Source organism: Spongiibacter pelagi, from assembly GCF_014705705.1.
Taxonomy (GTDB): domain Bacteria; phylum Pseudomonadota; class Gammaproteobacteria; order Pseudomonadales; family Spongiibacteraceae; genus Spongiibacter; species Spongiibacter pelagi.
Genome location: NZ_JACXLD010000008.1, coordinates 1 through 57,671, shown reverse-complemented (window position 1 = coordinate 57,671; position 57,671 = coordinate 1). Strand labels below are relative to the sequence as shown.

The window sequence follows — 57,671 nt, the reverse complement described above, 5'->3', positions numbered from 1 at the left end:
AGTGATCTCTGTAGATCGCAAAAACCGCGCACTGGGTCTGTCTATCAAGGCCAAAGACAAGGACGATGAGAAAGAAGCGGTTAAAGCACTGCGTGAAAACCAAGCAGAAGCTAACGCTACTACCATTGGTGACCTGATCAAGGCACAAATGGAAAATCGCGACTAATCACAGTTCGCGATTTTACGACTGCCCTGTTCCCGGGGCAGTCGTAAGCCACTGGCAAAAAAGAAAAAAAATGTTAAGCTAGGGCAAAAAAGACTCAATGGGAATTCCCGATGACCAAATCCGAACTGATCGAGTTGATTGCTGAGCGCCAGCCGCAACTGTCTCATAAGGATATTGAGCTCGCCGTAAAAACCATGATTGAACACATGTCTCAGGTACTGGCTACAGGTAGCCGGATCGAGATTCGTGGTTTTGGCAGTTTCTCGCTTCACTATCGCGAACCCCGTGTGGGCCGCAATCCCAAAACCGGCGATACCGTTGAGTTGCCCGGTAAATATGTGCCTCATTTCAAGCCCGGAAAAGAGCTGCGTGAGCGCGTTAATCAGAGCTTGGAAGAAGAGCTGAATCGGAAACTCAACTGATTCATGGATGAATTCAACGCGCTAGCGTTTCGATTGTTTTAGGATTACCTTCCCATGCGCCGTCTGCGTTCTTTGCTGACTTTGCTGATACTCATCGCTGTATTGGCTTTTGGCTTACTTTTCAGTATTGCCAATGACACCCCGGTTTCCCTCGATTTGCTGTTAGTTCAGTTGCCCGAGCAGCGGCTTTCGCTGTGGTTAATTCTGACTTTTTTTGTCGGCGGTTTGTTGGGCATGGCATCGGCTTCGGTGGCACTGTTTCGTCTGCGTGCCAGCCGCTTTAAGCTCCAGCAACGTCTTAAAAAGCTTGAATCTCGCGCCGAACCCCGCTCAGAAGCAAGCTGATGTTAGATCTGAGTTCAGCTTTCGCTCTGACGCTTGCGGCGGTAATAGCGGGTTGGATAATGGGGCGCTTTTGGCGCTGGCCGCATGTTTGGTTTGGTCGCAATGAACCGCCTAATTTCTATCAAGACTTGAGCTTTTTATTTAGCGAAGAGCCCGGCCCCGCAGTTATGGCGGTGATTCATAACCTGCCGATCAATATCGATACCTTGCCCACTCATCTGTCATTGGCGAAGTTACTGCGTGAAAAAGGCGAGATTGAAGGGGCTACCCGCATTCACCAAAATTTACTCGCGTCTGAATCCCTCGAAGCGGATGCCTTAGAAGAAGTGCATTTCGCACTGGCTGAAGACTATATTTCTGCAGGCCTGTTAGACCGTGCAGAGATTCAGTTATTGGATTTGCTGGAGAATACGCTGCGCTTGCGCGAACCCGTTTTAGAGCGTTTGCAGCATATCTACCAAGCGGAAAAGGACTGGGAAAAAGCCATTGCTGTGGCTCGGCAGCGCAAAAATACCAGTTCGAGTGTGCCGGCCAAAACGGGAGCCAAGCCTCAATCTTCCAGTTCTCAAGTCTCTCGAACTCAACGCAAAATCAGCCATTACTTCTGCGAACTTGCAGAATCGGCCCTAGGCGGTGGCGATATGGAGCGCTTCGATGAGTATTTGAAAGGCGCTCAAGAAGCCGACCCGAATAATATCCGGGCCAGTTTGCTACTGGCCCGACAAACCCTTTACAGTGCGCCGCAGGCCACGCTCAATCAGCTACATCAGTTGATGATCGGTCGGTCGGATTATTTGCGTGAAATCTTGCCACTCTACCGAGATGCTTTCACTCGGCTTTCAACGCCGGAACATTATCTGTCAGCGCTAGAAGGTCTGGCTGAGCAAGTAGCGAGTAGCAGCCTGCATCAAGAAATTATCAATCAACGTTTGCAGTTGGGCTTGGAGTCTTCCGCCTCAGCCTATTTTCAAGAGGCGTTGTATCGACGTCCAACGGTGAAATTGCTGACGGCATTTCCGAATCTTGCGGTGGCGGATCGCTTGGCCTTGTCTAAGGCCGTTTTGGAAATTGAGAAAGATAAACCGAGTTACCGCTGCGCCCATTGCGGTTTTTCCGGCCAGAAATTGCATTGGCAGTGTCCCGGCTGTGAAGAGTGGGGTACCATTGCGCCGATTCGAGGAAAACAGGGTGATTAATCAATGACGAATGCAGTAACCGCTTCTCCAGTTTTGGTTGCCTTAGATGTGGCGAACCTGTCGGAATTGGATGCTTTACTCGATAATCTACAGCCGAGCCAGTGCCGTCTTAAAGTCGGCAAAGAGCTTTATACCCGCTTTGGCCCGGAAATCCTCAACAAAATCCAAGCCCGTGGTTTTGAGGTTTTTCTCGATCTGAAATTCCACGACATTCCCAATACTGTTGCTGCCGCCGTGCGAGTGGCTGCCGAGCTAGGGGTGTGGATGGTTAATGTTCACGCCAGCGGCGGTGAAAAAATGATGCGCGCCGCCCGTGAAGCCTTAAACGAATTTGGTGACCGAGCGCCCTTGCTGATTGCGGTGACCGTTTTAACTTCTATGTCAGACAGTGAGCTGCCGACTCTTGGATTAACGGCGAGCACGGCAGAGGAGCAGGTGTTGTTATTGGCAACACTGGCAAAAAAATCCGGTATGGATGGTGTGGTTTGTTCCGCTCGCGAAGCGGCCATGTTGCGCGAGCAACTTGGGCCTGATTTCTTGCTGGTGACGCCGGGGATTCGTCCCGCTAATAGCGCGGCCGACGATCAGACTCGAATTGTGACGCCAGTGGATGCGATGGCACTGGGCAGTAGCTATTTGGTGATTGGCCGCCCAATTACCCGCAGTGAAAATCCACAAACAGCGTTGGCGGCAATTAATAAAGATCTGGGTATCGCCTGATATCTTTCCCGAACGCTTTTTTCTTATTTTTTCCTAGTTAATTTGCTTGCTCAATTTCATGGAAAACGGCCGCAATTAAGTATCTATAAAATAGATACTGCTTATAATAATCTCCCGTTTTACTTGTTAAAGACTTCGCTCTAGTATCTGATTACACTGCGGGTAGCAGCTAAGCCTCGGCTTATTTTGGCCTTGGTTAGATTGATTTTTATTAGATAGAGAGCAAGATGAATTTTATCGATGTGTTTAACGGTGATGCCGACGGCATTTGTGCGCTATTGCAATTACGACTGGCGCAGCCCTGCGACAGTCAATTAGTGACCGGCGTTAAACGGGATATCGACTTGCTTAACCGTGTACAGGCACAAGCGGGTGATCAACTCACGGTCTTAGATGTCTCGCTCGATAAAAATCGTAGCGGTCTTGAGTCGGCATTGGCGGCTGGAGCCGAAGTGTTTTATGTCGATCATCATTTCGCTGGCGATATTCCTGATCACCCTAAACTAACGACTCGAATTAATACCGCCGCCGATGTTTGCACCAGCTTATTGGTCAATGGTCATTTGCAAGGTGCGTTTGCCGCGTGGGCGGTGGTCGGGGCGTTTGGCGATAATTTACGCCAGAGCGCGTTTACCGTGGCCAAGTCGCTTTCATTATCTGAAGCCGAGTTGGAATCCCTCGAAAAGCTGGGCATCTATCTTAACTACAACGGCTATGGCGCCGATTTAGACGATCTTCATTTCAAACCCGATGCGCTTTTTAAGCGTCTGCTTTCCTATAACAATCCGCTGGACTTTATTGCCGATGGCGCGGGTGTTTTCTCGCAGCTAGAGCAGGGGTATGAGGCGGATATGGGCTCTGCTGCCGCCTTGCAGGCTCTCCATCAAAATGAAACCTCAGCGGTATTTATCCTGCCGAATGAGGCATGGGCGAGAAGGGTGAGTGGGGTTTACAGCAATGATTTGGCCAATGGCAGCCCAGATCGTGCTCACGCGGTGCTAACGGAAAAAGCCAATGGCAATTTCTTAATCAGCATTCGCGCGCCACTGTCGAATAAAGTTGGGGCCGACGAGTTTTGCCGTCAGTTCCCCACCGGCGGTGGTCGTGCGGCGGCGGCCGGTATCAACGATTTGCCGGGCGAGCAGTTGGCCAATTTTGTCGAGCGTTTTGATCGCTTTTACCGGGAACTGGCTGCCTAGATTGCCATGCTCACACTAGACGCTTGGATTACCTTATTCGTTATTGCCGGCTGCTTGCTGGGCTTGATGTTTAGTCGCCGTCCGCCAGATTTAATTCTGTGTGCTGGCGTGGTGGTGCTGTTGCTTGCCAATGTATTAAGCCCGCAACAGGCACTGGCCGGAATGAGTAATGAGGGCATGGTCACGGTGGCAGTGCTATTTATTGTCGCCCGCGCCCTGTCTGAAACCGGGGTCGTTAGCTGGATTTCCAGCCGGATATTGGGGCGACCCAGTACCGTGCGTGGTGCGCAATTGCGGCTGATGACGCCGGTGGCCTTGTTTAGTAGCGTGCTGAATAACACCCCGGTTGTGGCAATGTTGGTGCCGGCCGTGCGCGACTGGGCCAAGCGCAATAATCTACCTGTTTCACAGTTAATGATTCCCCTGAGTTATGCCGCCATTATCGGCGGTACCTGTACACTTGTAGGCACCAGTACTAACCTAGTGATTAACGGCATGTTGGTCGATCAACAGGCCGGTGCCGGATTGGCGATGTTTGACCTTGCCTGGGTAGGCGTTCCCTGTGTGTTAGCGGTACTGGCTTTTACCGTGTTATTGGCGCCACGCTTGTTGCCTAACAAAATGAGCAAGGGCGACCGCTTTGAAGATACCCGACAGTACATTGTGGAAATGCTGGTTGATGCCAACTCCGCCGTTATTGGGCAAAGCATTGAAAGTGCCGGGCTGCGTCAATTGCCCGGCATGTTCCTAGTGGAAATTGTGCGCGGTGATCGAATATTAACGGCGGTGCGGCCTACCGAAATTTTGGCCGCCGGAGACCGCTTGGTGTTTGCCGGAGATGTGCGCTCGGTAGTGGATGTGAAAAACATTCACGGCCTGCGTTTGGCCGAGGATCAGGCCTTTAAACTTGGTCGCAGCAATCATGAGCGTTGTTTGGTCGAGGTGGTTATCTCCACCAACTTTCCCTACCTTGGGCAAAATATTCGCGAGATGGGCTTTCGCAAATCCTATTCAGCGGCGGTTATTGCTGTCTCGCGCAATGGTCAGCACATCAAATCCAAAATCGGTGATATTGAGTTAGAGCCGGGCGATACCTTATTGCTGGAGACCCACGAAGATTTTCTAAATAAGCAGCGCTATTCCCGTGATTTTCTGCTGGTTAGCGAAATCGAAAACTCCCGTCCCGTTCGTCATGAACACCGCTTGCGCGCCGCACTTATTATGTTGGGTATGGTATTTGCCGTCGCTTTTGGCTTTTTGAGTATGCTTAAAGCCGCATTTTTGGCTGCGGGTTTTATGGTGCTCAGTGGCTGTATTCGCGCTAATGACGCACGCAGCAGTGTGGATTGGCAGGTCTTAATTGTAATCGCCACTTCCATTGCCTTGGGCTCGGCATTGCAGAGTTCTGGGGCGGCCGACGAGTTAGCGCATTGGTTGGTGGGCTCGGCGGCAAGTTCGCCCTATGCCAGCTTGGCGGCGATCTTTTTGGTGACTACGCTATTCTCTGCGGTGATTTCGAATTTGGCGGCAGCGGTGATTGTATTTCCTATCGCTTTGGCTGCGAGCCAGCAATTGGGTGTGGATTTTACGCCTTTTGCGGTGACCTTGATGATGGCGGCATCGGCTTGCTTTGCTACGCCGATTGGCTACCAGACTAACCTGATGGTTTATGGCCCCGGTGATTACCGGTTTTCCGATTTTATGAAAATCGGCCTGCCGTTAACGGCGATAGTGGGTGTGTTAACGGTATTGATAACGCCGCTGGTTTGGCCTTTTTAGCCGTTTGAGTTAACTGGCCTGACTCAATACGAATTTAACGACGCTAAATACGGTAAAGATAAAAATAATCACAAAGCCAATCGCGGTAATGGCGAAAGTGTGGAATTTACCTTGGGTAAAATCCTGACCTCGGCGCTTGCTGCTGCGCACCCCAAAAGCGGCGGAAAGAACATTAAACACGGTGGCCAGCGCGCCGGTTTTTTCAGTGTTATTTTCTAGTTCTGTCTGGGATTCACTATCTTTTTTTTGTTCTTGGTTCATGCTTTGTCCTTTTCCTAGTCTTATTTATAAAAAGGCTTATTTATAAATAGTCTGGTTTATAAATAGCCTTGTCTATCAGCTTTCGAGTAGACCTGCACAACGCAGGCCTGCTCCTAAAGCGAGTTCTCGCTGTTTTTCGTTAAGCGCTAGGGATCATAGTCCAGAATAGGAGACAGCCAGCGCTCCATGGTTGCCATTTCCATACCCTTGCGTTTGGCAATATCGGCAACTTGGTCTTTGCCTATGCGGCCAACGGCAAAATAACGGGATTGCGGGTGGCTGTAGTAGAAGCCGCTAACCGACGCCGCCGGGTACATCGCCAAGTGCTCAGTCAGGCTAATGCCGGTCTCTGCGGTGGCATTTAACAGCGAGAACAGCGTGGGTTTTTCGCTATGATCCGGGCAGGCGGGATAGCCGGGAGCAGGGCGGATGCCACTGTACTGCTCTTTAATCAGGGCTTCGTTATCGAGGCTTTCTTCTGGCGCGTAGCCCCAGAATTCTTTACGCACTCGCAGGTGCAGGTGCTCAGCAAAGGATTCGGCCAGTCGGTCTGCCAGTGCTTTCACCATAATGGAACTGTAATCGTCGTTGGCTTGTTCGTATTCCTTGGCAATTTCTTCTGCACCCATGCCGGCGGTAACCGCAAAGCCGCCAACATAATCGTCAATGCCGCTACCTTCTGGCGCGACATAGTCGGCGAGACTCATTTGAGCTTTGCCATCGGTTTTTTGTGCCTGCTGGCGCAGATGATGGAGAACGGCAAGATCATTACCCTTTTCGTCACTCAGTTGAATATCATCGCTGCCACGGCGTTCTGCTTTCCAGAAACCGAACACCGCGTTGGCTTTGAGGCGTTTGTCGGCGATTAGTTTATCCAGCATTTTCTGGGCGTCATCGAAGAGATTGCGCGCAGCTTCTCCGACTTTCTCATCGTCGAGAATTTTCGGGTATTTGCCGGCCAGTCCCCAAGAGATAAAGAACGGAGTCCAGTCGATAGTTTCACGCAGCGTTTCTAGCGGGTAATCTTCAAGCGTTTTGGTGCCGAGGAAGGCCGGTTTAGGCGGGGTATAGCCATTCCAATCAAAATCAAACCCTTGCTCGCAAGCCTGACTGTAATCCAGCAAGCGGGTTTTGGCTCCGGCATTAGCACGGCGCTCTCGCACTCGATTGTATTCATCGCGGCGCTGGGCAACGAAGTCCGCTTTCAGGTCTTTGCTAATCAGCGAGCTGGCTACAGCGACCGAGCGCGAGGCATCGGGTACGTAAACCGTGGCATCGTTTTTGTATTTAGGCTCAATTTTAACGGCGGTATGCGCTTTAGAGGTGGTCGCGCCACCAATCATCAGCGGAATATCAAAACCTTGGCGCTGCATTTCACTGGCGACATGCACCATCTCGTCCAGCGAGGGGGTGATCAAACCGCTGAGGCCGATAATATCGACATTTTCCGCTTTGGCGGTTTCCAAAATTTTCTCGCAGGGCACCATAACGCCGAGGTCGATCACCTCGAAGTTATTACACTGCAAAACTACGCCGACAATGTTTTTGCCGATATCGTGCACATCGCCTTTTACCGTGGCCATCAAGACCTTGCCATTGGTTTTGGCATCGGCATCTTTTCCGGCTTCAATAAAGGGGTTGAGATAGGCCACCGCTTGTTTCATGACGCGGGCCGATTTCACCACCTGAGGCAGGAACATTTTGCCGTCGCCGAATAAGTCGCCGACCACATTCATGCCGTCCATCAATGCGCCTTCAATGACGTCGATGGGCTTGCTGGCTTCCAGTCTGGCCGCTTCGGCGTCTTCTTCAATATACGTGGAAATGCCTTTAACCAGCGCGTGCTCAATGCGCTTGGCAACGGGCAGTTCGCGCCAGCTTAAATCTTCCTGCTGGGCGCTACCTTTACCATCGCCCCGGTATTTTTCCGCCAGTTCCAGCAGGCGTTCAGTGGCATCGTCACGGCGGTTAAGAATGACATCTTCCACACCGTCGCGCAGTTCATTGGGGAGGTCGTCATAAATCGCCAGTTGCCCAGCGTTGACGATACCCATATTCATACCGGCTTTAATGGCGTGGTACAGGAATACCGAGTGAATCGCCTCGCGAACCGGGTTATTGCCCCGGAAAGAAAACGACACATTGGATACGCCGCCAGACACCATGGCGTAAGGCAGATTTTCGCGGATGTAACGGGTGGCTTCGATAAAGTCCACCGCGTAATTGTTGTGCTCATCAATACCGGTGGCCACCGCGAAAATATTGGGGTCGAAAATAATATCTTCAGCGGGGAAGCCGACTTTGTTGACCAGTACGTCGTAGGAGCGTTTGCAGATTTCCGCCTTGCGTTCGAAGGTGTCGGCCTGTCCGGTTTCATCAAAGGCCATGACCACCACGGCGGCGCCAAATTTCATGCACTGGCGCGCGTGTTTGATAAATAGTTCTTCGCCTTCTTTCAACGAGATGGAGTTCACCACCGCCTTGCCCTGAATACATTTCAGACCGGCAACAATGACATCCCATTTAGACGAGTCGACCATGATCGGCACTTTGGAAATATCTGGCTCAGACGCAATCAGATTAAGGAAGGTCACAATGGCCTTCTCTGCATCGAGCATCCCCTCGTCCATATTGATGTCGATAATCTGGGCGCCGTTTTCCACCTGTTGGCGAGCAACGGAGAGGGCTTCGTCGTAGTTATTTTCCAAAATCAGGCGTTTGAAAATCGCCGAACCGGTGACGTTGCAGCGTTCGCCGACGTTTACAAACAGGCTGTCTTGGTCAATAACAAAGGGTTCCAGTCCCGACAGGCGGCAGGCGGGCTCGCGAGCTTCCAGTTGGCGTGGCGCAATGCCGTCAACCGCATCGGCTATGGCTTTAATGTGGGCAGGGGTTGTGCCACAGCAGCCGCCAATAAAATTGAGGTAGCCACGATTCGCAAAATCCTTTAGCTCGTCGTGCATATCCTCTGGGGTTTCGTCGTATTCGCCAAATTCATTGGGCAGGCCGGCATTGAAGTGGCCGCCAAAGAAGCAATTTGAGGCCTCGGCCAATTCTTCAACAAAGGGGCGAATCTCTTTAAAACGGCGTCCGCAGTTACTGCCCACCATTAGTGGTTTGGCGTGGGCGATGGTGTTCCAGAACGCGGTCGGAGTTTGGCCGGAGAGGGTGCGGCCAGACACATCGGGGAAGGTCACCGAAATCATAATCGGCAATTCAATACCTTCATCTTCAAAGTATTGCAGAACCGCGTAAATGGCCGCCTTGGCATTGAGGCTGTCGAAAATGGTTTCGATCATAAGAAGGTCGGCGCCGCCAGCAACAAGACCGCGAACCGCCACCGTGTAGTCGGCAACCAGTTGATCGAAGTTAATATTGCGCGCGCCGGGGTCGTTTACATCTGGAGAGATCGACGCAGTGCGGGGCGTGGGGCCGATGACACCAGCGACAAAGCGGGGCTTGTTCGGATTCGCTGCGGTGGCAGCGTCCGCCACTTCCCGCGCTAATTTTGCGCCGGCGATATTGAGTTCTTCCGCCAACTCACCCAGCGTGTAATCGTCTTGCGAAACCGCCGTAGAGTTAAACGTGTTGGTCTCGATAATATCCGCGCCGGCATCGATGTAGGCTTGATGGATTTCTCGAATCACATCGGGGCGAGTCAGGGTCAGCAGGTCGTTATTGCCTTTCAGGTCAGTGCCGAAGTCGGCAAAGCGCGTGCCGCGATAATCGGCTTCTTCAAGCTTGTACCCTTGAATCAGGCTGCCCATGGCACCGTCTATGACCAGAATACGATCTTTAAGGGCTTGTTTTAGTTGTGCGGTGCGGGCGTGTAAATCTTGCATTAAGGGGTAAAACTCTTTGGTCAATTAAAACGTGTGCCTAATCTCAATTGGGCGCGTGTATATGGCAATGCATCGCTCAGAGGCATCGAAACAGTCATGATTCTGCTGATGCGAAAAAGGCTTCGTGGTAAACTGCAAAATTCTACCAGATACCGCCCTTGGCATCGAAAGCTTTTGACGCAAGGGCTGCAGGAACTGAGGTTTTTATGTCCGAATCCAATGCCGCATCCGTGGTGAAAATGACCATTACCGACTCTGCTCAGGATTATTTAGCTGAGCTGCTGGGCAAGCAGGACGATGTCATTGGCGTGCGCGTGTTTATCACTCAGCCCGGCACACCAAAGGCGGAAACGTGCATTGCCTACTGCCGCGAAGGTGATGGCAATGACAGTGATGTGCAGATCGCCTATCCCAAATTTAATGCGTACTTTGAAAGTCGCAGCGTGCCTTTTCTGGAAGATGCGCTGATTGACTACTCCAAGGATCGCATGGGCGGCCAATTAACCATTAAAGCGCCCAATGCTCGTTTGCCTCGCGTGAGTGACGACAGCCCCATTGAAGATCGCATTAACTATGTGCTTTACAACGAAGTGAACCCCTCGCTGGCTGCTCATGGTGGCGAAGTTTCGCTGGTCGAGGTGACCGAAGACAAAACCGCTATTTTGAAATTTGGCGGCGGTTGCCAGGGTTGCGGCATGGCTGATGTCACGCTAAAAGAAGGCGTGGAGAAAACTCTGCTCGAGCAAATTCCCGAGCTGAGCGGTGTGCGCGATATGACCGACCATAGCAATACCGACAACGCTTACTTTAAGTAAATCTGCTTTAGCTATGCCTGAGCCTGTCATCTGGCAGGCTCACTTTTCCCTGTTTTCTGGCCCGCTGCATACCCTTGGCGGATCAATGCTCAGAGATTTCACTATGTATCAATTACCCTATACCCGTACTTGTATTCAGGTTCGTTTCAGTGATCTTGATCCGCTGAATCACGTTTCCAATAGTGTCTACGCACAGTATTTTGATATGGCTCGTGTGGATTATGCGCGCCGCGTACGACAGGACGGCGAGTATCCGTGGAACGTCGTCGCCAGTATGAAAATCGACTACTTGCGTGAAATTTGCTTTGAAGACGAAGTAGTCGTGGATACCTGGTGTTCTGATGTGGGGCGCAAAAGTTTCACCCTGCAGCACCGTATTTTTGCGAATAATGTCTGTGTCACGACCTGTACCGTCGTGCTGGTGCGCTTTGATACCGAAACTCGAATCTCTTCGCCCCTGCCAGAAGGCTGGCAACCCACCGACCCTGCGCTAATTCCTGCATAGTATGTCGGAACAGCTTTGCGCCTGCGGCAGCACGCGTTTATTTAGCGATTGCTGCCAGCCGATAGTGGAAGGAGTGCGTCTTGCGCCCTCGGCAGAGGCCTTGATGCGTTCTCGCTACACGGCGTTTAGTCGTAATTACCCTCAATATCTACTGGATAGTTTGCATCCTGAGCGGCGCGAAGCGGAAACCTTGGCCGCACTTGAAGCCAGTTGCCAAGAGGGGCAGTGGCGCAGTTTACGCATTCTCAAAACCCAAGCCGGTGGGCCGGGTGATGACTATGGCGAGGTCGAGTTTCTTGCATTTTATGGCGGGGGTTCTAGCGCGAGTGCTATGCCAGACCAACTGCATGAAAATTCGCGATTCCACCGACTTGACGGCGCTTGGTATTATCGCGATGGTGAGATTTTGCCGCCGATTAAATTGGGGCGAAATGATGCTTGCTGGTGCGGTAGTGGTATAAAGCTGAAAAAATGCTCCCATGACGGGGTTGAGAGCGCCTAGCGTTAAATCGTCATAATAGAGGTATGCTCTATGCGGGTTCTTTCCTATAACGTTCATAAGGGATTTTGCGCCCGCAATCGTCGTTTTCTACTCAATGAGATTCGCGACAGTATTCGCGATGTCGACGCTGATCTGGTGTTTTTACAGGAAGTGGTCGGCGAAAATCAGCGCCATGCCGAAAAGCTAGACGACTGGATCGATGAGAGTCAGTTTGAATATCTTGCTGATCAAGTGTGGCCCCACTACGCCTATGGTCGCAATGCGATTTACCAACATGGCCATCACGGCAATGCCATTCTCAGTAAATGGCATGTTTGCTCCCAATCTAATCACAATGTTTCCCTTATCGCGCCTTCGCAGCGCGGGGTATTGCTCACCGAAATAGAGAATGGCGTTTATCTGATTTGCTTGCATTTCGGCTTGCTGGGCTGGGAGCGTCGCCGGCAGTTTCAGATGCTGATGGACGTGATTGAGCGAAATATCCCAGCTGATGCGCCACTTATTATTGCCGGTGACTTTAACGACTGGAATTTGAGCCTGCAGCGGCGCTTTATAAAGGCCGGTTTTAGGGAGGCGTTTACCGAAAAGCGCGGCAAGCCGGCGCGCAGTTTTCCCGCTAATCGCCCTTTGCTGCGCTTGGATAGAATGTATTTGCGGGGGCTAGAAGTGAAAAACGCCAAGGTCCTGAAAGGGGAGCCTTGGCGTAATCTGTCGGATCACTGTCCGTTATTTGTCGAGCTGGCTCTGACCAGCGAATGAATTAACCGCGGTTGCGCTTGGGTAATACATCGACCAATTTATCGCGCATGGTGCGCAGAGCGGTTTCAGTGGTATCCCAGGCAATACAGCCATCGGTAACTGAAACACCGTATTTCAACTGGCTCAAATCGGCTGGGATCTTCTGATTGCCGGCATTGATATGGCTTTCAATCATTAACCCAACAATTGAAGAGTTCCCTTCAATTACTTGATTTGTAACGTTTTCTATAACAAGCGGTTGCAGCTCGGGTTGTTTGTTGGAGTTGGCGTGACTGCAATCCACCATAATATTCAGTGGAATGCCGGCCTTGGCCAACTCGGCCTCACACAGCTTGATATGAACCGAATCGTAGTTGGGGCCATTGCTGCCGCCGCGCAAAACAATGTGGGCGTAGCGGTTGCCAGTGGTATGAATCACGGCTACTTGACCTTCGCCGTTGATGCCTAGAAAACGGTGTGGGTTTACCGCCGAGCCAATTGCATTAATGGCGACTTCTAAGTTGCCATCGGTGCCGTTTTTGAAACCCACGGCAGAAGACAAGCCGCTGGCCATTTCGCGGTGCGTTTGCGACTCGGTTGTACGAGCGCCGATCGCTGACCAGGCAATGAAGTCTTGCAGGTATTGTGGCGAAATCGGATCAAGGGCTTCGGTTGACGTAGGCAGACCCAGCTCGCAGATATCCAGCAATAGTTTGCGACCGATGTGCAGACCTTCTTCAATTTTGAAGGTGTCATTCAAATGTGGATCGTTAATCAGGCCTTTCCAACCAACTGTGGTGCGAGGTTTTTCAAAATACACCCGCATAATAATAACTAGCGTGTCCTGCACGTCATCGGCCAGCTTTTTCAGACGGCTGGCGTAATCCATGGCCGCATCGACATCGTGAATAGAGCAGGGGCCCACCACCACAAACATGCGGTGATCCTTGCCATCGAGAATATCGCGTACGGTTTGACGTGAGGCCGCAACCAGCGCTTCCGCTTTGTCGCTCATTGGCAAAGCCGCTTTAAGATTAGCCGGAGTTACCAAAACCTCTTGGGCTTCAACATTGACGTTATCAATCACGTTTTGAGACATAGGACTTCCAAACAAACTCACCAATGGCCGCCGCTAAGGGCAGGCCTGAAATAATTAGCCGGTCATTCTAACCGATTGAGCATCAAAGATAATATGCCATCGCCCGAATTGGCAGTTAAAATAAGCTATTGATTTGATACAGAGTACCTATGAGCCGTTTTTGCCTTTTTTTAGCCGCTTCCAGCTTTGCTGTTTTGGCTTTCGCTGAATCAGCGGAAGATGAACTACCTGTTGTGAAATGGTCGCCCTCTGCGAGAGCAGAATCTATTAGCCCCTTTGACGGTATGAGCTGCGAACAACTTCTGCGCGCCCGCCCTCAAAATGAGGCTGAAAAAATCGATCTTCGTGAGCGCAATCAGCGCTGCCTTGGTCAATACCAGCGCTTTTTGCCCCAGCAAAGCAAAGCCATAAACGGTGCTCGGCCATGAAGCGGCGCGGCGGCCCCCAAATTTTTAAAGCCACTCGGCATAAACATCATCGCAGTCAGAAGAATGCTGAACCGGGAAAAGACCACTCTGTAGCTGAACCCGAAACCTTGCAGCTGTTGATTGAGGGCTTAAGCGAGCAGGGCGCTGGCGTGGCTCGCCATAAAGATCGGCCGGTATTTATCGCTGGTGCCTTGCCGGGTGAGCAGGTTGAAGTCAAAATTCAAGGGCGTTTTCGCCGGCATGATGAGGCGGAATTAGTCTCGGTTATTGAGGCCTCACCTGACCGGGCGCAGCCGAGCTGCGAGTATTTCGGTCGTTGTGGCGGTTGCCAGTTGCAGCATTTAGCCGAGCCCAAGCAAGCGAAAATTAAACACGAACAGCTCCAGCGGCGGGTAAGAGCAGCGGGATTTGATGGCGAGCTAGAGGTGATTGAATCGCCATTTTTTGCCTACCGCCACCGCGCGCGCTTGGCCTATAGCCGCGGAAAATTTGGCTTTCGTGCCGCTAATGCCAAGGATGTGGTCGCGATTGAGCAATGCCCCTTGCTGTCAGACCCTTTAAACCAAACTATCCAACAGCTAAAAAGCCTAATTTCTGAAAACGTGCCAGACACGGTGTCGCTGGAATGTTTGCTCAGTGAATCAGTCGCGACATTTAGCCCAATCACTGAAACGCCCGTGGGAGTTTTGTTTCGGGTACAGTCGTTTGGCAAAAAGGGCAGTCGTCCCGATAAGCGTTGGGTGGCCCGTTTATCATCAGAGCTACCTGAAAATCTTTGCCTATTTGATATTGAGGATGATGCGGGTAAATCCGAGCTGAGCGAGTATCAAGAATCAGCAGGTGATTCCGCACTGCAGTATCAATTGACCGAAAATCTAGCACTGGCCTTTACGCCAGCAGATTTTACCCAAGTGAATCCGCTGGTGAATCACGCCATGATTGCCACGGTTTGTGAGTGGTTAAATCCAGAGGCGGGAGAGACTATTGCTGATTTTTTCTGCGGTCTTGGCAATTTCAGTTTGCCGATAGCGGCTAAAGGCGCAGCGGTACGCAGCTTTGATTTGGGTGCAGATATGATTGCGCGGGCGGTTAAACAAGCAGATTTTTATGAGCTTGCGATTGATTACCTATGTTGCGATTTATTCGACGCCAAGCAAACGCCCTCACTGCGCGGTATCAGTAAGGCCGTATTAGATCCGCCAAGAGCGGGTGCGAAACAGCTTTGCGAAGAGATCGCCCAGTCGCGCGATCTGCAAAAACTGGTTTACGTTTCCTGCTCCCCAGCCAGTTTGCAACGAGATTTGGAGATTCTTTCTCGAGGTGGTTTCAAGATTAAAGCCGTGAAAGCGGCGGATATGTTCCCGCAAACCCACCACCAGGAAGCCATGGTTTTATTGAGCCGGGATTGAGCGACCCGCTTAGAGCGAATGCTGCGTCCTTAAATGGGCGAGCAAGCCATCGGCGGCCACTTCCAATTCCTCAATGGTCTGGTCAAAGGCATTGTCATCGTAGAAGGGGTCGGCAATTTGGCTGTGCCCGCCATTGGGCGCAAAGGATTTAAAAAGCGCGATTTGCCCTGCAAAGTCCTTTGGCGCCCATGCCTCGATTTGGCTGAGATTGGCGCGATCCATGGCAATCAGATAATCGGCCTTGCGGTAATCCTCATCGTCTATTTGCCGCGCTATTTGATGCGCAATCTGGTAACCGGCTCGGGCCGATGCGGCAATACTTCTGGGGTCAGGGGATTTGCCGATATTAAATGCGGCGGTGCCGCAGGAATCGACACTCACCTGGGTCGATAAACCGGTTTCCAGCAGTCGCTGCTCCATAATCCCTTGGGCAGCGGGGGAGCGGCAGATATTTCCTAAGCAGACAAAAACAATATGTATGGGCACGGGATTTCCTCAATTTTTCCCAGCCTAGCGTCCGCTGTGAAAATCGAAAATACGCCTAACGGAGTGTGTTTATTTTTCGGCGAGCAACACAACAAATTTCGCGTTAGCGGCGAGTTGTGTGACTTTGGAAAAATGGCGTTTTAACTGCAGGTGATAGCCTAAATGACGATTGCCGACCACGCATAATTTACCGTCGCTGCGCAGGTGCTGTTTAGCGTGAGCAAACATCTGCTTGGCAATATGGTCGCCCATTTGCTGCTCTTGGTGAAATGGGGGGTTGCAGAGCACAAGATCAAAACCGAGTCCACGATAATCGCTCATACAGTCGTCAACACTGAAATTTAGCTGTCTGTGGTCGGTGAGAATACCATTAAGTGCGCAATTCTCCCTTGCGCTATCAATGGCCATAAACGAGTCGTCAAAAAAATGAATATCCGCTTGCGGCCACTGTTTCGCAGCCGATATTCCCAATAGACCATTGCCGCAACCTAAATCGGCTACCGCCTGGGGCGGATTTAACGGGGCCTCTAACTCAGGCAGGATGCTGAGCAGTAAGCGGCTGCCTTGATCGAGCTTACCTCGGGAGAAAACATTGGCACGATTTATCAGCGTAAGACCAATTTCAGGAAATTCTGCCCGTTGGCGATCTTCCTCGATGGACGCAGAAATAAACTCGCTAAGCTGAATTAATCGCGCTTTTTTCCATGCCAATGAGGTGCTCGCTACGCCCAAATTTTGGCTGCACATCTCCACTGTGGCGGCGGTGATGTATTTTGCCATACCACCAATTAATACCCGCTCAGGACATTTGCATAAACCCTGTAGTGCTTGTAGTTGATAACGCATTAGCGAATGACTGCGGGGCAGGCGGTAGAGAATAAAATCAAAACCGGCCTTGGGGCGCTCGGTCATGGCTAAAAATGACGGCAGTGAGAGCTGATTTTCCTCGGCATTTTCCTGGGTGGCGAGTTGGCTAACTGCGGAATCTCCCCAGCTTACGCATTGGTAATCCGCTAGCGCTAGGGCGAGTGCACCAAAGCTGTCGTTAACGAGAAGAATACGGTTATCTACGCTGGGCTGAAGTTCTTGCAAACGATTCAGAAGATAAAGGTCGGCATTGTCCCAAGCTTGAAGGACTTCATTTTTTCGGCGTGGACGGCGCTGCAGAGTAAATGAGCCAAAGGCTGATTCACATAGCGTGTTAGCGGTCGCGGCAGCATGGTTTGGTTTTGATTGCTGCCGCGACTTAAAGGGTCTTTTTCCCATTGCCCAGCTTATTCCAGCAATAGTGATTGCAATTGCTGGCGTTGCTGGGAGCCAAAGCTAAGGCCCATTTCCAAATACGCATCAATGCTGCCGTAGAGTTGTTTCATGCTGTCAAAGGCGGCTTCGATAAACTGTGCTTGTACGCTAAACAGCACTTTGATCACATCTTCATTCACTTGAAACATGCTGCTGGAATGAATGGCATTGGCTACCGCGTTAATCCGTGCGGCGGTGTAGTGATTGGTGGCCATATAGTCATCCATAATTGTTGCCTTGGGCACGTCTAAGGCCGTCAGTAATAAGGCGGCGGCAAGTCCGGTGCGATCTTTACCCGCCGTGCAATGAAACACTTGCGGATAGTGGTCGGGATTGAGTAAATCCTGCATCCACTGACGGTAAACGGGGGTAAATTGCTCCACCATCTCGCGATTAGCATTGATTAAATAGCGGGACATATCTTCAACGGTAGTGTCTTCGCACTTTAGGCTGGCGACCATCTTGTCGATTTCTGCCGCTTCAACGCTGATTGGCAAGGCCTCAATATGAATAACGCTGTTATCCGGCAGGCTATGGGGAGCGTCGTGTCGCTCTTCATCAGAACGAAAATCCACAATGCGGGATAATTGCAGCCGATCGAGATAGCGTTTATCCATCTCGGATAAGCCACTGATCTTGTCAGAGCGGTAGATCATTCCCCAGCGTAGGCGACGGCCATCGGCGCTTTGCAATCCGCCCAATTCTCTGAAATTGTGCATTTTTTCAAAGGGCAGTTTTCGCAGTGCGTCCCGTTGCGCGGAGGGCAGTTGGCAGGGAATAGGCCGCTGATCGGCGTCTTCAACTCCGCTGGCAATAGCAACATCATGCAGGCTTTTGGAAAGTTCTCTATAGCTCATCGTTCTACTTTTTTATGCGGTTGGGGCGCCTGCTATTCTACTGACATTTCAGTGCCTTCGGCGGACTTCACTGTGCGATTTGCGGGATGGAGTCCAATAGCAGACGCGTATAGTCATGTTGTGGCTGGCAGTAAATATCTTCGGCATTGCCGGTTTCTACAATCTGGCCTTGATGCATAACGGCAATGCGGTCGCTCATATGGCGCACAACGGACAGGTCGTGGGAAATAAACAACATGGCTAGCCCCATGTCTTGTTGAATATCCATTAATAAATTCAGGATTTGTGCCTGCACTGAAACGTCCAGCGCCGAAACCGGTTCATCGCAAATTAATAATTTGGGCTGTAAGGCAATGGCGCGAGCTATACCAATACGTTGCCGTTGTCCGCCGGAAAATTCATGGGGATATTTATTGGCCGCAGACTGGGGCAAGCCGACTTGATCTAACAAGGCGCTCACGGTTTTGCGGCGCTGATTACGGTCGCCCAAGCTATGAATAATCAGGGGTTCTTCCAGAATACTACTGACCGTGTGACGACTGTTCAGGGATTCGTAGGGATCCTGAAAAATCATTTGCAAGTCGCGCCGAATAGGGCGCATTTCACGGTTAGATAACTTGCTGATGTCCGTTTTTTGAAACCACACTTCGCCCGCCGTTGGTGTCTGTAAATTCAGAATCGCCTTGCCCAGACTACTCTTGCCACAGCCAGATTCGCCAACCAAACCTAGCGTTTCACCGGGATTTACAAACAAGCTGACGCCATTAACGGCTTTAAATGCACTGGGCTTGTCCAGCAAATGCCGCTTTTTTAGTGGGTAGTGCAGGTGAAGTTCTTTCACTTCAAGCAGGGCGTCAGACATTTTTCGACACTCCTGATGTGCTTGCCTCGTTAATCGTTTGCCAGTGGTGACAGCTAATTTCTCCGGTTTCGTGGGCGGTCAGTTCAGGGGCCTCTTGCTCACAGCGCTCATTGGCATATTCGCAACGATTGGCAAAACGACAGCCGGTAGGCATGGCATCTATGCTGGGAACTTGTCCCGGCATGGCATCCAGTTTTGTTTTGGGTGCTCGGGCTACGGCAGCGGGAAGCGCTGCTATTAAACCTTTGGTATAGGGGTGGCGCGGTTGCGAGAAAATATGTGGTACGTCCTGTTGTTCGACAATTTTACCGGCGTACATCACCACGACATGGTCGCTAACTTGTGAGACTAAAGCTAAATCATGGGTGATAAACAGCATGGCCATGTTTCGTTCTTGTTGAAGCTTTTTTAACAAAGCAACGATTTGGGCCTGGATAGTGACATCCAACGCGGTAGTGGGTTCGTCGGCGATGAGTAAATCCGGCTCACCTGCGAGGGCCATGGCGATCATTAATCGCTGGCGCATTCCTCCTGAAAACTGGTGAGGGTAGGCGTCTATTCTATTTTCCGGTGAAGGGATGCCAACATCGTTCAATAGTTGAATACTGCGCTGCCGTCGCTGCGATTTGTCCATTTTAGGAAAATGCAGTTTCAGCACTTCTTCAATTTGCTGCCCGGTTCGTTGTACCGGATTCAGTGCAGTCATTGGGTCTTGAAAAATAACCGCCACTTTTTTGCCGCGTAAGGCCTTGAGCGCTTTGGGATCGTTGCTGTCGATGCGCTGACCGTTAAAGCTGATTTCACCGCCACTTTGATAGACCTGTGGCTTGGGCAGAAGATCGACAATGGCCATGGCGGTAAGGCTTTTGCCGCAGCCTGATTCGCCAACCAGCCCCAAGGTTTGTCCGGCGGCAATAGTGAAGCTCACGTCACTCACCATTTCGCTACTCAACGGACGGCCCTTGGTATCGCGCTGTTCAGGGTCGCGAATACTGACGCAAAGTCGGCTTACTGACAGGCACGCGTCAGGCTTGGCTTGTGCCTTTTCCGGTGAGCGGTTCACGATACTACTCACGGCGTTCTCCAGCGGCTGTCTTCAAGATTGATGGGGGCTAGCAGCTCGTTGTGCTCGCGAGCCTCAAGGGTAAGTTGTTTGTCGGTTTCGTCTATCCAGAACAGACCTTCGCCCATCACCGAAAACAAGCTATCGCTGGTTCGAGTGCCATATTCAGCGGGTAGTTTAATCCAGCGCCAAAACGCCTCACGGGTATAGGGCACTTTGAAGGTAGGAATAAATGAGCCCTGTTCGTACACCAGCTGTTCCAGCTCATGAGCGAGTGCAACGCGTTCAGTCTTGCTGGTTGCCTTGCGGTAGGCTTCTATTTTGCTGTCCATTTCCGGATTGTCAGTATTGGTAATGTTATTGGTCTGGGGCTTGTGGGCATTTTCTGAGTGATAAAACTCCCAGTAACGCGGCGACAGACCACCACCCGACCATGCCATCCACGCCGCTTGGTGTTTGTTTTCCAGTATTTGTTTGAAAGCGGCTGATGGATCTAATAATTGCAAATCCAGTTTAAACCCGGTTTTTTGAGCTTCCTGCGCGAGTATCACCAAGCGGTCATTATGGGCCGCACTGTAATAAGTGATGCGGATCTCCAGTGTTTGTCCGTCTTTTGTACGAATGCCCTCGGCATTGCGCGTATCCCAACCGGCCTCGTCCAGCAGCTTATTGGCAAGATCAATATTGAAGGGGCGGGCATGGATATTGGGGTTGCTGTAGTCCCCATAACCATCGTGGGCGGTTTGCAGGCGTTCGTAATCGCCGTGTAAAACGGTATTGATAACGCGCTCTATATTGAGTGAATGAGCGAGGGCATAGCGCACCCGACGATCGTTTAAGGGCGGTGAATCCTCATTGAGAAACAAACCGGAAATTGGCTGTGGAACATCGTTATAAAATTTAATTTTACCCACATAACCATGATCGTATATGCGGCCTTGGGCTTTCTTATGCCAAAGCCGGGGCTGAATCAGCGGGAAGGTATCCAGCTCGCCTTTGCGAAAATACTGATAGGCGATATTTAAATCGCGGATCAGCTTGATACGAACAAAATCGGGGTTATAGCGGTATTTAAAGTACTGTTTGTTATTGCCCCACCAATCCTTTTTGCGGGCAAATTCAATATATTTCCCTTTGCGAATTTCGCTGATTTGATAGGGGCCGGTATTGGGAGCAATTTTCCAGTTGCTCTCGCGCACCCAGTTTTCATCGAGCTTGTGAGCATGGGCTGGAACCGGAGAAATACTGTATTCAAACAGCATTTCATCTTGGGGTTTGGCAACGGCGCCGAGGATGCCGATGGTGTGCTCATCGTATTTCACCAGGTCGGCAATAATTTCCTGATAATAGTTGTTATACCAAGGCGCCAAAATATATTTTGAGCGCATAAACTCCATGGCAAATAAATAATCATCAGCGGTCACTGGGCGACCGTCTGACCAGCGCGCATCGGGATCGAGTCGGTAGTAGATGCTGCGACCGTCACTACCAAAAGCCCAGTGGCTTGCCAGCTCGGGAATCGGGTTGAGGGTGTTGGGATGAATGCCAACCAAACTCAAATTATTGGCGCGCATATAACCGGCAAAGCTGCCATTGGAGTCGGGGCCGACCAGTCTTAGCGTTAAGGGAAAGCTGGTAATAAAGCTGCGAAAGCGACCGCCACGCAGGGCATTTGGGTCGGCAAAGATGGGATCTTTATTATTGGTTTGCCAGTTTAGGTTTTCTGGCAGTGTGTCGGGCAATTGAGCGCTGTGTTCGACAGCAAAGGCCGCAGCGCTTAGCAGTACTAGAGCGATAAGCAAAATGGGTTTAATTAATAGCGATAAAAACTTATTCATAGTAGCTGAACTGCTTGGGGTCATAAGCATCGCGAATTGCTTCACCGATAAACGCCACCAACATCAAAATAACGGTCATGGCGGTGACTACGGCACCAACCATCCAGATGGATTCCATGTTTTCTGTGCCTTGTTTTAACAGCTCTCCCCAGCTTGGGGTGGGTGAGGGCAGGCCAAAGCCAAGGTAGTCCAGCGCTGTTAATGAGGTAATCCCAGAAGCCACGGAGAACGGCACAAAGGTCACAAGGGTAGACACACTATTGGGCAAAATATGGCGGAACATAATACGGCTGCCGCTGGCTCCAAGTGCGCGTGCAGCCATGACATAATCCCGAGAGGCTTCTTTGTAGGCGGCGGTACGCATATACCAAGTCATGCCAGTCCAGCCGAAAAACGCCATGATCAGTAACAGTGTCCAAAAGCCCGGCGTGATGACGGAGGCGACAATCATAATCACGTACAGAAACGGAATATTTGACCAGATTTCGATGACCCGTTGAAAAAACAAATCGAATCGTCCGCCCCAATAGCCCATCAAACAGCCAATGGCCACGCCGACAATATAGTTAAAAATCAGCAGGCAAACCGAGAACAGCAGGGCGGTTCTAAAACCATAAATCAGTCTGGCCAGTACATCTCTGCCGCTGGTATCGGTGCCAAGATAATGTTTGCTAGAAACCGAAGGCGCATGGGGTGGAAAGTCACCGGCAATCAAATCTGATTCCAGCGGGCTAAAAGGAATTAGCGGCATGATCAGCCAGTTATTGTCTTCTGGCGCGGCGGCAAAGCTGGTTTGAAGATCGCGGTAATTGGTTTCGTAATCGTAATCTAGGCCAAATTCGCGACCACTGATAACCGAGCCATAAGTTGGGAAATGAAGATGACCTTGGTAGTAAACAATCAAGGCACGGTTACTGGCCAAAAGCTCCGCGCCAATACTGAGCAGGGTAAGCAACAGCAAAATACAGGCAGAGGCAAAGCCGCGACGGGATTGCCGAAAACGACGCCAGCGCTTTTGACTGACCGGATTAGAAAGCAGGGAGATCATGTGCGGCTCTCCCCAAATCGAATTCTGGGATCAACTAAGGCCACACAAATATCGGACAGAATATTGCCGACCAGATAAAGAATGGAGGAGATCACCAGTATGCCCATCACAATGGGATAGTCGCGCTCAATGACCGCTTCGTAGCCTAATAGACCAATGCCGTCGATATTGAATATGGTTTCAATCAGGAAGGAACCACTGATCAGCAGCGAAATATTATTGCCAAAGGACGTGGCAATAGGGATCAAACTATTGCGCAGTGCGTGGCCGCGAATGGCTTCGCCGCGCATTAAACCTTTGGCCGTGGCGGTGCGCATATAATCCGCCGACATATTGTCCATTAATGCGTTTTTCATCATCAACGTTGTTACGGCAAAACTGCCGGCGAGATAGGCGATTAGCGGCAGCACGGCATGATGAAAAATATCGGTGGTTTTTTGCCAAAAACCAAACTCGGCAAAATCATCGCTGACAAAGCCACCCAGCGGAAACCAATCAAAATAACCGGCAAAGGCGGAGATCAGCGCAATACCAATGACATAACTTGGCAGTGCGTAGCCGAGAAAGACCACCGCAGAAGAGAGACTGTCAAAGCGGCTGCCGTGATACATGCCCTTGAAAATACCCAGCGGAATACACACCAGATAAGTGAGAATCATGGTGCTGAGGCCATAAAAAATCGAAACCGGAAATCGCTCTTTGATAATGTCCCACACCGGATCTTGGTAGCGGGTAGACGTGCCGAGATCAAATTGAATGACCTTGCCAAGCCATTCAGCATAGCCGGCGAGCAGTGGCTTATCAAAGCCGTAGTAATGCTTTAATTCTTCCATTTGCTCGTCAGAAAGGGTGCTGCCACTGCTTTGGCTACGCGTAAGCCCCCCGGTTTCGCCGCCGAGTTGAGCTTGGGTCATCAAGCGCTCAATAGGGCCGCCGGGTACGACACGGGTAATGGTAAAAACCAGCAGGGAGATACCGATGAAGGTCGGGATGACCAAAAGTAAACGACGTAGAAAATACCCGACCATGCTCGCTCAATATTAGAAAACGGGAAGTGATTGAACAGGCGACATTACAAATAAAATGGCTTGTCGTCCAGCGCCAGTAGCTGAACATGCCTGTATTGCGTGCTGAATATAAAAGGGGACGTTAGCTGTCTTGGGCCTGGGTCAGACTGATATACAAGGTCAGCGATTGCCCCGGTAACAAATACTTGTCTTTGGAAAGTCCGTTCCAGGTCAGAATGTCGTTGATCTTGACGCGAAAGCGCTGGGCAATTTTTTCGAGTGAATCGCCGCTGACCACTTCATAGCCCATTTTTTTAACGGTTCGATTTTGCGCGAGTGGCGACTTAATGGTGAGTTTTTGACCCACGCGAATAAAATCTTTTTCGCCAAGGCTATTCCAGCGTTTGAGATCTTTTACCCCAACCTGAAAACGCTGGGCGATATGGCTCAAGGTGTCTCCGGATTTAACCTTGTAAACCTGATGGCGGCCAGCCAGCATTTCCGGTGCGTAATAATCCAGTTCGACCCGGCTGGGAACCAATAGGGTTTGTCCGCTGCGGATCAGGTCGCCTTTAAGCTGGTTGATGCTTTTCAGCTCTTTAAGGCTGATATTGTTTCTGGCGGCGATGCCGCCAAGGGTGTCGTTGCTGGCCACTTTATAGCGGCGCCATTCCACTCTGGGAGTGCTTAGGTTTTCTAAGCCGGTTTCAAATGCACTTTGGCTTTCGAGTGGCAGTAGCAGGCGGCTGGGGCCGCGAGGCGGTGTTAAATTGCGGTTAAAACCGGGGTTGAGATGGTACAGCTTGTCGAGGCTGATATTGGCAAGGTCAGCGGCTTGTTTTAAATCGATTTGACCGTCGGTGTCGACAATCACAAATTGCGGAATATTAGGGGTGTCGGGCAGGTTAAGTTTGAATTCGCGCGGATCGTTAAAGATCTGCACCATCGCTAGCCACTTGGGCACATATTGTTGGGTTTCTGCGGGTAGTTCAAGCGACCAAAAATCTACCGGCAGGCCCTGTTGTCGGTTTTTCGCCATCGCTCGGTGAACCGTGCGAGCGCCGCTATTATAAGCGGCAAGGGTCAGCAGCCAATCGCCGTCAAAGCGTTGGTTTAAATCCGATAAATAATCCAGTGCGGCCTCGGTAGAATCAATCACATCGCGGCGGCCGTCGTACCACCAGTCATTCTGTAGCTCCAAATGCTCGGCGGTTTGCGGAACAATCTGCCACAAGCCGGCCGCTTTGCCACTGGAATAGGCGAAGGGGTCATAGGCGCTTTCGACTAGAGGTAGCAGCGCAAGATCGGCGGGCATTCCTTTTTCTTCAAGCCGCCAAAGAATGTAGTGCATGTATCGGGCGGCGCGCTTGCTGACTCGGTCGAGATAATAAGAGTGCTTGTCGTACCAATCGGCAATTTCGGCCACTTCTTCATGCTGGGTTTGGTCGGTAAAGGTTAATTCGGCACTGAGACGTTTCCACACCGAGGAATATTTTGGCGCGGCATGGCTATGTGTAGCGATTCCGCTGATCAACAGGAACAGGAAAACGTGCCAGCAAATCGGCTTTGAAATTAAGGGATGTCGCATGGAAGATAAAAAACCTAAAACTCGTTCTTCCACTGTCGCAGGGCAGTGAAGATTTCAGTTTCTGTGGGTTTATCGAGCTTTCCATGTTCGATAACACGTTGCTGTAATTCTGGGCTATGACTGCGTAAAAACGGATTGGTTGCCAGTTCAACATCAATCTTTGAAGGTACCGTAGGAATTCCCTGTTCACGGCTTTGACTGTCTTTTTCGAATCTTGCTTGCAGCGCAGTATTACCGGGTTCGGCGGCTAAGGCAAAATTCAGGTTTGCGAGGGTATATTCGTGAGCACAATACACCGCTGTGCTGGCGGGGAGTCTCGCGAGTTTTTCCAGCGAGGCTTTCATTTGTGGCGGAGTGCCTTCAAAAATACGACCACAGCCGCCGGCAAATAATGTGTCGCCACAAAATAGAATGGGTTCGCCGACTTCCGGCTCACAAAAATAAGCAATGTGATCTAAGGTGTGGCCCGGTACAGCGAGCACGGAAAAGGTTAGGTCGAAGACGCTGATTTGATCGCCATCGCTCAATCTATGCTCAATGCTTTCAACGCCATTATCGGGGCCGTAGACTGTTGCTTGGGGCCAGCGTGCGAGCAGGGCAGCAATACCATCGACATGGTCGAAATGATGGTGGGTGACAAGAATGGCCGAGAGCGTGAGATTCTGTTGTTCGAGAAAAGCCAAAACCGGAGCCGCATCGCCGGGATCGACAACGGCGGCCTGCGTGCCTGCGTTGAGACACCAGATGTAATTATCGTTAAAAGCCGGAATCGGTCTAATGGCAACAGAATTTGTCATAATTAGGGCAAAGGCTATTACAATAAACTTTTGCTGAGTCCAAACTGAATGAGACCAAGCACACAATAAGCGGACGGTTATACATATTGCACAAGCCTTGCAAAAATGTATAGCAGTCGAAATTGCAATATTATACCCCCTGAGAGAGCGCTATGAGTCAATGGCGAAGCCAGCACGCACCAGATGCCCTGTTGCCGGCACTGCGGCAGTGGTTTACCACGCCCTTGGGCAGAACCGTGCTTAATGATGAGCTTCCTCTGATTAATCAGGCAGTTAGCGATTATCGAGGGCCGGGGCGACACCTGCTTAAATTGAGCGCCATTCCCGAGCGGGTACCGCTTAATAGCTTGCCGGGGCATACCCGACAATTTCACTTAGGCAGCCTTAATCAATACGGTTATAGCCAAGTGCTGGATGCTATTGGCGACTTCCATCAACTCCCCGTCGCCAATGAATCCCAAGATATCGTACTGCTGCATCATCTGATCGAGTTTGTTGAAAATCCACACCGGGTTCTCAGGGAAGTGGAGCGGGTCATCACCCCCCACGGCAAGCTGGTGGTTTGTGTGATTAACCCTTACTCCTTGCTGGCCTGCCGGAGCATTTTGGGGCGTTTCAAACGCAGCCCCATGTGGCAAAACCATATGCTAAGTATTGGTCGAATTCAGGACTGGTTGTCGCTGCTAGGCTTCGAGCTTGACGGGGTTTCTTACGGATTTCACCGCCTGCCAGTAAATCGCCCGACGTTTTTTCTTGACCACAAGTGTGCCAGCAGTAAGCTGCCGATGGGCGGTGTTTATGTGTTGACTGCAACCAAATATCGCGCGCCCTTAACCCCGTCAATGGACGCCCAACAAGTGCGCAGCAATGTGCTGCGTCACCCGGTATTGGGGGCCACCCGCAATTGGAAACCGGTTCCGAAAAATTAAGATGTCGAATAGCAAACCTAGTAGCACGCAGAATGTAGAAATTTTTACCGATGGCGCCTGCAAAGGTAATCCCGGCCCCGGCGGCTGGGGTGTTTTGCTGCGTTATCAGGGTACAGAAAAGCCGCTTTATGGCGGTGAAGCCAATACCACCAATAATCGCATGGAACTCACGGCTGCAATCGAGGGCCTGAAAGCGCTCAAGCGCTCCTGCCAAGTCACGCTCACCACCGACTCGCAATATGTTCGACAAGGAATTACCGAATGGATGCCGAACTGGAAGGCGAGGGGCTGGAAAACTGCGTCAAAGCAGCCGGTGAAAAATGCGGATTTATGGAAATTGCTCGATGAACAGAGTAGCCGCCACCAAGTTGATTGGAAATGGGTAAAAGGCCATAGCGGGCATCGTGAAAATGAAATTGCAGATCAATTAGCCAATCGTGGCATCGAAGAGCTTTAATAAAGGCAAATAATGAGACAGATCGTACTCGATACCGAAACCACCGGCCTTGATCCCTCGCAAGGTCATAAAATCATCGAAATTGGTTGCGTCGAGCTGGTTAACCGCAAATTAACCGGACGCCACTACCACCAATACATCAATCCCGAGCGCGAAGTAGAGGCTGGCGCGATTGAGGTGCATGGCATTACCAATGAAATGCTGGCGGACAAGCCAGTTTTTTCAAGCATTGCCGACGAGTTTCTTGAGTTTGTGCGCGGTGCCGAACTGGTGATTCACAATGCGCCATTCGATGTGGGCTTTCTCAATGCCGAGCTGCGGCAGCTCAGCCGCCCCATGCCGGCCATTGCAGATATTTGCGGTGTTATTGACACTCTAGTCATGGCGCGCCAGAAACATCCGGGGCAGCGCAATACCCTGGATGCCTTGTGCCAGCGTTATTACGTTGATAACTCCCAGCGCGACTTGCACGGCGCTTTGCTCGATGCTGAAATTCTCGCCGATGTTTATCTGGTAATGACCGGTGGCCAGACCAAGTTAGCGCTGGCAGGCGATGGCGGTGAAGATCAAGGCGGGGCCGGCAGCGGTGATATTCAGCGGCTCTCATCAAACAGAACGCCACTGCGAGTATTGAGCGCAACGGCGGCTGAGTTAGAGGCCCACGATGAGCAACTACAAATTATTGATAAAGCGAGTGGCGGCAACACCTTATGGCGTTAATGCCTGTTTTTGTCCAATTCTCTGAGCTGGAACACAATTAAAAGGTCGGTTTCGCCACAAAACTGCAATTTGCCGCTGTGTCACTTCGGTAAAAAATGATAAACATAGCCGAAGTCCTTAATCACAAACCTTTTTTGTGCGAGAAAAACGGTGCAGTTGGATACAAATATCAATAGCCAATCCTTTGGCCTTGTTGCTGATGAGTTGAACAGCACGCTGCAACAAGCGACCCATGTTTTTGAAAGCTACCTTGCCGAGCGTCATGACCTTGGTCTTATTCGTCAGTGCGAAATGGAGTTGCGCCAAATTGGCGGCACCCTGCGTCTGTTGGAAGTTCCCGGTGCCGCGTTGCTGGCCGATGAAATGCGCAATCTCTGCGGAGCTGTGTTGCAAGACGAGGGCGAGCATATCGAAGCCAAGCTCAATGCCTTGAGTACCGCCTTTTTTATCTTGCCGCGCTATTTGGAATTTATCCAAAGTCGCGGATCCGATGTGCCGCTCATGGCCATCACCTATGCCAACGATCTGCGGGTTTTACACGGCCAGTTGCCCTTGTTTGATGGCTACTTCAATGCCACCGATGGCTGGCTGTTAAGCCGCGATGTCAAACTCAAAGTCCGTTCACAGGCGCTGGAAAATAAAGCCTTCGACAACGCCTTAAAGCCGATTCGTCAGTTATTTCAAACCGGCTTGCTGGGCTTGTTGCGAGACAGCCAGCCAGAAATGCAGTTCACCATAATGAACCGTGCTCTGCGCCGTTTATGCGCCATCCTGCCCAATGGACAAGCGCAAACCTTTTGGCTGCTGGCGTCCTCAGTGCTGGAGTGTTTTATCCAACAAGGGCTGAGTCTTTCGCCTCACCGCAAACGGCTTTTCTCGGGTTTGGAAGGTTTGCTGCGCGGCAGCAGTAGTGAGGATCTTCGTTTAAATCCGATTCTTGAACATGAAATCGTTTTTCTGCTTCAGCTCTCAGCTTGGCAGGAGGGCATGGGCGGAAAACTGCTCAAAGCGGCCAAGCTCACCCCAACCACGCTCAATGACCAGCAAATAGACGATCTGCGCCGGCAGATGCTGGGTATCAATTACGAAACCGTTTCCACCGTGCTACAGGAGCTTCGGGTCGAGCTGCGTCACGGCAAAGATATGCTGGAGCTGCTCACCCAGCACCAGCGTAGCGACGAAGATGAAATTCTGCCGCTTACCAGCCTGCTAACCCAGATTGGCGAAGTGCTGAAGGTTTTAAATCTTCCAAGCTTGGGTGAAACCCTTGCCAGCTATGCCGCTAAATTAAAGGGCTTAATTGGCAGCGATTTGTCGGTGCATTTTGGCGAGCTAGAATCGCTGGCTGAAACCTTGTTATTTATCGATAACAGCCTTGCCCAAATTGACCGCCGCAAGCTCAATTATTCCGACTTGGATAACTTAACCCTTGAAGCGCGGGAAAATATCAATGTTGCCAGCCTCGTTGATGAGGCCAAACTGCTGGCCATTGCTGAATCAAAAGATGCAGTAACCATGGCGAAGCGCGCCATTGCCTCCTATATTGAATCAGGGCTTGATGTAGGGCATATCACCAATCTGCCGCAAACCTTGAATAGCGTTCGGGGATTCTTTGCCATCGTCCAGCTGCCAAAAGCAGAAGCTATTGGTCGGCAGGCGGTAAACTTCATCAAGCATTATCTTGAAACAGAAGAAACGGATTTAAGCCAGCAGCAACACGCAAGATCCTTAGAGATGCTGGCTGATGCCTTGATTAGTTTGGAGTATTACTTGGCTGATATGGAACGTCATCATCTCGGAGACGAGAAAATTTTGCAGATTGCTGAGCAAAGCCTGACCGAGCTTGGCTTTCCGCCTCGTGCTGCCGCATGAATGATATAAGTCTTGAACAAATTCTTCTAATCGCAAGCGGCATCAGTGTCGTTTTTGCGACCTTCGCGCTGCTGTCATTATTGCGCCGCCCCAAATTTTCCGGTGTGGTGTTACTGGTTTTTGCGCCCCTGAGTGTCGGCTTTGTGATATTGACGCAGGATGTGTTCAGCTACCGTAATTTAGCGGATGAACAGCGGGTTGCCCGCGTTATCGTCACCTTGGATGACGCCGATGGGGTTGTGCAAGCCTTTCCGCGTTACACACTGAGCCTCAGTGTTCCCGAGCAAGAAACCCGTCATTTCACCTTGCTGGGTGATCAATGGCAATTGGAGGGTAGGGTGTTGCGTTGGGATTTACCCTTCGCCCGGCTTGGCGTGACGAATTTGGTGAAGTTGGAGCGCTTGTCTAATCGTTATCAGAACATCAACTTTCAGCGTCAGGAAGATAAAATTTACTACGCTATTACCAGCACCAGCTTGGTTGATACCTGGCCCATCCTGCGTAAAGCAGAATTTTTGAAAGAATGGGTTGAGGTCGATTACGGCAATGCGGTGTTTGCGCCGTTGACCGATGGTGCCGCTTATGGCGTTTTTTTAGGTCGCAGTGGCTTGTTTATCCGCCCGGATAATCCTATCGCTAGTAAGTCTCTGAAAGACTGGTCTGCTTGACAGACGAAGCCACATCCCCAAAATAGGCTGTCTTCTCGAATATCTGGAGTTTCTTCTTGAGCTTTCTCGCTGAATACGGCCTGTTTCTGGCCAAGTCTGTTACCGTTCTCGTGGTTTTTGTCGTCATTATCGGCGCTTTTATTTCTCTCAGTCAGCGCACTCGTCGCGACAATGAAGATGGCCATATTGAGATCACCGCCTTGCACAAACGTTTTGAAGATTGGCAAGACCTTGCTAATTACTCGGTTATGACCGAGCAGCAATACAAAGATCTACATAAAGAAAAGAAAAAGAAAGAAAAGCAGGAACACAAAAGCGCCAAGGCGAAAAGCAAAAATAAGGAAGAGCACAGCGCCGATAAAAAGCGCCTCTATGTTTTGGACTTTAACGGTGATATTAAGGCGTCTGAAGTCGCTGCACTTCGCCATGAAATCACCGCGATTTTGACCGTGGTTCGCCCCGAAGATGAAATTTTATTGCGCCTAGAAAGCCCCGGTGGTTTGGTTCACAGCTATGGCTTGGCGGCGTCTCAATTGCAGCGAATCCGCGACAAGAATATTGAACTGACCATCGCCATTGATGAAGTGGCGGCCAGCGGCGGTTATATGATGGCCTGTACAGGCACGCGCTTGATTGCCGCGCCTTTTGCCGTGATCGGCTCAATCGGTGTTATTGCGCAATTGCCAAACGTACATCGGCTACTCAAAAAACACGACATTGATGTAGAGCTTCATACCGCTGGCGAATTCAAACGCACGCTGACAATGGTGGGTGAGAATACTGAAGCCGGCCGCAAAAAGTTTGTCGAAGAACTGGAAGATACTCACTCATTGTTCAAAGACTTTGTCGGCCATCATCGCCCCAATCTCAATATGGCTGAGATCGCTACGGGGGAAGTTTGGTACGGTCAACGCGCGCTGGATAAGGGCTTGATCGACGCCTTGCAAACCAGCGATGACTATCTGCTCAGCCAGTGGCCGGACAAAGAAATTTACCAAGTGAAATTCCGCCAAAAACGCAGCCTGCAAGAGCGTTTAGGTTTGGCCGCAGAAGCTGCCGTGGAACGTGGCAGCTGGAAGTTGCTGGAGAAGTTTCGCGATAGTCGATTCTTTAGTTAAGCGCCCATAAAGAGCCAAAAGGTTTTTAGCTTGAGCAGAGAAACTAAGCAGTCCGCCACGCTTCCCAAGTGCCTAAACAAAAGTCTTAGGAAAGGGATGCGGCAGGCGGGTTTAAGCCGCCGTGAAATCCTTATCATTGCGCTGGTGGTCTGCGTTGGTCTGTATTGGTATGTCATCGGGCTGGTTCCCCGACTAGATGAAGCTAGAGACGCCAAAGCCAGGCAAGACCTTAATCGTATCAATCTCGCCCTGCAAAAATACAAGCTGGATAATCAACATTACCCGGTGCAGGAGCGAGGCTTAAATGCACTGTTTGAAGTTGGGCCTGAAGACAAGCCGAGCTGGAACGGGCCTTATCTGGCCCGCTTAAAACTCATTGTTGATCCTTGGGGGCGGGCTTATCAGTATCTGTTAGCCGATGATGGTCTCAGCGTTACGGTCACGTCCCTTGGTGCCGATGGTAAAGCCGGCGGAAACGATTCCAATGCGGATATTTTGCTGCGTATCCACACGCCGGAATAAGGCTAACAAAATCCGTTTCGGTTAAGTTTTCATTCAGTTCTCGGCGGCCATACTGCATTCCACAAACACAGGAGTGCTATCCATGTCGCGCAATAAACTACTTCCTTTTAGCTTGCTATTACTGCTGCCGGTGGCTAGCGAGGCGGGCAGTCATCTCCATAACAGCTATGGTCATGACAGTTATGGCCGTTCAAGCTATCACTCTAGTCGCAGCCATCAACCATCCGCTTATTTCTTCGGCGGTGTCTCAGTCACTCAGTTTGATTTTGGTGTTGATGAATACCAATACAGCTTCGGCGACCGATCTCAGTCGGATATATCCACAAACTCTGATTCAACCGGTGGTCGCATCGGCTTTGGCTTGCAACTTAGCCAGAATCTCGCGTTTGAACTGGGGTATGTGAATCTTGGCGATCTTTCTTCCGAGGCGTTTTCCGATGGCAGCAATGTTGCCACGGGAGGTTTCGCTCCGGGCAATGTCTTTATGGATGGCGATTTGAGCGGCGCAACATTGGGCCTGCGTTTAAGCACGCCTATGTCAGAGCCTGTCGGATTCTTTACCCGTGTGGGTCTCTATGGCTGGGAATTTGATGGCGTACTGGAAGATTCTCAAGACCGTGGCCGCTTTACCGTGACCGGCACCGATGTCTACCTTGGTTTAGGCCTTCGCTTGGCAATGGCAGACAATGCCGATGTTCAGCTTTCCTATGATTACTACCCGCTGGAAGCGGAAGATAAGTCTATGGATTTTGCGGCCGATACCGTTTCGCTAGACTTTGTTCTGCGCTTTTAAGGCGTTCTCCTCTAGATGGGGGTTGTGAACAAACGGTAATGGGGTTTTGCTTACAGATTGATATTATCTCTTGATACAAGCACAGGGCAGTGCGCTTCCATAATATTAATCAGAAGGCGAAATCGTGTTACTGGAGTTCACTGTAAACGGTGTTCCTCACCGTGTAGATACTGACCCCGAGCAGCCACTACTGTGGTTGCTGCGCGAACAATTGCAATTAACCGGAACCAAGTTTGGCTGCGGCATGGGTTTGTGTGGCGCTTGCACTGTGCATATTGATGGCGCGCCAATGCGCAGTTGCACACTGCCTGCGGTTGCCGCTCAAGGGCGTGTGGTTACAACCATAGAAGGCATTGGTGTGGCAAATGGCGAATTGCACCCGGTGCAATCCGCTTGGCTGCTCATGAACGTGCCGCAATGCGGTTACTGCCAATCCGGCCAAGTTATGTCGGCGGTCGCACTGCTTAATTCAAACCCGAAACCTTCTGACGACGATATCGACAATGCGATGTCGGGCAATCTTTGTCGCTGCGGTACCTATCCTCGTATACGGGCTGCGATTCACCTGGCTGCCAGCGAAATACAGGCGGTAAGTTACTACGATCCACGGGAGCAAGGCTTAGATCAGGAGCGTTCCTCATGAGCGTAGATCGTCGTCTATTCTTAAAACTCAGTGCGCTTGCTGGCGGTGGCCTCATGCTGGGCTTTACACTACCAGCTTGTAGCAGCAAACCTTCGGGCTTTCCTAATCAACACGCCGGCGCTCTGCAAGCCAATGCTTTTCTGCAATTAACGCAGCAAGGCCAATTTATTTTGCAATTGCACCGGGCGGAAATGGGGCAGGGGGTGTATACCGGCATGGCCACTTTGGCCGCCGAAGAACTGGATCTTTCGCCAGAACAATTGCAGATCGAGCACGCGCAATATCACCCGGATTTTGCCGACCCTGAGATGAAGCTCATGCTCACCGGCGGTAGCTCAAGTATTCGCAATAGCTATCACATTGTTCGCGAGGCGGCAGCAAGTTTTGCTCACATACTGCGGCTCGCGGCCACGCAGCTAGATGCCAATTTAAATACCAGCCAAGCCTTGCCTGAGCTGTTGTCCGCTGTAAAACAGGGCGGTGCTTGGGCGGAATACCTTGTCCTTGCTGGTCAGATTTCCGCGCCTGATGAGATCGTGCTGAAATCCCCAAAAGATTTTCAGCAAATTGGCCAGCACAACCAACGCCTCGATGCGCTAGATAAAATCACCGGCAAAGCCCAGTACGCCATGGATGTGCAGGTGCCCAATGCACTGGATGCCGTGCTTTTGCGCTGCCCACAACTTGGCGGCAAGGTCTTAAGCTTTAAGGCAGAAACGGCGCTTGCCAGCTCGAATGTGGTCAAAATTATTGAAGTGACCGATGGAATTGCGGTTATTGCCAAGGGTTACTGGTATGCGCGTAAAGCCGCAAAACTGGTGCAGATAGAATGGCAAACCGACGCGGCGGCAAAGCTGAATACGGCGGAGTTGTTGATCGAACGGCAACACCTGCTTGATACCGAGGAGGGCTATGAGGCCGAGGAAATTGGCAACAAAAAAGACGCTGTTGGCGAGCGTTTTGAGGCGCAATACGAAGTGCCTTATCTCGCCCATGCTTGCATGGAGCCGCTATCTGCTATTGCCGATGTGTCAGCACACAAAGTTACCCTCTGGGCCGGCAATCAGGCGCCTGATGTTGTGATTGGCGCGGTGGCAAAAGCGACCGGTATTGATAAATCATTAATTAGCTTCCACAACCAAATGCTGGGCGGCGGTTTTGGTCGCAAAACCCTGCCGGACTACATTGTGCAAGCGGCACTGATTTCTCAGGCGGCGGGAATGCCAATACGCCTGCAGTGGAGCCGGGAAGAAGATATTCAGCATGATTATTACCGCCCCAGCGCCACCGCTAGATTAAGCGCCACCATTGCTGAAAATAATCCAACAAGCCTGCACAGTCGAGTTTCTTCACCCAGCGTGCTTGGGTCTTATTTACCTGCTGTTGCAACCGGCTTACTGCCCGGCTGGCTGCCGGAATCGCTGCCTAATTTTGCGGCGGGAGTCACCGCCAAACGGGATTATTCCTCAACCGAAGGTTTAACCCATTCGCCATATCAATTCGCCTACAAACGCTGCGATTATGTGTTGCAAAAACAGGCGATGCCGGTGGGGTATTGGCGCTCTGTGGGCCACTCGCAAAACGCGTTTTTTCTAGAAAGTTTTATTGATGAGTTGGCGCATCGGTGTCAGCAAGATCCGCTCGCATTTCGCCGCCATTTAATGGCCGAAGATGAGGCACATACCCGGGTATTAAATGCATTGGAATCACTGTCTCGCTGGGGGCAGCTCGAAGCCAATCAGTTTCAAGGTGTGGCAATACATAAGAGTTTTGGCACCATTGTGGGTGAAGTCTTAACCCTCTCTAAGGGGCAGAATGGTTTGGTTATTGAGCGCGTAGACTGCGTGGTGGACTGCGGCTTGGTCATCAACCCAGACATCGTCATTGCCCAAATGGAGAGCGGCATTATTTTTGGTCTAACCGCTGCCTTGAAAGGCAAAATCGATGTGATTGACGGTGCCGTTCAACAAAGTAATTTCCATGATTATCCCTTGCTTCGTCTCAATGAATCACCGCAAATTCGGGTGCGTATTTTAGACAGCGAACAAGCGCCACAAGGGGTGGGAGAGCCGGCAACGCCACCTATCGCCCCCGCATTAGCTAATGCACTGTTTGCTGCGACTGGGAAACGTCAACGCGCTTTACCATTGAGCATGGCATAATGCGGTCTTCTCACATGAAATTAAGATACTGATTAATGACGGCAAACAAAGCAGAAGGCATTCGTTACCCCTATTCAGAGCCCCCCAAAAAAGGGGAGTGGATTGAAGTTGCGCAGGGCGTGTACTGGCTACAAATGGCTCTGCCAATGGCCTTGGATCATATCAATCTGTATGTGATTGAAGATGATCAAGGCTGGTGGATTGTCGATACCGGCATGAAGTGGGGCGACACCCAAGAGCGCTGGCAGTTACTTTTTGACGGGCCAATGCAGGGTAAGCCTTTGCTGGGCGTTATTTGCACGCATCTGCATCCAGATCATATTGGTCAGGCGGGATGGTTGTGCAAAACCTGGAAGGTGCCGCTGTGCATGAGTATTGGTGAATATCTCAGCGCCCGTACGATGACCGCACCAGCGCCCAATGGCGAGCCCAATTGGGCCTTGATTCAGCACTTTATTCGCTCCGGTATTCCTGAGCAAACCGTGCAACAAATGGCCAGCAAATTTCAGGGCTTTGGTGACATCGTCGAACCGTTGCCAAGAAGCTACCGCCGTCTGAGAGACGGCCAAACCCTGTCTATCGGCGGACGTGAATGGCAAGTCATGATCGGCAGCGGTCATTCCCCCGAGCACGTGTGTTTATACGATGCCCGTGATCATATTTTGCTGTCAGGCGATCAAATTATTCCGCGCATTACCTCGAACGTCAGTGTTATGCCCACCGAGCCCGAGGCAAACCCGCTGGTCGACTGGTTTAATTCACTGCGTCGTTTTCGTGCTGAATTGCCCGAAGATACCTTGATTTTGCCTGCCCATAATGCTCCGTTCTATGGCGCTCATTACCGTTTGGAACACCTGATTGCGCACCATGAGAGTCATCTTGCGGCAATTGAAAAAGCCTGTGCAGAACAGCCCAAAACGGCCTTGGAATTGTTTCCGGTTTTGTTTGAACGTGAGGTTGGGGTACATGAAATGCCGCTGGCGCTGGGTGAGGCTGTAGCGCATTTACATTATTTGTATGAGCTGGGAAGGCTTGAGCGAGAACTCCACGAAGATGGTGCTTATCGTTATCACAGTGTCGATCTTGAGCATTGCCCGTATACCCAAACCGAAGCCGGCTCGCCGTTACCCATTGAAGTGTAAAGCCGCGTTGCGCGAACGCCGCTAGCTGAACGTTTTTGTCTATTCGCTGGCGGCTTGTGCCATTGTTCCGAGCCGCGCCAAAGCGAACAATCTAATAATAATTACTGAACAAGGATTACCGGCATGGCCATGCCCACCGATATCAAAGTCATTGATCTAATGCTAAGCATTCCCGGCGAAGACAACAGCCAGTGGTACGAATTTATGAAACCGCTGCTGATGGACGAAGAAAGTCGCATGATGTTCAAAATGCCGGCGCAATACATGTTTAAGGATATTCCGGATACCGGCAAGAAAGAGGATTACATCGCCTACACGCTTGAGCAAATGGATAAACACAATATCCAAATGGCCATGTTGGGCGTAGATGATGGCAGTGAAGGCGCGAAGGAAGCCCTGCGCAAACACCCGGATCGCTTTTGCGCCTCACTGGAAGTGAATCCCAATAACGGCATGGAAGAAGTCCGTAAAATTGTTCGCTTTTACGAAGAATATAACCTGAAGGCGGTTACCGGATTTGCTTCAGGCCTTTGCCCACAAGTGCCCTATAACGATAAAAAGTGGTATCCCATCTATGCCAAATGCGTAGAGTTGGATATTCCGTTCTGCCCCTGTGTTGGCGTGCCGGGGCCGCGCCTGCCAATGGCGCCGCAAAAGGTTGAGCTGCTCGACGAGGTTTGTTGGTTTTTCCCTGAGCTTCGCGTGGTGATGCGTCACGGTGCTGAGCCGTGGGAAAAGTTGGCGTGGAAGCTGATGCTGAAATACCCCAATCTCTATTACATGACCAGCGCCTTTGCGCCCAAGCACTACCCGGAAGAAATTATTAATTTCGCCAATACCCGTGGTGCCGACAAAATCATGTACGCCGGTTATTTTCCAATGGGCTTGTCCTTAGATCGGATCTTTAAAGATATGCCTAATGTGCCTTTTAAAGACGAAGTCTGGCCCAAGTTTTTGAACGAAAACGCGCGCAAGGTATTCAAGCTCGACTGATTGAGGCATAAGACAATGGCGCTGTCACTTCAGGAAATATCTGACCGTCTTGAAATTCAAGACATGCTTTTTGACTATGCCGACTGCATTGATCGGCAAGACATTCAAGCGCTGCGTAATATCTTCACCGAAGATGCGCATATCGACTACAGCGCCTTTGGTGGTACGGTAGGTGATCTGGAAACGACGCTAGATTTTCTGGAACAAGCGCTGCCTGCGTTTAGCAATACCCAGCACCTTAATGCCAATATTCAGATTAAGGTAAATGGCGACCAAGCACAGGGTAGGGTGATGTGTTTTAACCCTATGGAAATGCCGGTCGGAGAAGACCGGCAGGTGTTTATGTTGGGGCTGTGGTATATCGATCAATACCGCCGGACCCCGGAGGGTTGGCGGATTAGTGAGCGCCGCGAGCAGCGCAGTTGGGTATTTAATGTGCCAGACTTTATGGGTTTGGCGGTACAAAACTAATCACCGTATCGCCAGACTGAAAGCGCCGTTTCGTTTCCGTTATCCACTCCAATTTTCCATTGGCCGGAATCACCGCCAATTGCGATGCCTGTTCAGGAAGCTGCGCCTGAAAATCCGCTTCTGTAAAAGTCTCGGTGATGGTGGTTTTACGCAAACTCCAGCCGCGCACCAGGCGCGTCCACAATTCGCCATAGGACAGCTTACCGGTAAAGGCGGTTAAGCCCCGCAAATTTTCAGAAACGCTTTTAGACGCCTTATCATCGCCCAGTGCCCACAATTGAAATACCCGGTGGCGACCAATATGCGGCGCAAAATGATTACAAACCATAGCGTTGTAATGGCTATTGCCGGTTGCCGCTAAGACGGTATAAATATTGTCCAGCGTCATATCCTCTTCCGCTTGTTCAGAAAGAATTTCGCCGTACCAGGTTTCAATGCCTTGCTGTCGCGCGGATTGTAAACGTCCCCATTCTGTATCCGCCAAAATCACATCTTGACCAATTTTTTTCAGGGTTAAAGAAAGTTCGGTAGACCAAGGCGAGGCACCGACAATTAAGATGCGACCCTTTGCCGTTGAGCGCAGTTTCAGAAATTTGCTCAGTGGCGCCAAGGTGAAGCCATGCAAAATCACCGTGGCAAAAATCAGCATAAACACCGCAGGCACCAGCAGTGCTGCATCTTCAAAACCGGCTTCAACCAAGTCAGGGGCAAAGGCACCAGCGGAGGCTGCCGCGACCACACCGCGTGGTGCAATCCAACCGATTATTGCCCGTTCCTGCCAACTACACCCGGTATTGATGGTCGATAGCCATACCGTCACCGGGCGCACAATCACCAAAAAGCCTGCCACCATCAGCACCAAACGCCAATGAATAGCGTGCAACGTTTCAGTGGTGAGGGACGCGGTAAGTACAACAAACAAAAACGACACCAGAATCAGCGTGAGATATTCCTTGAAGCGCCGCATTTCCTCCAGACTACGCAGGCGTAGATTGCCCATCACCACACCCATCAAGGTGGTGGCTAGCAGACCGGATTCGTGCTGAATTAAATCAGACAGAGCGTATACCGCGAGAACGGTGGCGATAATGGTGGGCGCTTTAAGATATTCGGGAACCCAGCCACGGCGAAAGAATCGGGCCAGTGTCCATGCGGCACCACCGCCCATCACGCAGGCGCTGGCAACGGCAAATGCGAGATTACCCAGCACCGCACCTAGTGCCGAACCTTCACCGGAATACAGCAGGTATTGATACACCAATACCGCCAACAGAACCCCGGTGGGGTCATTGATAATGCCTTCCCATTTCAGATAAGAAGCGGTGCGACGATTCAGCTTGGCGTGTTTAAGCATGGGCATGATCACCGTAGGCCCGGTGACCACCAAAATCGCGCCGAGGAGGGCGGCAATGCCCCAATCAAGTCCGCCAATATAGTGAGCGCAAGCGGTGCCTAATCCCCAGGCAATAATCACCCCAATCGTAATTAAGCGGCGCGTTACCTTGGCGGTATCGCGAAGCTCATGAATCCGTAAATTAAGTCCGCCCTCAAACAGAATAATGGCGACAAACAGGGGGACAACGGCGTGCAAACCTTCGCCAAATAGCGCGTTTATATCTAGCCAACCACTTACTGGGCCGAGAAACAAACCGCCGATGGCTAATAAAACAATTGCAGGTAGCCTCACACGCCAGGCCAACCACTGACAGAAAATACCTAATACTAAAATTGCTACGAGCGCGTGCGTCAAAATGAAGCTTCCTTTTTCATTAACTGATTACTAAAAACCACACCGAGATCCTGCTTTTATTACGAATCCTTCCGCATTGTTACCCAATCTCTGTGCAAGGGCGGTAAGTCTATCTAATAACAGGCTTTCTTGGCGAATATGCGTTGCTATAAATGGCGATTTTCGTTAGAGTAGCCGCCCTCAAAACAGGAGCGGCGCGCCGTTTTCCTATTCGTTTTGAGACGTTTTGCCGTAGGTTCCGAACAGGTCTGCGTGCGAACCAGTTTTAAGGTGAGGTGTCCGAGCAGGCCGATTCGGAGCTTCAGCGGAGAAAGCGCCTTTAGGCGTTAACGAGCACGCCAGCGTGCGAACCAGTTCTAGCTAAGTTACCTGGAATTGGCACAGAAAAGTTTTATGGTGAGGTGTCCGAGCAGGCCGATTCGGAGCTTCAGCGGAGAAAACGCCTTTAGGCGTTAACGAGCACGCCAGCGTGCGAACCAGTTCTAGCTAAGTTACCTGGAATTGGCACAGAAAAGTTTTATGGTGAGGTGTCCGAGCAGGCCGATTCGGAGCTTCAGCGGAGAAAACGCCTTTAGGCGTTAACGAGCACGCCAGCGTGCGAACCAGTTCTAGCTAAGTCAGCGGAATTGGCACAGAAAAGTTTAATGGTGAGGTGTCCGAGTGGCCGAAGGAGCACGCCTGGAAAGTGTGTATACGGAAACGTATCGAGGGTTCGACTCCCTCCCTCACCGCCATCTAAGAGCCCCTGAATTTTCAGGGGCTTTTTTTTGCTTCTTGTTTTTGCTCTTTCTGAGTCGCATCTTTAAGTTGGTATGTCGTTGCTGACTTGATATTTATTCTTTCTAGGTATCAGTTCACAGTTATTCCTCTGTGAATCATTCAAAGACCTGTTGTAACTGCGTATTATGAAAGCGAAGAAGAATGATTAAAATGACAAGATGTTGATACTAGAGGCCAGCGACATGCCTTGCTCTGCCAGATGCAAAGCTAACTACCGATTCCGTAATTCGAGAGGGTTTACCCTTATCGAGTTGATTGTAGTTATCTCTGTGCTAGGCATTTTATCTGCAGTGGCTATTCCCAGTATGAATGATTTTATAGTCAGCTCCCGAGCTAGTGCAGAAGTCCGCAGCCTTATGCGTTTTGTCGCTAGCGCCCGCTCAGAAGCCATTGCGCAAGCTCAGCCTGTAAGTATTTCACGGATCTCAGATAACTGGTCAGGGGGTTGGCGTAGCTGGATCGATGTTAACGGTAATGGTCAGTACGATGCAGGCGAGACATTGAAACAACAATCAGCTATTGGCAGTAAATCTTCCATCTCGATCAAGCAAACAGATGCCGCTATTTCAACGTTCCGCTTTAATAGTGAGGGTTTTCTGGATAGTGCTGCGGTAATTGCCATTGAGTACCGCAGTTATCCTGAAAAATGTTCTGTCGATCGTAACATGACTTTAAATTTGAGTGGGCAGCTAACGCTGAGCGAGAGGAGTTGCTCGTGAATTCGCAGCGTATGAAAAGGTCTCGCCGTCAAAAAGGCGTTGGCTTGATTGAAGTCATGGTGGCGGTGCTTATTTCTGCAACCGGTGTATTGGGTGCAGCAGCGTTGCAAATGAACTCCATTAAATATAATCAAACTGCCAGTACGCGTTCGACAGCCGTATTTCTAGCGAGTGATATATGTGACCGTATGCGCGCTAATCGTGCGAATGCATTGGCCGGAAACTACGACATTGCGTTGGACGCAGATGCGCCAAAAGGCGATGCAGTTCATCAACAGGATTTACAGGAGTGGGTTGCCACTCTAGCGAATAGTCTCCCCGGTGGGGACGGTTCGGTTACTCGTGCAGGCACAACGTTTACCATTGTAGTGCAATGGAACGAGGGCCGTATTTCTTCAACTCGTGAAGCAAATAGTGGCGATAATGAATCCTTTGTTTTCATTACCGAGCTCTAAGGGACTGAAATGAAAAAGCTACGCGGTTTCAGTCTGATCGAATTAATGATAGCGATGACGCTCGGTATTTTGCTGAGCTTGGCTGTATCTCAGGTTTTATTAGGTAGCCGGGCAAGCGATAACGTTCAGGAAGCTTTGTCACAAATTCAAGAAAATGCTCGCTTTGCGATGAGCTATATCGGCAAAGAGGTGCGGATGGCGGGGTTTATTGGCTGTGCCACCATCAGTTCTACATCAGTAAACAACATTGCTTTACCTGCGGATGAGGTCGATTTTTCTGACGCGACTGCACTGATTGTTGATAACGATGTTGATGCAGATAATGATTTTGATGCTGTAGCGGGCACCGATATTCTGCATTTGAAGCGTGGTTCAGACGAGTTTATTCGCATATCAGGAGCAATTGCTCCCAGTAGTGCACAGATTCAAGTAGAAAATAACTCGGTAGGCTTTGAGCAGGGTGACTTTGTGCTGGTGTCTGACTGTGAATCAGCCGATGTATTTCGCATCACCAGTGAACCCGCCGGGGCAGGAGAGGGTACAGCAACCTTGGCTCATGCGGCGGGCGCCACAAACAGCTCGGGCACATTAAGCCGTTTGTATTCCGCGGATGCTGAGCTTTACGGCCTAGAAGAGCTGCATTTTTTCATTCAAGACAGTGGCAAAACCACTAATCGGGGCGGGGCCATTAACAGCCTGTATGTCAGTCAGCGCCGTATTGGTTCTGGCGGCCCGCTTTCCGCAGCCACTGAGCTGCTCGAAGGCGTTGAGGATATGCAAATTGAACTAGGTGTAGACACCAACGACGACCAACAAATTGATCAGTATGTGGATGCTGATGCGGTCGCGGATTGGGCAGATGTGCTCAGTTTGAAATTGCGATTGCAGTTGTATAGCACTAATAGCGCAGCGGTTAACGGCTCAGGTCAAACATTTACTAATGCGGTAGGTGAAGAGGTTGAAGTTGATGATGGCCGTATGCGCCGTGTATTTATCAACGTGTTTGCGATCAGGAATAAACTGCCATGAGAGGACTTTTGTCGGCACAGCCACTTCGTAAACAAGCAGGTATGGTGTTGTTGGTTAGTCTCGTCTTTATGTTAATCATAACCATAATCGGCAGTGAAGCGATGCTGAGTGCCACCTTGCAAGAGCGCATGGCGGGTAATACCAAAGAATCCAGTCTTGCATTTCAGGCGGCCGAGGCCTCACTGCGAGAGGCCGAGCAAGTTTTGGCAGGGGTCAATGTGGGGCCTTTTAATGGCACCTTGGGTATGTATCAATCTTGCCCGGACGCTGCGGATGAGCGCGACGCCTGTGACAGCCCTGATTGGCAAGATTATGACTCAACCGGTTGGGTTTCAGTCGCTAATTTCGATTCCAAAGCCGCGAAACAGCCGGAATACATTATTGAACGTATGACTTCTTCTCAGGTAGGAGTGGAAGTGTTGGACTCCGACAGGGTTGTTCCCACAGCGGGGTTTTACCGGGTACTGGCACGAGGATATGGTGCGAGTAACCGGAGCATGGTGGTACTAAGCACCACCTATCGTCGCGAGGATTAGTGTGATGTTGAGCCAACTCGGTCATTGTTTTAAAAAAATGGCATCAAAGGCCTGTATTGGAATTCCGGTACTGCTTCTCGCGCTGCCGATGGGAGTGTCTGCGGCAGAAGATTGCTCATTAACCGTGACCACGGATGATTGGGTGGGAAGTAAAAGGAAAGTTCGTACATATACCTTCTCTGAGTTGGTGTCTATCGACAGTATCGACAAGATCGATTTGCGAAAATCCAGCCAAAACGAGTGCAAGAGAAGTATGTACTCGACCAGTGGCAATATTCTCCGTGTAGACAACCGGGGGATTGATAAAGACGACAAATATTGTCGGGCAAAATTTACAGTAACCGGACAGAAGGTGGGCTGTGATGGTGCCACTGGCGATGATTCAATTGCGCAAAAACCGCTGTTCCTGACCCAATCAGCTGCCCCCAATGTCATGTATATTCTGGATGACTCGGGCTCTATGCATTTTGAATTAATGCCCGACGATATCATTATTGATTCGGCACGTTATGTTTTTCCTCGTGCAGATGGGGTTTACGGCAGCGGTGATTACGACAATCGTGTGCCAACAGTAGATGCAGGTTCGGCATTTAATGCTCGCAGTCGTTCGCCTCAGGTGAACAGCCTTTATTACAATCCCGGCATCACCTATGACCCCTGGATAAAATGGGATGGCACTTCATATCCTGCGGCGGTACCTACTTGTGCCTGGCATAACCCAGAGCGCACAAACTCCAACTCAGCAACCTATTGCCGAAATTTAACGACCAATAACAGCAACTACAATGATGTCAGTTGGCGTAGTTGTACCAGTAGTAGCTCCTGTTCGAGTACAACGAATAACAAGACCTTTTGGCCAGCCACCTATTATTGGATGAAAGATACCAGCGCCAGCAGTTGGAGCTCGAGCAATTTTGACAAAGTTGAAATTCGTAGCGGCACAACCTATTCCGGTCATGGTCGCGAAGGCCGGGATGACTGTACGACTAATGATGATGGCACCTGTACCTACACCGAAGAGATGCAAAACTTCGCCAATTGGTACACCTATTATCGCTCGCGGATTTTAACAGCCCGCGCTGGATCAGGTTTTGCTTTTGCAGGGCAGAGCGCGGATATACGGGTAGGTTTTGCCAGTATCAACCAAGGGGAGTCTACGGTTGATGGCGTAAAAACTAACGTTATTGTTAACGGCGTTCGAGATTTTGCCGGTGACGACCGTAAGTCTTTTTACAGTTCGCTCTATACCCGTAGTATTCCAAGTGCAGGTACACCTTTACGCCGAGCCCTAGATGCGGCGGGCACCTATTTTATGCGTAAAGATAGTAAAGGCCCGTGGAGTGACTCGCCAGGTGAAAGTAGTAATGAAGACCAGCTTATCTGTCGCCGAAACTACAGCATTTTAATGACTGATGGTTACTGGAGTGGTAGCGCGGTAAGCGGCAGTGCCGGCGATAATAACGATGGCACAGGCGGGCCAACGTGGACGAATCCCTTCGGCAAGTCTTATACCTATAAGGCGATTTCTCCATTTACTGATAATCGCGAAGATACCTTGGCCGATGTGGCCATGTATTACTGGAAAAACGACCTCAGAACAGACATGAGTAATGAGGTATTCGAAAACAAATCCAACCCCGCGTTTTGGCAACATATGACCACCTATGGTGTGGGCTTTGGGGTGACCGGTACCGTCGACCCCAAGTCGGCTTTTGCCGCAATCACCACCGGAGACTCAATAACCTGGCCTGATCCCGGTAGTGCGGAAAAGCATAAAATTGATGATCTGCTGCATGCAGGGGTTAATAGCCGGGGCGGTTTTTTCAGCGCGGCAAACCCAGATCAGTTTGCCAATGAGCTGGCGACTTTCCTTGAAAATATAGCCAACGAGAGTAAGTCATCGGCTTCTTCAATTGCGGCTAACTCTACGCGTTTGGACTCCGGCACGCTGATCTATCAGGCCAGCTTTAATAGTCTTGAATGGACGGGGCGCATTGTTGCCTACACCTTGCAAGATAACGGGCAACTCGATCAAGTATATTGGGATACTGACAAAAACGGCATACCTGCACACGGCAGCCGGAAAATTATTGCGACCGCTGGTGATGTGGGCGGGATAGTAACCAGCGCAACAGATTTCACTACATCAAGTTGGGCCAGCTTCACTGCAGATCAAAAAGCCTTTTTGCAGAACAGTGGCTCGGAAACCGACGGCAAAAATCTGTTGAACTGGTTGCGTGGTGACAAAACAAATGAGGGCAGTGATTATCGCCCTAGAACAGGCCTGCTAGGCGATATTGTCAATTCTGATCCCTTCTTCACAGGCAATTCAGAAAACTTTGGTTTTGGCTTCCTTGGTGGATCCGAAGGTACTAGCTATGCCACTTTCCTAAGCAGCAAATCATCACGCACTCCTATGATTTATGTGGGTGCCAACGACGGCATGCTGCACGGTTTTGATGCTCAAACCGGTATCGAAAAAATGGCGTTTATTCCTACCGCTGTCTTTGAAAATTTACCGGATTTAGCCGATGTGGATTACACGCACCGTTACTTTGTGGATAGCTCGCCACGCGTGCTAGATGCTTATCTGGGCGGTACATGGAAATCCGTTTTGGTGTCTGGCACGGGTGCTGGCGGGCGCGCGGTATTTGCGCTTGACGTAACCTCGCCATCAACCTTTTCAAAAAATAACTTTATGTGGGAGTTTTCTACTGCCGATGATGCCGCCGACAAACTCGGTGTCGCTATGAGTGAGCCTTCTATCGCAAGGTTGAAGGCGAGCGATAAGTGGGTGGCGATTTTCGGTAACGGCTATGATTCTGGCGATAACGTAAAATTGTTTATCGTCGACCTGGCCACTGGCAGCTTGTTAAAAGCCATTGATACGGGTGTGAGCGGTACCAATAACGGTTTGGGCACCGCAGTGCCTGTCGACGTAGATGGTGACAAGGTTACTGATTATGTCTACGCGGGTGATTTGACCGGTAATTTGTGGAAATTTGATCTGACTGGCGCAGCAATAGATGACTGGTCTGTTGCTTATAGCGCCAGTGGCAGTCCAGCACCATTATTTAAAGCAGTTGATGATGATGGAGATCCGCAACCTATTACTGCACGACCAACGGTAGGGCGGCATCCCGGTGGTGGATATATGGTGTATGTGGGCACTGGGCGTTATTTTATGGAGTCTGATTCCCACACTGAGGTTGATCCTCAGGTGCAAAGTTTCTACGGCATTCGCGATAATGGCGCCATTGTCGCTAGAGGCGATTTGCTTGAGCAAGAAATTCAATACGAGGGTTTTGGTACTCTTAGCAATGGCAGTACAACTGCTGCACCCATTCGTATAGTGAGTGATAACAGCCCCGATTCAGCGCCCACGTATGGCTGGTATTTGAACCTCATTTATAACACCGCCGAAGGTGAGCGCTCGGTTTCTCGTCCGATCCTGAGAAATGGCCGAATTATTTTCTCAACCATTATCCCTAGTGAAAGCCTATGTGGTTATGGTGGTCGTAGCTGGTTGATGGAGCTGGATGCAGTAAATGGCGGTCGTATTGATGAGCCGGTGCTCGATATCAATAATGATGGCAAAATCGATGAGCTCGACAAAGTCTTGATCGACGGGAAATACTATCCTGTTAGCGGACTTGGATTTGAGGAAATGATCAAAACCCCAGGTATTATCGGTGCTGGTGATCTGGAATATAAATTCACCTCCGGTAGTAGTGGTTCAATCGGCGTGATCACCGAGAGTGGCGATGGCGCGGAGAATTTAGGTCGGCAGTCTTGGAGACACCTGCAATGAAACATTACCTCAGCAGAGGTCACTACGGTGTTGCCGGATTTACCTTGGTTGAATTGATGATTACCGTAGCGATTGTTGGCATTCTTGCAGCAATCGCGTATCCGAGTTATCAGGAGCAGGTAGCAGCCTCACGCAGAAATGAAGCAGCGACGGCGCTGCTAACTGGAGCCCAAGCTCTGGAGCGTTACTATTCCAGCAATGGTCGCTATACCACTACTGCTGGGGGTAATACTCTGCCAGCGGTTTTCCCAACAACGGTGCCAGAAAACGGCACGGCGTATTACACCATTGCGGCATCGGGAACTCCCACAGCTAATAGTTTTACGCTTAAAGCTACTCGTACCGGGGTGATGGCCTCTGATGGTTGTGGCAATCTCACACTAGATGAGGCCGGAATTAACGCATTAGAGAGCGCAAGCAAGACGGTCGCGCAGTGCTGGCGGCGCTAAGCGTTCTAGTTAAATTAACCCGCATCCTTTATCGCAATTTTGGCGTAATTGATCAGCTTGTCTTTTAGCCGTTGAGAATAGGTTACAAAGTTGGTCAGTGCGCCCAGGTCCTTGCGCTCGGGGTCTGCCATAAAGGTCAATAGTTGCCGGTGAGTATCGTCAAGTACGCCCTGCATTTCGCGTGATAGTGCGGTGATATTAGGGCCATCCTCAGTTTCAAAACCTTTCTTTAAGCCATCAAACAGCAGCAAGCTCTCGCTGGAAAGCTCTCGTATCAGCAGCAAAATATCGCTTTTCAGTTCAACAAAGTGCTCGGATAACACCTTTTTGGTGTTGTATAAATCGCTGATGGAATCGTGAATCTGAAACAGGTAATCAAACTGATTAATGAGTCGAATTAACTCCTTGGATTCCTGCTCGTCATTAATTTTTACCACCACTTTCGAAAAGTAGCCGATATATTCCCGGTTCAAAAACTCCACATATTCAATGCGTTTTCCCGCCGCATTGAACACGCTCTGATAATTGCTCTCGATACTCAGCGTGACCAAATTGTAGTTTTCCTGCAGAAAAGCGAGTAGTTCATTAGAGTTTCGCTTTAGGGTTTGCTGTATCGCATCAAAATTATCTTCTTCACTGAGTACCGGCATATCCAGTCGCTCAAAATCCATTTTGCCTTCACCCAGCATAAGATCGACCAAGCGGGTAAAGGGGGTAATGAAGACAATAAAAATCAGGCTCGTTGCCAAATTGAAAACCAGATGGATATTGGCCAGCGCAATGGCAGGATCAACATCGAGCTGGGCAAATTTGTCATCAAACAAATAGAGCGCGGGTAGAAAAATCAGAACGCCACCAATATTGAATAAAAAGTGGCTAAGTGCGGTCTTTTTCGCCGAGGCATCCATATTCACCATCGACAATAAGGCCGTAGCCGTAGTGCCGATATTGGCGCCCATAATAAGAGGCACCGCATTCTCCAAGCCGAGAATGCCCTGCTGCGTAAAGATAATGGCCAGACCGGTGGTGACAGAGCTGGATTGAATCAAGGCGGTAAATAAACAGCCAAACAAAATACCGTAGAGCGGGTTGTGGGGTTCTGTCAGTATAGCAATGAGCGCGGGGTTGCTTTGCAGGGGCTGCAAGCTGGATGAAATCAGGTTGAGACTAAAAAACACAAAGCCAAAATAAAATACCGCCTTGCCAAACATGGAGTAGCGCGAACGAATAACGGTAAGAAAGAAGCCGGTAATAATAAAAATGGGGGCGAACGAAGTGAGCTTAAAAGCAACCAACTGAGCGGTAATGGTGGTGCCAATATTGGCGCCGAAAATAATGCCCACACTATTTTTGAAGGACAAAATGCCCGCATTAACCAAGCTTATGGCAATAACCGATGTTGCCGAGCTGGATTGAATTACCGCCGTAACTAGTGCGCCAATTAGCACCCCAACCGCCGGAATGCGGGTCACTTTAGCAAGCGACTTGCGGAAGCGTTCACCGGAAATCCGTTCGATTTCACGGGAGAAATTTTCAAGTCCAAAGACAAATAGGATAATTGCCGTTAGACCGGCCATTAAAATATGAATGGTTTCCATCGGGGCCGTGGTTATCCTTCTGTGCGTCTATTCGGGCTGTGTTATCCATAGAATACAGCGCCAAACAAGTTAGAAGAAAGCCCCGTTTTTTAAACTCAATTTTCCCGATGCCACTCGGATTGATCACGCATTTCGCTGAACAGGCCCGGATAATCTCGCCAGTAATATTGCAGGCTAGTATCCGCCCAGCCCGCGTAGATCGACTCCCAAGATAGGGCCTCAATTCGCCAGCCGTGATGGGGCTCAATATTGCTAATAAACACTGGCGCGCCGTAATCACAAAAGCGGGTATCGACACTGAGCCTAACCGCTTTGTCAGCGGTATTGGGCTCGGCTTTGTGCACGGTGCAGGCATGAAAAATAATCACATCGCCTTGCTCTACATTAGAGACATGCCAGGTATTTTCCTCAGGGAAAATCTCGCACTGAACACCGCCAACGCCTTGGGCTTGAAATACATTACGCACGCCGTGTTTGTGGGATTTTGGCAAAAGCTTGAGGCGCCCCATAGATTCATCCACATCGTGAAGCGCCACCCATAGGCCAGCCATGGTCGGCCCTGCATGATGGGAATACGCATCTTGATGGGGTGGGGTTTCGTAACCCAACTTGCGGGGCGTTGCGATTCTCGCCATTTTCATGGGATACACAAACACTTCTGCGCCGCGTACTTTCGCCATCAGGTCTTGTAATTCTGGGCGGTGGAAGAGGGCTTGAAAGGCTTCCAGCGATTGCATTTTTGGGTAAACCGCATCCCAAATGGGATCGGTTTCAAAAAAGGGTTCACCGTTTAATTCAGGCATGCCCACAGCATTGGCTGTGATATATGGCGACAAGGCCGCGAGAAAGCCTTGCTTGACCGCATTGCAATCATTGGCACTGACAACACCCTTAAAGTGCAGATAACCCCACTCCTGAAAGCGGGCCTGTAACACTTCGGCAGACTCGGTAATGGCCGAGACAATTAAGGGCTGGTTTAAGCTTGGGGAATTTACAGTATTCAGAATTGATTACCTTGTGAACTTAATAGCAGGTTAAAAAAGCCTTCGTTATCGGGATCGGCATCGAGCGCGTCCACCCATTCACGTAGCTCTGCAATAGAGCAAGGATGCAGGGCATGACCGAGATGGTCAATCATCCAGATAGGTAGCTCGAAAGAAGCCAGAAGGTCGAGTAATTGAAGGCCATGATCGCCGGCTTTCTTAAGCCCAAAGGGCCAAAATTCGATAATAATTGAAAGCTCGGGCAGGCTTTGTCGGATGAGGTTTTCAAGGCCGCTAATCACCTTGAACTCTGCGCCTTGAGTGTCGATTTTTAAAAGATCGATTCGTGAAATGGCGTTACCGAGAATGTCGTCGCCCCGTACTAAATCAATCGAAACTTGGCGGCGGGTTTCGCCCCGAGAATAAATTTGGTGATCTCCCCAGTTGTTTTCACTAAGGAATAAGGTGCTCGGCGCATTCTCCACGGATAACGCCGCATTGATTGCTTTTGTATGTCGAATTCCATTGAGGCGCAGGTTTTCTTCCAGCAAGGAAAAGTTTGCAGGCTCAGGTTCAAACGCAAACACCTTACCTTGTGACCCTACGGCTGCCGCTCCCAGCACACTGTAATAGCCAATATTGGCCCCCACATCGACCAAACAATCGCCGGGCTTAAGCAATTTGCATAGCAATTCGGATTCATAAGCTTCCCATTGGCCAGTCTCTCTAATGGCTTTGGAAACATGCAGATCCCCCTCGGGATGAACCCGCATAGAAAGAGGAGGGGTAGAGGCGAGGCTGGCGGGAAGCTTAAGTGCGTATTTCATACTCAGTGGTTTTTAATTATTTGAAAAATCAGGCCAAAAGCTCAGCAATTGCGGCCTGTATCCTAATTTATAAGCGATTGAATATACATCATTTCTAGACACTGCTTGGTCGTTTGAAAAAAGAAATTTGCCGGCATTTGACCTTGGTGTAGAACCAAGGTCTATAAATAGAACATGGCTCTTTAAAGAGCGTTAACGCCAAGCTGGAGACGAGAGTAAATGAAGCCTAGCGAGCAAAAAACACAGGAAATTTTTATTGATGGCGCTGGTTGCGCAAGCTGTGTGGGAAAAATTGAATCTGCCCTTAAGCAAGTCTCCGGGGTGACCTCCGCTGAAATGAACTTTGCTCAACGGGTGGTTACCGTTGCCGGTAACGCGAGTGGCGACGCCCTTATCTCGGCGGTAGAAAATGCGGGCTACCACGGCAAGCTCAATACCGCAGAGAATGAAGATAATAGCCTTGCTGAGAAAGAAGCTGCAGATTGGGCCTATTACAAAAAGTTACTGCGCGATATGACCATTGCCTTAGCGCTAGGTATTCCACTGATGATTTATGGTTTGGTGGTTGGCGAGATGTCCGTCAATACCAGTGGAGAACGCATCGGCTGGCTGCTCGTCGGTATCGCAACTCTGGCAGTCATGATTTTTTCTGGTAAGCACTTTTATATCGGAGCCTGGAGCTCACTAAAAAATCACTCCGCCAATATGGACACCCTCATTGCACTGGGTACGGGAACCGCATGGCTTTACTCCATGATTGTGGTGTTCTTACCCCATCTTGTGCCTGAAATGGCTCGCCATGTGTATTTTGAAGCAACGGCCATGATTATCGGTTTGATTAACCTTGGTCTAGCGCTTGAGCTCAAGGCGCGTGGCCGAACGTCTGAGGCTATTAAACGCCTGATCGGTTTGCAAGCCAAAACGGCAAGGGTGATTCGCGATGGCAAAGAGCGTGATATTCCCATAGAGAACGTTCAAATCGATGATCACGTCAGGGTGCGCCCCGGCGAAAAAATCCCCGTTGATGGTCTAGTTATTGAGGGTCATACCGCGATTGATGAATCGATGTTAACAGGCGAGCCGATGCCGGTTGAAAAGTCAGAGGGGGATAGTGTCTCAGCGGGCACGATTAATAAATCTGGCTCCATTATTTTTGCCGCCACGCGAGTAGGAAAAGACACCGCATTGGCGCAAATTATAAACATGGTTAAGCGGGCACAAAACTCCAAGCCGCCGATAGGCCGGCTTGCCGATGTCATCTCAGGCTATTTTGTTCCTGTCATTATGATTATTGCTGTGAGTAGCGCCTTGGCTTGGCTTAATTTCGGCCCTGATCCCGCCATTGCGTTTGCCATTGTTTCGGCAACCTCGGTACTCATTATTGCTTGCCCATGCGCATTGGGCTTGGCAACTCCCATGTCAGTAATGGTGGGGGTAGGTAAAGCCGCCGAGGCCGGCGTTTTAATTCGCAATGGTGAGGCACTGCAAACCGCTTCCAAAATTACGGCAATGGTATTGGATAAAACCGGCACCATCACACTCGGCTCCCCCAAAGTTACCGATATCGTCATCACCTCAGATATGGATGAAACCACTATTTTGAAATATGCCGCCACCTTAGAAGCGGGGTCAGAACACCCTCTGGCTTTGGCAATTGTGGAATCGGCAAAAGAGAAGGGCGTTGAGAATGGAACACTCACCAATTTCAGCGCAATAGCAGGGCATGGCGTAGAGGCAAATATAGAAGGGAAGAGGGTGCTCTTTGGTAATGAAAAGCTGATGAAAGAGCAAAAAATAGCACTGGGTGATCATGTTGAAACCGCACAATTACTTGCGGCAGAAGCTAAAACACCTATGTATTTTGCGGTCGACAATCAACTTGCGGCGATTATCGCCGTAGCCGACCCAATAAAAAGTGACTCTATTGCGGCTATTCAGCGGCTTCAACACAACGGTATTCGTGTGGTTATGCTCACCGGCGACAACCGAGCCACCGCTAAAGCCGTTGCTGAAAAAGTAGGCATTAGCGACTTTTTTGCCGAAGTTTTGCCTGAAGACAAATCCAAGAAGATACAGGAACTGCAAATGGCCGGCGAGATTGTCGGCATGACCGGTGATGGGATCAACGATGCGCCAGCACTGGCTTTGGCAAATGTCGGCTTTGCAATAGGCACAGGCACCGATGTTGCCATAGAAAGCGCAGACATCACGCTAATGCGGGGCTCATTACACGGTATCGCCGACGCAATCGCCGTAAGTAAAGCGACCTTGCGCAATATCAAACAGAACTTATTTGGCGCGTTTATTTATAACGTTGCTGGCGTGCCATTTGCCGCAGGTGTTCTATATCCCGTATTTGGCGTATTGCTCAGCCCAGTTATTGCCGGCGCGGCAATGGCATTTTCATCGTTAACCGTAGTCAGCAACGCCAATCGACTACGCTTGTTTAAAGCGCAGGAACACTGAGCTTATAAAGAGGGAAAAGATATGATGATTATCAACCTGTTAGGTCTTGGTCTGATTGCGCTAATCATATGGTGGTTTTGGCTCTACAAGGCACAAGAAATCAAGATGGAAGACAATGAACTGCTGATTACCGTCGAGAATGGCGTTTATTCGCCGTCGCGAATCAAATTACCTGTCGGCACATCGATTGAACTGACGTTTTTGCGTAAAGATCCATCGCCTTGCGCCGAAATGTTGCTCATACCGGAGCTGCAAATCAGTGAAAGCCTGCCGCTCAATAAAGTGAAACGTATTCCATTGCCAGCACTAAAGCCGGGGGATTATGCCTTTCATTGCCAAATGCAAATGTATAAAGGGCAAATCAGCGCGGCCTAGTAGTAACTTTGTACGTAATCGGAGGCAACACCATGACAACACACCGATTTGGGATAAATCCCGGCTTCCTTGCCAAGCACAAAGTGAAGCTACATAAACTTGATCCAACAAATGCCAGCAAAATCCTTGCGGAGATTGATGAGCTCCCTTGGATTGATCAGGTTTCGTTGAACAGCAAAAACGGCCAACTCAAAATGGTCTATGAGGCTTCACACCATAATATTGATGAAATGATCGCTATTATAGAAAAGCATGGAGCCAGTATCAGTAATGACTTCTGGAGTCGAATAAAACTTGGCTGGCAACGTCAAATTGATGAAAACATCAAAGACAACGCAAAACATGAAGCGGCGTGCTGCAGCAAAATTCCGCCGGGCTATCGGAGGAAGTGAAAATCCATATGTTCGCATAATGTATATTATGTTAAATAAGGAAAATAACAGGAAAGACCTTTACTGCCCTGTTTGGCCTGTTAAGTACGTGATCAATGTTTAGAAAAAATGCACCCAGCGTGATAACGCTGAGTGCTTTCATAAGACGGGACTTATCGATTGGTGAATAGCTGCTTGGCGCTTTGCCAGTTTTCTTGAAATTCACTTTCGATATCGAGCAATGCGGTGATCTTGGCTAATTTCCAAATGCCACCCTCACGACGATATTCTTCTTCGTAACGGCCGCCGATAAATCCGCTGCCAACTTTTCCAGTCGGATTGCCTTCTCGAAAAACGGCTGGGCAATCGATATACCACAGGCCGGTAGCGTTATCGCCGTCTACGCGAATCACATCATTCGTGACTCTATGCTGGCAATAACTGAGAAAAGCAGGCACGCCATGCGCGAAAAAATTGCTGACTTCCTCACGGCCCTGCATAAGTGGCAATCCGGTAAAGTCAGCAACGATATCATCCGCCAACAAAGGCAGTAGTTCATCTATAGCTGCACCCTCGCCCGCAACGGTTCGATCAATGCAGTGACAATAGTTGTAGTGTTTAATCGTGCGAATTGCTTCTTTGTCTTCAAGCAACTGCAGTCTTTGTTCAATATTCATCTTATTATCTCCTTCTGAATTTTTCTGAATCAGTCAATTAAGCTGAAAGCCAAACTCTTCATGCGCTGCTTTTAAGGCGGGTAATCCAAAGGCGCGTAGCGGACAAGTCACACCATAGTTTTCAATATTTCCAGCTTGAAGTTGTCTGGCCGTCCATGCGGCAATTTCGCCGGTGTAGTAATAGATATTATGACCTTCAAGATTGCAGGCCCCGAGCAATTTGCCAGTGGCCGCGTAGGCTTCGGCGCGTATCAATGTGGGACCTTTATCGCGCGCTACAACATCGGGTGATTTACGTTGCGGAATTGGAATACTACGCAGGAGCGTACTCATTACGCGGCGGTAACCAGGAATTCGATACAGCAGATGCTGTAGTTTGTTATAGGCGCCCATCACGCCACCAAAAACACCAAACCAAGCAAGGTAAACATTAACGTTTTTCAAATACGGATGGGATTTAGGGTGTTCACGACACTCCACAGTAGGCACGTTAATGCCTTTAATCCGCCGTTTGCCTGCGGTTATTGAGGGTCGGCCGTCATTCTGGAAAAATTCGCCAAATAGAACATAACGTATTGTTTTATATATATTTTTACGGTTCTTCTGGCTCTAATATCTTGATGCCAAAGTCCAGCGGAGGCACCTCTCGTTCCAGGTCCAGGTTGTAGTCCCCGAAACGATTGATATTGGAGTTCCTGTACGGTGACAGCCCATTCAGAAGATCCTTGCTGATGACAACACCCTCGCCCGCCAGATCTTTGAGGACTCGGGTCATTTTCTCCACGTTGTAGAGAATGACCATGTTCGCGACAAGCTGATTGTACTTAACGATTTTGCGCTGTTCGTGGCGCACATTTTCAGCGATAATGCCTTCCCCGCCAAAAAACAGCCATTTGATGAAACCATTAAACTCTTCGCTTTTGTTGGTTGCTGACTGGATGGTTTTTCTCAGTTCAAGTTCATCAATATATCGGAGCAAAAAGAGCGTTCTAACGGCTTTGCCAAGCTCTTTAAAAGCCATATACAACTTGTTTTTTCGACTGTAGGTTCCTAGACGCCGCAAGATGGTTGAGGCGGTAATTTTGCCTTTCTTAATTGAGATCACCACACGCAGCATGTCGCGAAGGTGCCGCTCAATTAACTTGAAATCGATACTACCGGCAAACAAAGCCTCTATATTTTTGTATCGATAGCGATTGTCGGGCCTGAAGAGCAATAAGTCCTGAATATTGCGAATCCGCGGCATGAGATTGATGCCCAGCAGGTGTGATAAACCAAACACAGGATAACTTTGCGCTTGTGTGTCTCCGTGCAAAGTGTCAGGTTGAATATCGGATTTATTGCTCATGAGCCCGTCCAGAATGTAGACCGCTTCGTAGACGCCGCATGGAATAAAGTGACTGAACAAGGCAATGTAAGTATCGGAGACGTGATAGTAGCCAATACCTCCGTATTTGCCATACCGAATATGGTATTCCGTCAGCAGGTTTTGCTCGTACAGATCCCACATGGTGCCATCCGCAGCGGCATGCTTTCCGGTACCCCAGTATTTGGGGAGATCAAATTTGTTGTAGGCATTGACCACCTGCGTTATTGCTCGATCTAAACGGTCTTCGGAAGCATGGCGGAGATTGAGCCAGGCAATCTGTTTGCGACTCATATTCTTCACCGATTTGGCCGTTTGAACCGGTCCAAGATTGCACCCATAGCAAAATAGCGTGGTGATAAATCGCTTCTCCGGCTCATCAATGCGCGCCTCATTTCCGGACAAGGGACCGAAATGCTTATGCAAACCAAGCCATTTTTCGGTATCCGTTAAAATGTCGATGATGCTTACTTCTGGCAGATTTTCAGTAATCAGCTCGTCCAGCTTCTTGAGTTCTGCTTGTGGCTGTTCACTTCTTATTGGGCTGACGGATAGTTTTCCGTCTTTGATGGTTGCATGCAGATTTTCAGGGTGTTTAGCGTCAACTATCTTGTCCGGTCGGCGACAACTATGATGGCCGGTTGGGTGGTTCAGTTTTCTACTGGCTTTTCGCCTTTTCCATGTGCTGCTGTTTCCGGTAACTTTCTCCCTCCAG

55 protein-coding genes, 1 tRNA gene and 1 pseudogene (1 of these 57 running past the window's edge) are annotated in these 57,671 nt (G+C 50.1%); 37 read left to right on the top strand and 20 right to left on the bottom strand.

Annotated elements, in window-relative coordinates; genetic code table 11:
• From rpsA to IB286_RS12950, 7 genes are all read left to right on the top strand, one after another.
• A protein-coding gene (gene rpsA / locus IB286_RS12980; RefSeq protein WP_190766245.1) for a 30S ribosomal protein S1 crosses the window boundary here: on the top strand, positions 1 to 166 show its 3' portion. Its footprint begins 1,511 nt before the window's first position; the window shows 166 of its 1,677 coding nt (coding positions 1,512-1,677); its start codon lies off the left edge, out of view; its stop codon occupies positions 164 to 166.
• A 110-nt stretch (positions 167 to 276) separates the two neighbouring features.
• A complete protein-coding gene (locus tag IB286_RS12975; protein ID WP_190766243.1) occupies positions 277 to 588 on the top strand; it encodes an integration host factor subunit beta in 312 nt (103 codons plus the stop codon).
• Positions 589 to 642: 54 nt separating this feature from the next.
• Complete coding sequence (locus tag IB286_RS12970) at positions 643 to 933, top strand: LapA family protein (protein WP_190766240.1); 291 nt, start codon at positions 643 to 645, stop codon at positions 931 to 933.
• Positions 933 to 2,129 (top strand): hypothetical protein, encoded by a 1,197-nt coding sequence (locus IB286_RS12965; RefSeq protein WP_190766238.1) that lies wholly within the window; start codon positions 933 to 935, stop codon positions 2,127 to 2,129. The genes IB286_RS12970 and IB286_RS12965 overlap by 1 nt, the downstream gene beginning before the upstream one ends.
• Positions 2,130 to 2,132: 3 nt before the next feature.
• Positions 2,133 to 2,849, top strand: coding sequence for an orotidine-5'-phosphate decarboxylase (pyrF, locus tag IB286_RS12960; protein ID WP_190766237.1), 717 nt, complete (start codon positions 2,133 to 2,135; stop codon positions 2,847 to 2,849).
• A gap of 227 nt (positions 2,850 to 3,076) precedes the next feature.
• Complete coding sequence (locus tag IB286_RS12955) at positions 3,077 to 4,048, top strand: DHH family phosphoesterase (RefSeq protein ID WP_190766235.1); 972 nt, start codon at positions 3,077 to 3,079, stop codon at positions 4,046 to 4,048.
• Between the two features lie 6 nt (positions 4,049 to 4,054).
• Entirely contained in the window at positions 4,055 to 5,827 is a 1,773-nt protein-coding gene (locus IB286_RS12950; protein ID WP_190766234.1) for an SLC13 family permease, read from the top strand.
• 9 nt (positions 5,828 to 5,836) lie between these two features.
• Here the strand turns inward: IB286_RS12950 and IB286_RS12945 are convergent, their stop codons facing one another.
• Together IB286_RS12945 and metH are read right to left on the bottom strand one after the other, a co-directional pair.
• Positions 5,837 to 6,088, bottom strand: coding sequence for a DUF2970 domain-containing protein (locus IB286_RS12945; RefSeq protein ID WP_190766232.1), 252 nt, complete (start codon positions 6,086 to 6,088; stop codon positions 5,837 to 5,839).
• A 146-nt stretch (positions 6,089 to 6,234) separates the two neighbouring features.
• On the bottom strand, positions 6,235 to 9,930 hold the full coding sequence (metH, locus tag IB286_RS12940) for a methionine synthase (RefSeq protein ID WP_190766230.1): 3,696 nt from the start codon (positions 9,928 to 9,930) through the stop codon (positions 6,235 to 6,237).
• Positions 9,931 to 10,136: 206 nt separating this feature from the next.
• Between metH and nfuA the strand changes: the two genes are divergently transcribed.
• The 4 genes from nfuA to IB286_RS12920 are packed head-to-tail and all read left to right on the top strand — an operon-like array spanning position 10,137 to position 12,511.
• Positions 10,137 to 10,745, top strand: coding sequence for a Fe-S biogenesis protein NfuA (gene nfuA / locus IB286_RS12935; RefSeq protein WP_223826387.1), 609 nt, complete (start codon positions 10,137 to 10,139; stop codon positions 10,743 to 10,745).
• A gap of 13 nt (positions 10,746 to 10,758) precedes the next feature.
• Positions 10,759 to 11,250 (top strand): acyl-CoA thioesterase, encoded by a 492-nt coding sequence (locus IB286_RS12930; RefSeq protein WP_190766228.1) that lies wholly within the window; start codon positions 10,759 to 10,761, stop codon positions 11,248 to 11,250.
• 1 nt (position 11,251) lies between these two features.
• Entirely contained in the window at positions 11,252 to 11,752 is a 501-nt protein-coding gene (locus IB286_RS12925; RefSeq protein ID WP_190766226.1) for a YchJ family protein, read from the top strand.
• A gap of 30 nt (positions 11,753 to 11,782) precedes the next feature.
• Entirely contained in the window at positions 11,783 to 12,511 is a 729-nt protein-coding gene (locus IB286_RS12920; protein ID WP_190766224.1) for an endonuclease/exonuclease/phosphatase family protein, read from the top strand.
• 1 nt (position 12,512) lies between these two features.
• On the opposite strand, the gene IB286_RS12915 is transcribed toward IB286_RS12920, so the two are convergent.
• Entirely contained in the window at positions 12,513 to 13,589 is a 1,077-nt protein-coding gene (locus IB286_RS12915; protein WP_190766222.1) for a 3-deoxy-7-phosphoheptulonate synthase, read from the bottom strand.
• A gap of 149 nt (positions 13,590 to 13,738) precedes the next feature.
• Between IB286_RS12915 and IB286_RS12910 the strand changes: the two genes are divergently transcribed.
• Together IB286_RS12910 and rlmD are read left to right on the top strand one after the other, a co-directional pair.
• Positions 13,739 to 14,017: a hypothetical protein gene (locus tag IB286_RS12910; RefSeq protein WP_190766220.1), complete on the top strand. Its 279-nt coding sequence runs from the start codon at positions 13,739 to 13,741 to the stop codon at positions 14,015 to 14,017.
• On the top strand, positions 14,014 to 15,426 hold the full coding sequence (gene rlmD, locus IB286_RS12905) for a 23S rRNA (uracil(1939)-C(5))-methyltransferase RlmD (protein WP_190766219.1): 1,413 nt from the start codon (positions 14,014 to 14,016) through the stop codon (positions 15,424 to 15,426). The genes IB286_RS12910 and rlmD overlap by 4 nt, the downstream gene beginning before the upstream one ends.
• A 9-nt stretch (positions 15,427 to 15,435) precedes the next feature.
• Here the strand turns inward: rlmD and IB286_RS12900 are convergent, their stop codons facing one another.
• The 10 genes from IB286_RS12900 to gloB all read right to left on the bottom strand — a co-directional run bounded on the left by IB286_RS12900 (position 15,436) and on the right by gloB (position 26,274).
• On the bottom strand, positions 15,436 to 15,912 hold the full coding sequence (locus tag IB286_RS12900; protein ID WP_190766217.1) for a low molecular weight protein-tyrosine-phosphatase: 477 nt from the start codon (positions 15,910 to 15,912) through the stop codon (positions 15,436 to 15,438).
• Positions 15,913 to 15,981: 69 nt separating this feature from the next.
• Positions 15,982 to 17,178, bottom strand: a complete 1,197-nt coding sequence (locus IB286_RS12895) for a methyltransferase (protein WP_190766214.1) — start codon at positions 17,176 to 17,178, stop codon at positions 15,982 to 15,984.
• An 8-nt stretch (positions 17,179 to 17,186) separates the two neighbouring features.
• Positions 17,187 to 18,071 (bottom strand): tyrosine-protein phosphatase, encoded by an 885-nt coding sequence (locus tag IB286_RS12890; protein WP_190766212.1) that lies wholly within the window; start codon positions 18,069 to 18,071, stop codon positions 17,187 to 17,189.
• A gap of 67 nt (positions 18,072 to 18,138) precedes the next feature.
• Positions 18,139 to 18,933 carry an ABC transporter ATP-binding protein gene (locus IB286_RS12885; protein WP_190766210.1) on the bottom strand — a complete coding sequence of 265 codons (795 nt, stop codon included), beginning with the start codon at positions 18,931 to 18,933 and terminating at the stop codon, positions 18,139 to 18,141.
• Entirely contained in the window at positions 18,926 to 20,008 is a 1,083-nt protein-coding gene (locus IB286_RS12880; RefSeq protein WP_317889762.1) for an ABC transporter ATP-binding protein, read from the bottom strand. Before IB286_RS12880 ends, IB286_RS12885 begins: the two co-directional genes overlap by 8 nt.
• Positions 20,005 to 21,834, bottom strand: a complete 1,830-nt coding sequence (locus IB286_RS12875) for an extracellular solute-binding protein (protein WP_190766208.1) — start codon at positions 21,832 to 21,834, stop codon at positions 20,005 to 20,007. The genes IB286_RS12880 and IB286_RS12875 overlap by 4 nt, the downstream gene beginning before the upstream one ends.
• Entirely contained in the window at positions 21,827 to 22,882 is a 1,056-nt protein-coding gene (locus tag IB286_RS12870; protein ID WP_223826386.1) for an ABC transporter permease, read from the bottom strand. Before IB286_RS12870 ends, IB286_RS12875 begins: the two co-directional genes overlap by 8 nt.
• Positions 22,879 to 23,910, bottom strand: coding sequence for an ABC transporter permease subunit (locus IB286_RS12865; protein WP_190766206.1), 1,032 nt, complete (start codon positions 23,908 to 23,910; stop codon positions 22,879 to 22,881). The genes IB286_RS12870 and IB286_RS12865 overlap by 4 nt, the downstream gene beginning before the upstream one ends.
• Before the next feature lie 121 nt (positions 23,911 to 24,031).
• A complete protein-coding gene (locus IB286_RS12860; protein WP_190766204.1) occupies positions 24,032 to 25,477 on the bottom strand; it encodes a LysM peptidoglycan-binding domain-containing protein in 1,446 nt (481 codons plus the stop codon).
• 14 nt (positions 25,478 to 25,491) lie between these two features.
• On the bottom strand, positions 25,492 to 26,274 hold the full coding sequence (gene gloB / locus IB286_RS12855; protein WP_190766202.1) for a hydroxyacylglutathione hydrolase: 783 nt from the start codon (positions 26,272 to 26,274) through the stop codon (positions 25,492 to 25,494).
• Positions 26,275 to 26,426: 152 nt separating this feature from the next.
• Here gloB and IB286_RS12850 point away from each other — a divergent pair, with 152 nt between their 5' ends.
• The 13 genes from IB286_RS12850 (at position 26,427) to IB286_RS12790 (ending at position 38,764) form a co-directional block, all read left to right on the top strand.
• Positions 26,427 to 27,203, top strand: coding sequence for a class I SAM-dependent methyltransferase (locus IB286_RS12850; RefSeq protein ID WP_190766200.1), 777 nt, complete (start codon positions 26,427 to 26,429; stop codon positions 27,201 to 27,203).
• 1 nt (position 27,204) lies between these two features.
• Entirely contained in the window at positions 27,205 to 27,660 is a 456-nt protein-coding gene (gene rnhA / locus IB286_RS12845) for a ribonuclease HI (protein WP_190766198.1), read from the top strand.
• Positions 27,661 to 27,672: 12 nt separating this feature from the next.
• Positions 27,673 to 28,380 carry a DNA polymerase III subunit epsilon gene (gene dnaQ, locus IB286_RS12840; RefSeq protein ID WP_190766196.1) on the top strand — a complete coding sequence of 236 codons (708 nt, stop codon included), beginning with the start codon at positions 27,673 to 27,675 and terminating at the stop codon, positions 28,378 to 28,380.
• A 150-nt stretch (positions 28,381 to 28,530) separates the two neighbouring features.
• A complete protein-coding gene (locus tag IB286_RS12835) occupies positions 28,531 to 30,252 on the top strand; it encodes a hypothetical protein (RefSeq protein WP_190766194.1) in 1,722 nt (573 codons plus the stop codon).
• Positions 30,249 to 30,920: a hypothetical protein gene (locus IB286_RS12830; protein WP_190766192.1), complete on the top strand. Its 672-nt coding sequence runs from the start codon at positions 30,249 to 30,251 to the stop codon at positions 30,918 to 30,920. The genes IB286_RS12835 and IB286_RS12830 overlap by 4 nt, the downstream gene beginning before the upstream one ends.
• Positions 30,921 to 30,976: 56 nt before the next feature.
• Positions 30,977 to 32,038 carry a protease SohB gene (sohB, locus tag IB286_RS12825; protein WP_190766190.1) on the top strand — a complete coding sequence of 354 codons (1,062 nt, stop codon included), beginning with the start codon at positions 30,977 to 30,979 and terminating at the stop codon, positions 32,036 to 32,038.
• 96 nt (positions 32,039 to 32,134) lie between these two features.
• Positions 32,135 to 32,560, top strand: coding sequence for a type II secretion system major pseudopilin GspG (gene gspG, locus IB286_RS12820; RefSeq protein ID WP_190766188.1), 426 nt, complete (start codon positions 32,135 to 32,137; stop codon positions 32,558 to 32,560).
• 82 nt (positions 32,561 to 32,642) lie between these two features.
• Positions 32,643 to 33,353 (top strand): outer membrane beta-barrel protein, encoded by a 711-nt coding sequence (locus IB286_RS12815; protein ID WP_190766186.1) that lies wholly within the window; start codon positions 32,643 to 32,645, stop codon positions 33,351 to 33,353.
• Between the two features lie 121 nt (positions 33,354 to 33,474).
• A complete protein-coding gene (locus IB286_RS12810) occupies positions 33,475 to 33,996 on the top strand; it encodes a (2Fe-2S)-binding protein (RefSeq protein ID WP_190766325.1) in 522 nt (173 codons plus the stop codon).
• Positions 33,993 to 36,158 carry a xanthine dehydrogenase family protein molybdopterin-binding subunit gene (locus IB286_RS12805; RefSeq protein WP_190766184.1) on the top strand — a complete coding sequence of 722 codons (2,166 nt, stop codon included), beginning with the start codon at positions 33,993 to 33,995 and terminating at the stop codon, positions 36,156 to 36,158. The genes IB286_RS12810 and IB286_RS12805 overlap by 4 nt, the downstream gene beginning before the upstream one ends.
• 35 nt (positions 36,159 to 36,193) lie before the next feature.
• A complete protein-coding gene (locus IB286_RS12800) occupies positions 36,194 to 37,300 on the top strand; it encodes an MBL fold metallo-hydrolase (RefSeq protein WP_190766182.1) in 1,107 nt (368 codons plus the stop codon).
• A gap of 123 nt (positions 37,301 to 37,423) precedes the next feature.
• On the top strand, positions 37,424 to 38,293 hold the full coding sequence (locus tag IB286_RS12795; RefSeq protein WP_190766180.1) for an amidohydrolase family protein: 870 nt from the start codon (positions 37,424 to 37,426) through the stop codon (positions 38,291 to 38,293).
• 15 nt (positions 38,294 to 38,308) lie between these two features.
• The gene (locus IB286_RS12790; RefSeq protein WP_190766178.1) at positions 38,309 to 38,764 is read left to right on the top strand and encodes a nuclear transport factor 2 family protein; all 456 of its coding nucleotides are present in this window, start codon (positions 38,309 to 38,311) and stop codon (positions 38,762 to 38,764) included.
• On the opposite strand, the gene IB286_RS12785 is transcribed toward IB286_RS12790, so the two are convergent.
• Complete coding sequence (locus IB286_RS12785) at positions 38,739 to 40,514, bottom strand: cation:proton antiporter (protein WP_190766176.1); 1,776 nt, start codon at positions 40,512 to 40,514, stop codon at positions 38,739 to 38,741. The two genes, IB286_RS12790 and IB286_RS12785, sit on opposite strands and share 26 nt — an antisense overlap.
• A gap of 646 nt (positions 40,515 to 41,160) precedes the next feature.
• Here IB286_RS12785 and IB286_RS12780 point away from each other — a divergent pair.
• From IB286_RS12780 to IB286_RS12750, 8 genes and pseudogenes are all read left to right on the top strand, one after another.
• Positions 41,161 to 41,248, top strand: a tRNA-Ser gene (locus tag IB286_RS12780).
• 204 nt (positions 41,249 to 41,452) lie between these two features.
• Positions 41,453 to 41,587: pseudogene (locus IB286_RS15820) on the top strand (type IV pilin protein); the annotation flags it as partial.
• 12 nt (positions 41,588 to 41,599) lie between these two features.
• On the top strand, positions 41,600 to 42,013 hold the full coding sequence (locus IB286_RS12775; RefSeq protein WP_223826392.1) for a GspH/FimT family protein: 414 nt from the start codon (positions 41,600 to 41,602) through the stop codon (positions 42,011 to 42,013).
• Positions 42,010 to 42,468 carry a type IV pilus modification protein PilV gene (pilV, locus tag IB286_RS12770; protein ID WP_317889761.1) on the top strand — a complete coding sequence of 153 codons (459 nt, stop codon included), beginning with the start codon at positions 42,010 to 42,012 and terminating at the stop codon, positions 42,466 to 42,468. The genes IB286_RS12775 and pilV overlap by 4 nt, the downstream gene beginning before the upstream one ends.
• Positions 42,469 to 42,477: 9 nt before the next feature.
• Positions 42,478 to 43,497: a PilW family protein gene (locus IB286_RS12765; RefSeq protein WP_190766321.1), complete on the top strand. Its 1,020-nt coding sequence runs from the start codon at positions 42,478 to 42,480 to the stop codon at positions 43,495 to 43,497.
• Positions 43,494 to 44,033 carry a pilus assembly PilX family protein gene (locus tag IB286_RS12760; RefSeq protein WP_190766172.1) on the top strand — a complete coding sequence of 180 codons (540 nt, stop codon included), beginning with the start codon at positions 43,494 to 43,496 and terminating at the stop codon, positions 44,031 to 44,033. Before IB286_RS12765 ends, IB286_RS12760 begins: the two co-directional genes overlap by 4 nt.
• A gap of 4 nt (positions 44,034 to 44,037) precedes the next feature.
• Positions 44,038 to 47,844, top strand: coding sequence for a pilus assembly protein (locus IB286_RS12755; protein ID WP_223826385.1), 3,807 nt, complete (start codon positions 44,038 to 44,040; stop codon positions 47,842 to 47,844).
• Positions 47,841 to 48,293, top strand: a complete 453-nt coding sequence (locus tag IB286_RS12750; protein WP_190766170.1) for a type IV pilin protein — start codon at positions 47,841 to 47,843, stop codon at positions 48,291 to 48,293. Before IB286_RS12755 ends, IB286_RS12750 begins: the two co-directional genes overlap by 4 nt.
• Before the next feature lie 14 nt (positions 48,294 to 48,307).
• Here IB286_RS12750 and IB286_RS12745 read toward each other — a convergent pair whose 3' ends face one another.
• From IB286_RS12745 to IB286_RS12735, 3 genes are all read right to left on the bottom strand, one after another.
• Positions 48,308 to 49,891: a Na/Pi cotransporter family protein gene (locus tag IB286_RS12745; RefSeq protein ID WP_190766168.1), complete on the bottom strand. Its 1,584-nt coding sequence runs from the start codon at positions 49,889 to 49,891 to the stop codon at positions 48,308 to 48,310.
• Between the two features lie 95 nt (positions 49,892 to 49,986).
• A complete protein-coding gene (locus IB286_RS12740; RefSeq protein WP_317889760.1) occupies positions 49,987 to 50,826 on the bottom strand; it encodes a phytanoyl-CoA dioxygenase family protein in 840 nt (279 codons plus the stop codon).
• Positions 50,827 to 50,891: 65 nt separating this feature from the next.
• On the bottom strand, positions 50,892 to 51,647 hold the full coding sequence (locus tag IB286_RS12735) for an FkbM family methyltransferase (RefSeq protein WP_223826390.1): 756 nt from the start codon (positions 51,645 to 51,647) through the stop codon (positions 50,892 to 50,894).
• Positions 51,648 to 51,920: 273 nt separating this feature from the next.
• Here IB286_RS12735 and IB286_RS12730 point away from each other — a divergent pair, with 273 nt between their 5' ends.
• From IB286_RS12730 to IB286_RS12720, 3 genes are read left to right on the top strand one after another with little or no spacing between them, the layout of a single operon-like run.
• Entirely contained in the window at positions 51,921 to 54,167 is a 2,247-nt protein-coding gene (locus tag IB286_RS12730; protein WP_190766164.1) for a heavy metal translocating P-type ATPase, read from the top strand.
• Between the two features lie 21 nt (positions 54,168 to 54,188).
• On the top strand, positions 54,189 to 54,542 hold the full coding sequence (locus tag IB286_RS12725; protein ID WP_190766162.1) for a cupredoxin domain-containing protein: 354 nt from the start codon (positions 54,189 to 54,191) through the stop codon (positions 54,540 to 54,542).
• 32 nt (positions 54,543 to 54,574) lie between these two features.
• Positions 54,575 to 54,934: a hypothetical protein gene (locus tag IB286_RS12720; protein ID WP_190766160.1), complete on the top strand. Its 360-nt coding sequence runs from the start codon at positions 54,575 to 54,577 to the stop codon at positions 54,932 to 54,934.
• A gap of 152 nt (positions 54,935 to 55,086) precedes the next feature.
• Here IB286_RS12720 and IB286_RS12715 read toward each other — a convergent pair whose 3' ends face one another.
• From IB286_RS12715 to IB286_RS12705, 3 genes are all read right to left on the bottom strand, one after another.
• On the bottom strand, positions 55,087 to 55,590 hold the full coding sequence (locus tag IB286_RS12715) for a nuclear transport factor 2 family protein (RefSeq protein ID WP_190766158.1): 504 nt from the start codon (positions 55,588 to 55,590) through the stop codon (positions 55,087 to 55,089).
• Between the two features lie 33 nt (positions 55,591 to 55,623).
• Positions 55,624 to 56,079: a hypothetical protein gene (locus IB286_RS12710; RefSeq protein ID WP_190766156.1), complete on the bottom strand. Its 456-nt coding sequence runs from the start codon at positions 56,077 to 56,079 to the stop codon at positions 55,624 to 55,626.
• Between the two features lie 103 nt (positions 56,080 to 56,182).
• The coding region (locus IB286_RS12705; protein ID WP_223826384.1) for a transposase at positions 56,183 to 57,671 on the bottom strand (1,489 nt) is incomplete at its 5' end.

Coding starts and splice junctions, on each gene's coding strand:
- IB286_RS12715 (WP_190766158.1), bottom strand. CDS start 55,590: ATGAATATTGAACAAAGACTGCAGTTGCTTGAAGACAAAGAAGCAATT.
- IB286_RS12750 (WP_190766170.1), top strand. CDS start 47,841: ATGAAACATTACCTCAGCAGAGGTCACTACGGTGTTGCCGGATTTACC.
- IB286_RS12950 (WP_190766234.1), top strand. CDS start 4,055: ATGCTCACACTAGACGCTTGGATTACCTTATTCGTTATTGCCGGCTGC.
- IB286_RS12860 (WP_190766204.1), bottom strand. CDS start 25,477: ATGCGACATCCCTTAATTTCAAAGCCGATTTGCTGGCACGTTTTCCTG.
- IB286_RS12795 (WP_190766180.1), top strand. CDS start 37,424: ATGGCCATGCCCACCGATATCAAAGTCATTGATCTAATGCTAAGCATT.
- IB286_RS12725 (WP_190766162.1), top strand. CDS start 54,189: ATGATGATTATCAACCTGTTAGGTCTTGGTCTGATTGCGCTAATCATA.
- IB286_RS12965 (WP_190766238.1), top strand. CDS start 933: ATGTTAGATCTGAGTTCAGCTTTCGCTCTGACGCTTGCGGCGGTAATA.
- IB286_RS12805 (WP_190766184.1), top strand. CDS start 33,993: ATGAGCGTAGATCGTCGTCTATTCTTAAAACTCAGTGCGCTTGCTGGC.
- IB286_RS12745 (WP_190766168.1), bottom strand. CDS start 49,891: ATGGAAACCATTCATATTTTAATGGCCGGTCTAACGGCAATTATCCTA.
- IB286_RS12925 (WP_190766226.1), top strand. CDS start 11,252: ATGTCGGAACAGCTTTGCGCCTGCGGCAGCACGCGTTTATTTAGCGAT.
- rnhA (WP_190766198.1), top strand. CDS start 27,205: ATGTCGAATAGCAAACCTAGTAGCACGCAGAATGTAGAAATTTTTACC.
- IB286_RS12865 (WP_190766206.1), bottom strand. CDS start 23,910: ATGGTCGGGTATTTTCTACGTCGTTTACTTTTGGTCATCCCGACCTTC.
- rlmD (WP_190766219.1), top strand. CDS start 14,014: ATGAAGCGGCGCGGCGGCCCCCAAATTTTTAAAGCCACTCGGCATAAA.
- IB286_RS12720 (WP_190766160.1), top strand. CDS start 54,575: ATGACAACACACCGATTTGGGATAAATCCCGGCTTCCTTGCCAAGCAC.
- IB286_RS12955 (WP_190766235.1), top strand. CDS start 3,077: ATGAATTTTATCGATGTGTTTAACGGTGATGCCGACGGCATTTGTGCG.
- IB286_RS12815 (WP_190766186.1), top strand. CDS start 32,643: ATGTCGCGCAATAAACTACTTCCTTTTAGCTTGCTATTACTGCTGCCG.
- IB286_RS12790 (WP_190766178.1), top strand. CDS start 38,309: ATGGCGCTGTCACTTCAGGAAATATCTGACCGTCTTGAAATTCAAGAC.
- IB286_RS12850 (WP_190766200.1), top strand. CDS start 26,427: ATGAGTCAATGGCGAAGCCAGCACGCACCAGATGCCCTGTTGCCGGCA.
- gspG (WP_190766188.1), top strand. CDS start 32,135: ATGCGGCAGGCGGGTTTAAGCCGCCGTGAAATCCTTATCATTGCGCTG.
- IB286_RS12915 (WP_190766222.1), bottom strand. CDS start 13,589: ATGTCTCAAAACGTGATTGATAACGTCAATGTTGAAGCCCAAGAGGTT.
- IB286_RS12735 (WP_223826390.1), bottom strand. CDS start 51,647: ATGCGGGTTCATCCCGAGGGGGATCTGCATGTTTCCAAAGCCATTAGA.
- nfuA (WP_223826387.1), top strand. CDS start 10,137: ATGTCCGAATCCAATGCCGCATCCGTGGTGAAAATGACCATTACCGAC.
- IB286_RS12885 (WP_190766210.1), bottom strand. CDS start 18,933: ATGTCTGACGCCCTGCTTGAAGTGAAAGAACTTCACCTGCACTACCCA.
- IB286_RS12800 (WP_190766182.1), top strand. CDS start 36,194: ATGACGGCAAACAAAGCAGAAGGCATTCGTTACCCCTATTCAGAGCCC.
- IB286_RS12765 (WP_190766321.1), top strand. CDS start 42,478: ATGAAAAAGCTACGCGGTTTCAGTCTGATCGAATTAATGATAGCGATG.
- IB286_RS12930 (WP_190766228.1), top strand. CDS start 10,759: ATGCCTGAGCCTGTCATCTGGCAGGCTCACTTTTCCCTGTTTTCTGGC.
- IB286_RS12870 (WP_223826386.1), bottom strand. CDS start 22,882: ATGATCTCCCTGCTTTCTAATCCGGTCAGTCAAAAGCGCTGGCGTCGT.
- metH (WP_190766230.1), bottom strand. CDS start 9,930: ATGCAAGATTTACACGCCCGCACCGCACAACTAAAACAAGCCCTTAAA.
- gloB (WP_190766202.1), bottom strand. CDS start 26,274: ATGACAAATTCTGTTGCCATTAGACCGATTCCGGCTTTTAACGATAAT.
- IB286_RS12910 (WP_190766220.1), top strand. CDS start 13,739: ATGAGCCGTTTTTGCCTTTTTTTAGCCGCTTCCAGCTTTGCTGTTTTG.
- pyrF (WP_190766237.1), top strand. CDS start 2,133: ATGACGAATGCAGTAACCGCTTCTCCAGTTTTGGTTGCCTTAGATGTG.
- IB286_RS12755 (WP_223826385.1), top strand. CDS start 44,038: ATGTTGAGCCAACTCGGTCATTGTTTTAAAAAAATGGCATCAAAGGCC.
- IB286_RS12895 (WP_190766214.1), bottom strand. CDS start 17,178: ATGGGAAAAAGACCCTTTAAGTCGCGGCAGCAATCAAAACCAAACCAT.
- IB286_RS12890 (WP_190766212.1), bottom strand. CDS start 18,071: ATGAGCTATAGAGAACTTTCCAAAAGCCTGCATGATGTTGCTATTGCC.
- IB286_RS12830 (WP_190766192.1), top strand. CDS start 30,249: ATGAATGATATAAGTCTTGAACAAATTCTTCTAATCGCAAGCGGCATC.
- IB286_RS12975 (WP_190766243.1), top strand. CDS start 277: ATGACCAAATCCGAACTGATCGAGTTGATTGCTGAGCGCCAGCCGCAA.
- IB286_RS12730 (WP_190766164.1), top strand. CDS start 51,921: ATGAAGCCTAGCGAGCAAAAAACACAGGAAATTTTTATTGATGGCGCT.
- IB286_RS12760 (WP_190766172.1), top strand. CDS start 43,494: ATGAGAGGACTTTTGTCGGCACAGCCACTTCGTAAACAAGCAGGTATG.
- IB286_RS12875 (WP_190766208.1), bottom strand. CDS start 21,834: ATGAATAAGTTTTTATCGCTATTAATTAAACCCATTTTGCTTATCGCT.
- IB286_RS12945 (WP_190766232.1), bottom strand. CDS start 6,088: ATGAACCAAGAACAAAAAAAAGATAGTGAATCCCAGACAGAACTAGAA.
- IB286_RS12970 (WP_190766240.1), top strand. CDS start 643: ATGCGCCGTCTGCGTTCTTTGCTGACTTTGCTGATACTCATCGCTGTA.
- dnaQ (WP_190766196.1), top strand. CDS start 27,673: ATGAGACAGATCGTACTCGATACCGAAACCACCGGCCTTGATCCCTCG.
- IB286_RS12775 (WP_223826392.1), top strand. CDS start 41,600: ATGAATGATTTTATAGTCAGCTCCCGAGCTAGTGCAGAAGTCCGCAGC.
- IB286_RS12920 (WP_190766224.1), top strand. CDS start 11,783: ATGCGGGTTCTTTCCTATAACGTTCATAAGGGATTTTGCGCCCGCAAT.